We start from the raw sequence: 56,386 nt of genomic DNA, 5'->3' as shown, positions 1-56,386 counted from the left end.
GACCGCCAGGCGCTGCTGCGGGCCTGCGCCAAGCTGGAGGCGGCGGCCGGTGAGGCGGCGGGCGCCAGCGCCCGGCTCTCGGTCACCTTCGAGTCCGAGGGCAGCGTCTTCGCCGATGTCGACCGGGCGATCGCCGAGCGCCGCAGGCTGTGGATCCGCTACTACTCACCCGCGCGCGACGAGCTGACCGAGCGCGAGGTGGACCCGATCAGGCTGTTCGCGGTAGGCCACACCTACTTCGAGGCCTGGTGCCGGTCGTCCGAGGACCGCCGGATGTTCCGCCTGGACCGGGTCGCCGAGATCAAGCTCCTGGACGCCCCCGCCGACCCGCCCAGGATCGAGCCGCGCGACCTGTCCGCCGGGCTGGTCCAGCCCGCCGGTGACGACCCTGAGGTGGTGGTCGAGGTCGGCCCGGGCGGCCGCTGGGTCGCCGAGTACTACCCGCACGACAGCGCGGAGGAACTGCCCGACGGGGGGTTGCGGATCACGCTGCGCACCCCTGACCCCGGTTCGCTGCGCCGGCTGGCGCTGCGGCTCGGCCGTGACGGCCGGATCGTCTCCCCCCAGGCGCTGGCCGACAGCGCGCGGGCGGCTGCCGAGCAGGCACTGGCGGCCTACGGCGAGGAGTGAGGACGCGACATGCAGGTGCCCACGATGCACAGCGTGGTCTACAAAGCGGCGTGCCCGGACTGCCGGGGCCGCTTCGAGCTGGCCGCACCGGCACTGCGGCTGGCCATAGGCCGGACCGCCAGGACCACCTTCTACTCGTTCACCTGCCCCGACTGCGGAGCGTCGGTGCGCAAGCCCGCGGGACAGCGGATCGTCGCCCTGCTGACCAGCGGCGGGGTACGCACCATGCGGCTGCACATCGGATGACGCACGGCCGCTAGGCTCGCGGACATGCTCTGGATCCTCCTCGCCACCGCCCTCGCGTTCTGCGGCATCGCCGTCCTCGGCGTCCTCGGCATCCGGGTCTACGTGGAGGTGCGGCGGCTCGCCCGGCAGATCGGCGACAGCTCGCAGGCGCTGGCCAGCGCGGCCGAGGAGTTCCAGCGCGACGCCGAGCCGCTGGCCGCCCGCGCCGGTACCGCCGTCCGGCACTGACCCGGCGGGCAGCGGTCGGCCTGGCACCGCGCGGCGCCGGGCCGAGGGTAGGCTGATCGTCGCGGCCCGTACGCGCGGCGCGGGCGGCCACTTGGCGGCCCTCGGGGGATTGCCGGGCGTTCACCACCGCGCGTTACGATCGCTGTCACCGAGAAATGACGCGTACGTAAGTGCCCCGACCGGTACACCAAGCCGATGACGACCGGCTGCCGCACGAGATAGGGACGTGGGTTGCTCAAGTCCGCCCGCAAGACGAAGGACCCCGAGGGGCGGATGCCGCTCGCGGACCACCTCCGTGAGCTGCGCAACCGCTTGCTGAAGTCGCTGCTCGCGATCGGCGCGGTCACCGTCGTCGCACTGGTCTACCACACCCAGCTGGCCGACTTCCTCACCCAGCCGCTGCGCAGGTCGGTCGGCTGTGTCTCCGGGTTCAACCAGATCGCGAAGCACGGCGAGCACTGCGCGACGCTCAACATCAACGGGCTGCTGGGTCCGTTCACCGTCATGCTCAAGGTCGGCCTGATGGCGGGCGTGGTCGTGGCCTCGCCGGTCTGGCTCTACCAGGTGTGGGCCTTCCTCGCGCCCGGTCTGCACAGGCACGAGAAGAAGTACGCGCTGAGCTTCGTCGGCGCCGGGTTCCCGCTGTTCCTCGGCGGTGCCTGGTTCGCGTACACCATCATCCCGACCACCGCCAAGGCGCTCATCGGCCTGACCCCGGACCATGTGACCAACCTGGTGCCGCTGGAAGGCTACTTGGACCTGCTGGTGCGGATGGTGCTGGTCTTCGGCCTCTCCTTCGAGCTGCCGCTGCTGCTGGTGCTGCTCAACTTCGGTGGAGTGCTGAGCGGGCGCCGGATGCTGGGCTGGTGGCGCTGGATGGTCATGGGCATCACCGTCTTCTCCGCGATCGCGGTACCCAGCCCCGACCCGCTGTCGATGCTCGCGCTGGCCGCGCCGATCTGTGCCCTGTTCTTCCTGGCGGTCGGCATCTCGCTGCTGCACGACAAGCGCAAGGCCCGCCGCTCGGACGACGGGCTCAGCCCCGACGAGGCCTCCGATCTCGACCTGACCCCTGAGGCCCTCCCCGAGATCGAGCCGGTGTCCGCCCCCTCGGCGACCGATTCGCACGACGGCTTCGACGACGCCACGTAGCCCGCGGGACAGGGGGCACCGTCCCCCCGGGAGCGAGGTCCGGGCGCGGCCCCGGCGGGCCCGGGGCGGAGCCCCGGAGACAAAAGATCAAGCACGTTGTCACACCCGGCCGGTAGGCTCGAAAGCACAATGACGGACGAGATCTCACCAGCCGAGCGGTACGCCGACGCCCGGCGCCGCGCCGCCGAGCGGGCCACCGCGCTCGGTTCCTTCCGGGAGATGTACGACTTCCCGCTGGATCCCTTCCAGATCGAGGCCTGCCAGGCCATGGAAGCCGCAAAGGGCGTTCTGGTCGCCGCGCCGACCGGATCCGGCAAGACCATCGTGGGCGAGTTCGCGGTCCACCTGGCGCTCGCCGAGGGCCGCAAGTGCTTCTACACCACGCCCATCAAGGCGCTGTCCAACCAGAAGTACGCCGACCTCGTGAAACGTTACGGCCCCGAGAAGGTCGGGCTGCTCACCGGCGACAACAGCGTCAACGGCGACGCGCCCGTGGTCGTGATGACCACGGAGGTGCTGCGCAACATGCTCTACGCGGGCTCCCAGGCGCTCAGCGGCCTCGGCTACGTGGTGATGGACGAGGTGCACTACCTCTCCGACCGCCTCCGCGGCGCGGTCTGGGAGGAGGTCATCATCCACCTCCCGGAGTCGGTGACCCTGGTGTCCCTGTCCGCGACGGTCTCCAACGCCGAGGAGTTCGGTGACTGGCTGGACACGGTACGCGGCGACACCGAGGTGATCGTCTCCGAGCACCGCCCGGTCCCGCTGTGGCAGCACGTACTGGCCGGACGCCGGATGTACGACCTGTTCGAGGAGACGGACGGCGGATCGTCCGGCAACCGCAAGCTGGAGGTCAACCCCGACCTGGTGCGCATGGCGCGCACCCAGAACACCCTGGCGTACAACCCGCGCGACCGCCGTCGCCGCGGCTTCGAGGCGGACCGCGAACGGGAGCGCCGCCAGCGGGCCAGGGTGTGGACGCCGGGCCGCCCCGAGGTGATCGAGCGGCTCGACGCCGAGGGCCTGCTGCCCGCCATCACCTTCATCTTCAGCCGCGCGGGCTGCGAGGCCGCGGTCCAGCAGTGCCTCTACGCGGGCCTGCGGCTCAACGACGACGAGGGGCGTGCCAGGGTCCGCGCCATCGTCGAGGAGCGCACCGCCGCCATCCCCGACGAGGACCTGCACGTCCTCGGGTACTTCGAATGGCTCGAAGGCCTGGAGCGGGGCATCGCCGCACACCACGCGGGCATGCTGCCGACCTTCAAGGAGGTCGTGGAGGAACTGTTCGTACACGGCCTGGTCAAGGCGGTGTTCGCCACCGAGACACTGGCGCTCGGCATCAACATGCCCGCGCGCTCGGTGGTGTTGGAGAAGCTCGTCAAGTGGAACGGCGAGACCCACGCCGACATCACGCCCGGTGAGTACACCCAGCTCACCGGACGCGCCGGACGACGCGGCATCGACGTCGAGGGCCACGCCGTGGTGCTGTGGCAGCGCGGTCTGGACCCGGTGGCGCTCGGCGGTCTCGCGGGCACCCGTACGTACCCGCTGCGCTCCTCGTTCAAGCCGTCGTACAACATGGCGGTCAATCTGGTCGGACAGTTCGGGCGGCACCGTTCGCGTGAGCTGCTGGAGACCTCCTTCGCCCAGTTCCAGGCCGACAAGTCGGTGGTCGGCATCTCGCGCCAGGTGCAGCGCAACGAGGAGGGCCTCGCGGGCTACCGGGAGGGCATGACCTGCCACCTCGGGGACTTCGAGGAATACGCCCGGCTGCGGCGGGAGTTGAAGGACCGTGAGGCCGAACTGTCCCGGCAGGGCGCCGCACAGCGCAGGGCCGCGGCGGCCGAGGCGCTGGAGCGGTTGCGGCCGGGCGACATAATCCACGTTCCGTCCGGCAAGTTCGCGGGACTCGCCCTGGTCCTGGACCCGGGCGTACCCGCCGGACGCAGCACCGGCCGCCACCATCCGCGGTACGGCGGGCAGAGCTACGACGACGGGCCCCGCCCGCTGGTGCTCACCGCCGAGCGGCAGGTCAAGCGGCTGGGATCGGTGGACTTCCCGGTGCCGGTCGAAGCGCTGGACCGGATGCGGATCCCCAAGACGTTCAACCCGCGCAGCCCGCACTCGCGACGAGATCTGGCCTCCGCCATGCGGTCCAAGGCCGGAACCGCCGGGATCCACCCGCCGAAGCGGCGCAAGCAGCGTGCCGCGGCGGCCGATGACACCGAGATCGCCCAGCTGCGCTCCGCGATCCGCGCGCACCCCTGCCACGGCTGCGACGAGCGCGAGGACCACGCCCGCTGGGCCGAGCGCTACCAGCGGCTGCGTCGCGACACCCAGGCGCTGGAGCGGCGCATCGAGGGCCGCACCAACACCATCGCCCGCACCTTCGACCGCATCTGCGGACTGCTCACCGAACTGGACTACCTTGAGGGTGACCGGGTGACCCCGGACGGACAGCGACTCGGCCGGCTCTACGGCGAGTTGGACCTGCTCGCCAGCGAGTGCCTGCGGGACGGGGTGTGGGACGGGCTCGGCCCCGCCGAACTCGCCGCCTGCGCCTCGGCGTTGGTGTACGAGGCCAGGTCCGCCGAGGACGCCCTGCCGCCGAAGCTGCCGAACGGTCAGGCCCGGGATGCGCTCGCGGAGATGGTCCGTATCTGGGGTCGGCTGGACGCCCTGGAGGAGGAGCACAAGATCAACCAGACGGAGGGCGTGGGCCAGCGCGAGCCGGACCTGGGCTTCGCCTGGTGCGCCTACCGCTGGGCGTCCGGGCACAGTCTGGACTCGGTGCTGCGGGAGGCGGACATGCCCGCGGGTGACTTCGTGCGCTGGACCAAGCAGTTGATCGACGTACTGAGTCAGATCAGCGAGGCCGCCCCGCAGGACAGCCCGGTGCGCCGCAACGCGCGCAAGGCGGTCGACGGGCTGCTCAGGGGCGTGGTGGCCTACTCGTCGCTCGGCTGAGCCCCGGGCCGCGTCCCACGGCGCGTCGCCACTGAGCGCCGTGCGACGCGGTGCCGGACGGATCGGGGCCCGGTTCGTCAATCCTGCTTCCGCGAAGGCCGGTTGCGGACCGTTCCTGACCGCGAGGGGCCCTACGGTGATCCCCATGGACGCGATAAGACCGGGCAGCGTACTGAGTACACGTGCGCTCAACAGGGCCTTGCTGGCGCGGCAGTTGCTGCTGCGCCGCTCGCCGCTGACGCCGCTGCAGGCGCTGGAGCATCTCGTGGGGTTGCAGGCGCAAGCGCCCAATCCGCCCTACCTCGGGCTGTGGTCCCGGCTGGAGCGCTTCCGCTTCGATGACCTCGCTGAGGCGGTCGTCGAGCGGCGGGCGGTACGGCTCACGCTCATGCGCGGCACCGTCCATCTGGTCAGCGCACGCGATGCGCTGGCGCTGCGGCCGGTCGTCCAGCAGGCGCTGGTCCGCCAGGTCGACACCGCGTTCGCCCGCAAGGTGGCGGGCGTGGACCGAGCCGAACTCATCGCCGAGGGCCGTGAGTTGCTGAACGGCGAGCCGGTGGTCTTCAGCGAGCTGGGCAGGCTGCTGCAGCGCCGATGGCCGCAGCACGCGGCGTCCGCACTGGCCAACGTGCTACGGGCAGAGGTCCCCCTGGTGCACGTTCCGCCGCGCGGTGTCTGGGGGCGCGGCGGGCGGACCACCCACACCACCGTGGAGTCCTGGCTGGGCCGCCCGGTCGACGCTCGCCCCGACCCGGAATCGATGCTCCGCCGCTACCTCGCCGCCTTCGGCCCGGCCACCGTCGCCGATCTGCGGACCTGGTCCGGCGTGCCGGGCTGGGGGCCGGTCGTGGAGCGGCTGCGGCCGGAACTGGTCGGCTACCGGGACCCGCAGGGCCGGGAACTGCTGGACCTGCCGGGTGCGCCGCTGCCCGATCCCGAAACGCCCGCACCGGTACGGCTGACGGCCGAGTTCGACAACCTCACCCTCTCGCACGCCGACCGCAGCCGGGTGATCTGCGAGGACCACCGCAAGAGGCAGCAGACCCGGAACGGCATCGTGCCCGGCGCGCTGTTGGTGGACGGCTTCGTGGCGGGGCAGTGGCGGCTGGACACCGCCCGCCGGGCGGCGACCGTCACCATCGATCCGTACACCGGACTGTCGTCCGCCGACCGGTCGGCCGCAGGCGCGGAGGCGGCCAGGCTGCTGGCCGCGGTGGCACCCGAAGGCGTCGCGCACGAGGTGCGGATCAACTCCGCCGAGTGACCGGGTCGGCCTCCGCGCGGCTCCCGTCGCCGTCCAACTGGCGGGCCAGTGCGGCCAGTTGCGCGGTTCGCCAGCTACGGCCCGGGCAGCCCGGTACGGGTACCCACAGTGCCTGTGTCCAGCGATCGGGGATGGCGTCGATCCCGTAGACGGCCCCGGCGAGTCCGCCGGTGACGCAGCCGACCGTGTCGGTGTCGCCGCCGAGGTCGATGGCGGCGCGGACCGCGTCCTGGTAGCTGCGGGTGCGGCGCAGCGCCCAGACGGCGGAGCCGAGGCAGGGCCACACCGCGCCGTTGAACTCCGTGGCGTGATCGGGGTGCCAGTCGGGAGCGAGCACCCGCGACCAGCGCTCGCGGTGTTCGGGATCGACGTACGGGAGCGTGGCCGCGACGGCGGCGGCCGGATCCTCGCCGTCCAACGCGACCCGCAGCAGCTCGTGGAAGACGGCGGAGGCCTCCCACGCCGCCGGGTCGCCATGGGTGAGCGCGGCCAGTCCGCGGGCCGCCTCCATGGTGGCCTCGCGTCCGGCGGTGGCGAAGAACACCGCGGCGGTAATGGACCGCGTCAACGCGCCGTTCCCCGCGGCGCGCTGGTTCCTCCCGAAGTGCCGGGCGGCGGCCAGGTCCCAGGGCTCGCCCGGGGTGAGCACCGCCTCGGTCCGCAGACCCATGTCCTTCGGCTCGGCGGCGGCCCACCGCTGGATGCGGGCGAAGACATCGGACGGATCGAATCCACCACGTGCCAGCAGTGAGTCGGCGACCAGCACCGCCATCCGCGTGTCGTCGGTGGCCTCACCCGGCTCCCCTCCGCCACCGCCGCACATCTGCCCCACGCCGTCCGGGAAGCGGGCGGAGTACGCCCCCGGTGGGCCGAACACGAAGGGCGCGCCGAGCGCGTCCCCCACCGCGGAACCCACGACCGCTCCGGCAACCCGCTTCGCACGCCGCATGATCAGGGAGGCTATCGGCTCCCTCGGTCCCGCCTGGCGGAGCTCGCCGGGCCGTACCGCACCGTGCACCGCGTACGGCCGAACATCTCGGCGGGTACGCCGATCGCGGGCCACCGGACCGGGGCGAGGCGCTCAGCCGGGACGCGCGGCGGCCCCGGCTGACGCCTCGTCGTTCAGGCCGCGGCGGGCTCCTGCTCCGCCTCCACCTGCTGGTTCCACTCGCGCTTGGTGGCCTGCCAGCCGTCCTCGTCCGAGCCGCGCCGCCAGTAGCCGGAAATGGACAGCCGTTCGCGGTCGATTCCCCGGTCCACACGCAGCAGTCGGCGCAGTTCCTTCACGAAGTGCGCCTCGCCGTGCACGAAGGCATGCGGGGTGCCGGAGGGGAACTCCAGGGCCTGTACGGCGGCCACCAGCGCGTCGCCGACCGGGCGCGAGCCGCGGTGCAGCCAGGTGACCCGGGCCCCGGCCGTGGCGTTCAGCTGCTGCTCCTCCGTCGCGTCCGCCACCTCGATGAACGCATGGCAGACCGCGCCCTCCGGCATCCGCTCCAGCGCGGCGGCTATCGCCGGAAGGGCGCTCTCGTCACCGGCGAGCAGATGCCAGTCGGCCTTCTCGTCGGGCGCGTACCCGCCGCCCGGACCGAGGAAGAGGACCTCCTCGCCGGGCTGGACGCGGGCCGCCCACGGTCCGGCCAGACCCTCGTCCCCGTGGTGCACGAAGTCGACGCTGAGCTCGCGCGCCTCGGCGTCCCAGTGCCGCACGGTGTAGGTGCGGGTACGGGGCCACTGGTCGCGCGGGAAGTCCGCGCGGATCGCCTGGATGTCGAACGGCTCGGGGTAGGCGACCCCGTCCACCGGGAAGAGCAGCTTGATGTAGTGGTCGGTGCACTGCCCCGCGGTGAAGCCGTCGAGTCCGTCGCCGCCGAGGACGACCCGGATCATATGTGGGGTCAGCCGTTCGACGCGGACCACACGCCCCCGGGTGACCTGCTGTTTTCTACGCTGCGGACCGTCCGCCATGAAGACTCCCCTGACCGTCGAATGACTTAGGCAAGCCTAACTAATGCGGCGGTGATGCGGTACCGGTCAACCCGGCTGCCGCTGGGACAGCGCCGTCAGCACGCGCTGCAGCGATCCGCCGAGCCCCCACCGGGTGTCCAGTGCCCCGAGCGCCTCCGGGTCGCGCGGCTGATGCGGCAGTGCCGTGCTCACCTCCGGGAGCGGAACGTCCCCCGCGACCCGGACGACCTTCGGAGCCACGGCGAGATAGCGGCGGCCCTCGTTCAGCCGCTTGCGCTGGGAGGGAGTGAGCTTGGAGCCCAGATCGTCGACGGCGGCCAGCACTCCGGCCAGGTCGCCGTAGCTCGCCAGCAGCTTGGCCGCGGTCTTCTCGCCGATGCCCGCCACCCCGGGCAGTCCGTCGCTCGGGTCGCCGCGCAGCAGTGCCAGTTCCGCGTAGCCGCGCCCGTCCACCCCGTACTTCTCCCGCAGCGCCGCCTCGTCGGTGATGTGCAGGGTGCCGACGCCCTTGACCGGATACAGCACCCGTACCCCGCGGGCGTCATCCACCAGCTGGTACAGGTCGCGGTCTCCGGTGACGATGTCCACCGGCCCGTTCGAGCGGGCGACGAAGGTGCCGATGACGTCGTCGGCCTCGTACTGCGGGACCCCCACCCGTGCGATACCGATCGCGTCCAGCACCGCCTCGATCACCGGCACCTGGGGGGAGAGGGCGTCCGGCACGTCCTCGACGTCGGGCCCCGTCGCGGTCTCCTGCGCGACCCGGTGTGCCTTGTACGACGGGATCAGGTCCACCCGCCACTGCGGCCGCCAGTCGGCGTCCATACAGGCCACCAGGTCGTCGGGGGAGTGGTCCTCGACCAGCCGGGCGATGAAGTCCAGCAGGCCCCGCACCGCGTTCACCGGCGTGCCGTCGGGCGCCTTCACCGATTCGGGAACGCCGAAGTACGCGCGGAAGTACAGGCTCGCGGTGTCGAGAAGCATCAGACGTGGGCTCACCCGATCGATGATGCCCTACCGGTCGCGAGTGGCGGTCGCCGCACCCGCTGCTTTCTGTGATCTCGGCCACGGATTGTTTGCATGGGGAGAATTCGGGCAGCCGCCCGCCGGACCGGACCCGGCGCACGGCGGGTCGTTTTTCGTTCGACCCGAGAGGTGCCAGTGTCCAGCCTGCAGGCCGACCATTTGTTCAAAGTCTTCGGGCGGCGGCCCCAAGACGCGGTACGCGAACTCCAACAGGGCGCCGACCGGGACGCGTTGCGGGAGCGCGGCAGCACGGCCGCGGTGATCGACGCCTCCTTCACCGTCGAGGCGGGCGAGATCTTCGTCATCATGGGACTGTCCGGCTCCGGTAAGTCCACCGTGCTGCGGATGCTCAACGGCCTGCTGGAGCCCACTGCCGGACGCGTGCTGTTCGACGGTCAGGACCTGACCGCGCTGACGTCCGGCGAACTGCGCGGGGTGCGCTCGCACAAGATCAGCATGGTCTTCCAGCACTTCGCGCTGTTCCCGCACCGCAGCGTGCTGGAGAACGCCGCCTACGGGCTCGAGGTACAGGGCGTACGGCGCGACGAGCGGCTGCGCCGGGCGGCAGAGGCGCTGGACCTCGTCGGCCTGAAGGGGTGGGAGAAGTCCTGGCCCGACGAACTGTCCGGCGGTATGCAGCAGCGGGTGGGCCTGGCCAGGGCGCTGGCCACCGACGCCGAACTGCTGTTGATGGACGAGTCGTTCAGCGCCCTCGACCCGCTGATCCGCCGCGACATGCAGGACCAACTCCTGGAACTCCAGCGGCGTCTGCACAAGACCATCGTCTTCATCACCCACGACCTCAACGAGGCGATGCGGCTCGGTGACCGCATCGCCGTGATGCGCGACGGCCGGATCGTGCAGCTCGGCAGCGCCGAGCGGATACTCGTCGAGCCGGCCAACGACTATGTGGCGTCCTTCGTGCAGGACGTGGACCGCTCGCGGGTGCTCACCGCGGCGGCGGCCATGGTGCCGCCGTCCCGGCCCGACGCCGGTGACTGCGGCTGCCAGACCGTCACACCGCGGACCACGCTCGCGGAGCTGCTCGCGGTCAGCGCCCGGGTCCCGCACCCGGTCGCGGTACGCGGCGAAGGGGGCGAACTGGTCGGCGTCGTCCCACGCCAGCGGGTGCTGACCCTGCTCGGCGACTACGACGGGCCGCAGGTGCCGTGCGATCTGTCTCCCCGGGAGAAGGAGGCCGCCGGTGCCTAGGCTGCAACTCGGTCACTGGGCCGACAGCGCGGTCGCCTTCCTGCGCGACCATCTCGGCTGGCTCTTCGACCTCGTCACCGCCGTCGTCTCGCACATGTACGACGGCGTCAACGCGGTGCTGTCCGCGCCCGAACCGCTGCTGCTGGCGGGCATCTTCGCGGTGCTGGCACTGTGGCTGCGCGGGCTGACCGCCGGTGTCCTGGCCTTCGCGGGCTTCGCGCTCATCGACTCCGTCCAGCAGTGGGACGCCGCGATGCAGACCCTTTCGCTGGTCCTGGTCGCGACGGTGATCACCATCGTGCTCGCCGTACCGCTGGGCATCTGGGCCGGTCGCAGCCGCACCGTCAGCACCGTGCTGCGGCCGGTGCTGGACGTCATGCAGACGATGCCCGCCTTCGTCTACCTGATCCCGGGCATCTTCTTCTTCGGCCTCGGGGTGGTACCGGGCGTCATCGCCACCATCGTCTTCGCCATGGCGCCCGGGGTCCGGATGACCGAACTCGGCATCCGGCAGGTGGACGGCGAACTCGTCGAGGCCGCCGAGGCGTTCGGCACCACCGCGCGCAACGTCCTGCTGCGGGTGCAGCTGCCGCTGGCGCTGCCCACCATCATGGCCGGTATCAACCAGGTCATCATGCTGGCGCTGTCCATGGTCGTGATCGCGGGCATGGTCGGCGCGGGCGGCCTCGGCGCCTCGGTCTTCACCGCGATCAGCCAGGTCAACGTGGGGCTGGGCTTCGAAGGCGGCACCGCTGTCGTCATCCTCGCCATGTATCTGGACCGGATGACCGGCGCCCTCGGCAGTCAGGTCTCCCCGCTCGGCCGCCGTGCCCTGGCCAAGGCCGACGCGCTGCGCGGCGCGCGGATCTGGAGCTACCGGCCGAACACCGCGGTCGCCATGGCGGGCATCGTGGTCCTCGCCCTGGTCGCCGGGGGCATGGGCGTCTTCGGCGGATCCGGCGGCGGAACGCAGGTCGCGGCGGGCAAGGACGTGGGCAAGGGCAAGACCGTCAACCTCGGATACATCCCCTGGGACGAGGGCATCGCCTCCTCGTTCCTTTGGAAGGAGGTGCTCGAACAGCGCGGCTACACCGTCAACGCCAAGACGTACGACGTCGGCGCCCTGTACACCGGTATGGCCGGCGGCTCCATCGACTTCGAGACCGACTCCTGGCTGCCCACCACGCACGCCCAGTACTGGCAGCAGTACGGCAAGGACCTGGCCGACCTCGGCTCGTGGTACGGGCCGACCTCGTTGGAGATCAGCGTTCCCGGTTACGTGAAGGACGTGAAGTCGCTCGCCGACCTGCGAGGCAAGGCCTCGGCATTCGGCGGCCGGATCATCGGCATCGAGCCGGGCGCGGGTGAGATGAACCTGCTGCGCACCAAGGTCCTTGCCGCGTACGGGCTGGACAAGGAGTACCAGCTCACCACCGGCAGCACCGCGGGCATGCTGGCCCAACTGGAGCGCTCGTACGCCAAGAAGGAGCCGGTGGCGGTGGTGCTGTGGTCGCCGCACTGGGCGTACAGCAAGTACTCGCTGACCAAGCTGCAGGATCCGCAGGGCGCCTTCGGCACCGGTGACCGGATCCACACCCTGGCGTCCAGGAAGTTCGCGAAGAACGATCCGGCGGTCGCCGGATGGCTGAAGAACTTCCACATGGACGAGAAGGACCTGACCGGTCTGGAGGCGGCGATCCAGGACGCCGGGCAGGGCAACGAGCAGCAGGGGGTGCGGACCTGGCTGAAGTCGCACCCCGGCCTGGTCGACAAGATGGCACCGGTCTCCGGGCACTGATGCCTACCGGGGGTCTGCGGGCCACCCCGCGGACCCCCGCCTGACCAGCGGGGCCGACCGGCGCCGGCGGATCGGCGAAACTGTGGTCATGCGTGTCGTCTCGCTCGTCCCCTCGCTCACCGAGGCCGTCGCCGCCACCCGGCCGGAACTGCTGGTCGGCGCCACCGACTGGTGCAGCCACCCGTCCGACCTCGACGTCGTCCGGATCGGCGGCACCAAGAACCCGGACACCGAACGGATCGCCGCCCTTTCGCCCGACCTCGTCATCGCCAACGAGGAGGAGAACCGCCCACCGGACCTGGCCGCGCTGCGTGACGCCGGGCTTGACGTCCTGGTCACCGAGGTTCGCACCCTGGAGCAGGCGTTCACCGAACTCCACCGGGTGCTGGTCGACGGCTGCGGGCTGCCCCGTCCGGCCTGGCTGGCCGAGGCCGAAGCCGTCTGGCGGCGGGTTCCGCCGACCACCCGCCGGGTCCCGGCCATCGTGCCGATCTGGCGGCGGCCCTGGATGGTGTGCGGACGGGACACCTTCGCGGGCGATGTGCTCGCCCGCCTCGGTGTCGGCAACCTCTACGCCGGTCACCCCGACCGGTATCCGCGCATCCCGATCGGTGAACTGAACGCGTCCGGGGCCGAGTTGGTGGTACTGCCCGACGAGCCGTACCGCTTCACCGCCGACGACGGCCCGGAGGCGTTCCCCGGTCTGCCCGCGGCACTGGTCAGCGGGCGCCATCTCACCTGGTACGGGCCCTCGTTGCGGGAGGCGCCGGACGTCATCAGCGCGGCGCTGCGAGCAGCGCACCGCTGATCAGTCCGCGAGCCGTCCGCAGCGCGGCGGTGCCCCAGGCCGCCACCAGCAGTACGTACAGCCCGGCGGCCAGCCAGCCGAAGACATCCGTCCCGGTGTGCCGGGCCAGGCTCGCCGCGCCGGTGACACAGGTGCCGACCGGGAAGGTGAACGCCCACCACGTCATCGCGAACGGCATGCCGCGGCGTGCCGCGCGTACCACCATGGCTCCGGCCAGTGCCAGCCACAGCAGGGCGAAACCCGTCACCGGCACCCCGTACAGCACCGCGAAGCCGCCCATCAGATGCGCGTACCAGGCCTGGCCCAGGCCGGGTGCGGCGTCGGCGACGTTGCCCACCGCGGTGGTCGACTGGCCGAGCGGTCCCAGCACCAGGAACAGCGTCGGGGTGAGCGCGAGCGGCAACGGCCCCTCGTACGTCAGCCGGGCGAAGACCACCGGCAGTATCACCAGCGTCGCCAGCAGACTGAGCCCGAACATCGCATAGCAGCCCAGCAGCATCGCCGCCCGCCACTGGCCGTTCGGCAGATGCGGCACCAGCGCCGGGCCGGTCGCGGCCGACACCATCGGCGCCACCACCGGCAGCAGCCACACCGGCGACGCGCTGCCCCGGGCGATCTGGTGCCTGGCCACCATCAGATACGGGATCGCCGTGGCGATCAGCAGACCGGTCGCGGTGCCCGCCACCCACAGAGCCGCGTCCACTGCGACCGCCGCCGGTGTCCCGATCACCCCGGCGCCGACGGACAGCGTCCCGGCGCCCACCGCGAGCAGGGCCATCGACAGGCAGCCGTAGAACGGCGCGACCGCCGGGTCGAGCAGTTGCTCCCTGGCCCGGTCGGCGTGCCGCAGCCAGTGCCCGGCGCGGGCGCCGAGCAGGGCGGCCAGCATCGCCGCCGACAGCGCCCAGACGATGACGCACGGGGTGCGCAGCCAGGACGGATGACCGGGCAGCGCGGCACCCGCGTTGGCCACGATGGCGGTGCCCATCACGGTCGCGTACCAGTTGGGACCGAGCTGCCGCAGCGGTGCCGCCGACGGGCGGTCCGGCTCGGTCGGGGCGGAGGAGCGCACGGGCGCGAGAGTGGCCATGCCTCCACGCTCGCCGCCCGCTGTCCCGCTCACCAGGGGGTATCTGTCTATGAGGGCATAAGCTGGGGTTATGAGTGGCGAGAGTGCGAGACAACCGCTGTCCTACCGGGTGCCGGATCTCGGCGCGATGGAACTACTGCTCGCCGTAGCCCGGCTCGGCAGCCTCGGCCGGGCCGCACGGGAACTCGGCATCACCCAGCCCGCCGCCAGCAGCCGCATCCGCGCGATGGAACGGCAACTCGGCGTGGGGCTGGTGACCCGCTCGCCGTCCGGCTCCCGGCTCACCGACGCCGGGGCGCTGGTCACCGACTGGGCGCGCCGGGTGGTCGAGGCGGCCGAGGAGTTCGACGTGGGCGCGCAGGCGCTGCGGGACCGCCGCGACTCCCGGCTGCGCATCGCCGCCAGCATGACCATCGCCGAGTACCTGCTGCCCGGCTGGCTGATCGCGCTGCACGGCCAGCGGCCCGGCACGGCGGTCTCGCTGCTCGCAGGGAACTCGGCGGCGGTGGTCCGCCGGTTGCGTGACGCGGAGGCCGAACTGGGTTTCGTGGAAGGCGTCGACGTGCCGGGCGGCCTTGACGCGGTGACCGTCGCGAAGGACCGCCTGGTCGTCGTCACGGCACCGGGCCACCCATGGTCGAAGCGCCGGCGACCGGTCCCGGCGCGGGAGTTGGCGGCGACCCCGCTGATCCTGCGGGAGGAGGGCTCCGGCACCCGCCAGGTGCTGGATGCGGCCCTAGCGGGACACGGCGGCCTCGCGGCGCCACTGCTCGAACTGTCCTCGACCACGGCGGTCAAGGCCGCGGTGATCAGCGGTGCGGGCCCCGCCGTACTGAGCGAACTCGCCGTCGCCGACGAACTGGCGGCCCGCCGGATGGTGGAAGTCCCGGTCGAAGGCGTCCGGTTGACCCGCGAGCTGCGCGCCGTCTGGCCTACCGGCCAACGCCCGACGGGCCCTTCACGTGATCTGCTGTCACTGACGCGGGGACGGCCGGGGGTGGCCGTGCACGACCGGACCTGACGCCGGGCCGCTGCCCGAGCGGTTCCACCGCGCGGGGCTCAGCCCCGGCCGACCGTGGTCAGTCGAACCGTACGCAGACCGTCACCGGAAGCGTGGCCGTCCAGGTCCGGGTGTTGTAGTCGTACGCCTGCGCGTAGGCATTGCTGAACGGAGCGCAGGGAGCGAGCAGCGTCGTCTCCACATAGATGGTCCCACCAGGGGTGATGGGGTGCGGCTGAGCTATCACGACCCTTGAGAAGGCCACCGTGCCGTTGTTGTACCTGACGAACAGGGCGACCCGGCCGCCCATGGTGAAGTAGCCGCCGCCGATCTTGAGATGCCCGTTGAAGGCGTACTTGAACAGGAAGGGCGCGCGCAGCGGGTCCTTCCTGAGATCGGTCGAGGTGACCGCTCGGCTCGACGCCGCCGGTGTGGCGGGCACCGCGGGGGCCGCCGTCGTGACACCGAGGACAGCCGCGGCGGTCGATACCGCGGCCACCGCGAAGCGCCGTGTCCGGTTGCGCTTCGAGCGGACGAGCGGGCGCATGACCTCTCCTCGACAAGGTGAGGAAGTCGGGGTTGCCGACCGGTCCGCGCGCATCGCACAGGGGCGGCCCTGACCCGGCCGGTGCTCCGCCCGAGCCGGTATCCCGCGGTCGCGAGCTGGGCGACCGCTCGCGGACCTGGTGACTCGCAGGATCTCGAAGGGCTCGACCGCCCGCGGATCGTCAGCCGTGCACGGCCGGACCAACACTCTGCTCGTTCAGCAAGTCTAGGTTGCCCCCTATGACCTCACAACTCGCGACAAAATATGCTGGCCCCCAAGTGTCCGCGTTCCAGTGGGTTGTTGGATCACCCGTGAACGAGCCGCGCCACCAGGCGGCCGGAGTGCTCCGGCCGGCGCCAGTACTCAGCCGACCGTCTGTGCCGCGTCCGTCGCCGCCATCACCAGTGCGCTCAGTACGCGGGGGTCGTCGGCCATCTCCGGATGCCACTGGACGGCCAGGGCGAAGCGGGCGTTCGGCAGCTCCACCGCCTCCACGGTGCCGTCGGCCGCGTGGGCGCTGGGGATCAGGCCGCTGCCGAGGCGACGTACGGCCTGGTGGTGGAAGGTGGGAACGTCCACCGGTTCCGGCAGCGCGGCGGCCAGCCGGGTGCCGGAGACCGGGAAGATCCGGTGGCTGCCGAAGATGCCGTCCGCCTCGGCGTGGCCGGTGTGGCCCACCTCGTCCGGCAGATGCTGTACCAGGGTGCCGCCCAGTGCGACGTTGAGCAGTTGCATTCCGCGGCAGATGCCGAGCAGCGGGGTTCCCGAGGCCAACGCGGCCTCGATCAGCGCGAGTTCCCATGCGTCGCGCTCCCGCGCGGGTGGCCCGGTCCTCGGGTGCGGCTCGGCCGAGTAGCGGCTGGGGTCGACATCCTCCCCGCCCGCGATCACCAGGCCGTCCAGGCGCGCCACCGCCTCCCGCGCCGCCTGCGGGTCATCCGGCGGGAGCATGACGGCCAGTGCCCCGGCCGCCTGCACGATGCGCGGATAGCCGGCCGGCAGCAGCGCCGCGGGCATGTCCCACACCCGATAGCGTGCCGAGGCCTCCCAGTACGTGCTGATGCCGATCAGTGGCCTTCCCACCGGTGTCCTCCCGTCGCCGCCAATGGATCGGGATAGTACCTTTGGTGCGTCACGTGAGGAAGCCGCGCAGCAGCGCCGCCGTCCCCGCGCAGTGCTCCCGCATCACCTCGCGTGCGCCCTCGGCGTCGCCCTCCAGGATCGCGTCCAGCAGCACCGCGTGCTGGGCCTGTGAGTGCTCCAGGTTCCGCACCAGCAGCGGGATGCAGTCCAGCAGGTCGTTGACCCGGGCCCGCGTCCCGGCGTACGCGGCGGCCAGCGACGGCGACCCCGACAGCTCGGCCAGTGTCAGATGCAGCCGCGTGTCCAGTCTGCGGTAGTCGGCGAGCGGTGCGTCCTTCGTCGCCGCCAGGCAGGCCCGCAACCGGTCCTGCTGCTCCCCGTCGAGCTCGCGGGCCGCGCACAGCTCCGCCGCGCCGACCTCCAGCACCTCGCGGAACCGCAGCACATCCTCCACGTCGGCCTCGGCGACCCGGCGCCGCAGCTCCTCCTGGGACTGCCCGCCGGACGACTCGGCCGTCAGGTTCCCGGCACGGTAGCGCACGAACGTCCCGCCGTAACGGCCGCGCCTGCTCTCCACCAGACCCTGCTCCTGGAGCACCTTCAGCACCTCGCGGAGCGTCACCCGGCTGATCCGCAGCCGATCCGCCAACTCCCGCTCCGACGGCAGCCGTTCGCCGTAGGGAACCAGGCCGAGCCGGAGCACCTGGAGTATCTGCTCCAAGGCCTCCTCGAAGCCGCTGCCCGCCCGCACCGGGCGCAGTACGGGCGCCAGCCGGTCGGCTTCGTGCGCCCGGCCGTTCTCCTGCGAACCGCTCATAGGTCCTCCTCGAAAGGCCTTCCCAACCAATGGTTTCTGTGCATACCTTAGGGCTCCGGTCCACTGACAGGAGGCCCACCTCGTGGCAGACCGCACACCGCCACTCACCGTGGACGAGCTACGACGGCTCGTCGACACCGGTGCGATCGACACCGTCGTCCTCGCCTTCACCGACATGCAGGGGCGTCTGCAGGGCAAGCGCTTCGCGGCGCCCTTCTTCCTCGACGAGGTGCTGGAGCACGGCACCGAGGGCTGCAACTACCTGCTGGCCGTCGATGCTGACATGAACACGGTGGACGGTTACGCCATGTCCTCGTGGGAGCGCGGCTACGGCGACTTCGCCATGCACGCCGATCCCGCGACACTGCGCCGTACTCCCTGGAACGACGGCACCGCACTGCTCATCGCCGACCTGGCCTGGCACGACGGCTCACCGGTCACTGCCTCACCGCGGCAGATCCTGCGCCGCCAGCTCGACCGGCTCGCCGAACGCGGCTGGTCCGCCTACGTCGGCACCGAGCTGGAGTTCATGGTCTTCAACGACACCTACGAGGACGCCTGGAACCGCGGCTACCGGCAGCTGAACCCGGCCAACCAGTACAACGTCGACTACTCCGTGCTCGGCACCGGCCGCGTCGAACCGCTGCTGCGCCGCATCCGCAACGAGATGGCCACCGCGGGGATGACCGTGGAGTCGGCCAAGGGCGAGTGCAACCTCGGCCAGCACGAGATCGCGTTCCGCTACGACGAGGCGCTCACCACGTGCGACCAGCACGTCATCTACAAGACCGGCGCCAAGGAGATCGCCGCCCAGCAGGGCTCCGCGCTGACCTTCATGGCCAAGTACGACGAGCGCGAGGGCAACTCCTGCCACATCCACCTCTCGCTGCGCGACGAGTTCGGCCAGCCGGTGTTCGCCGACCCGGGTGGCGAGTTGGGCATGTCGAAGACCATGCGGCACTTCCTCGCCGGACAACTCGCCGCGCTACGCGACTTCACCCTGCTCTACGCGCCCAACATCAACTCCTACAAGCGCTACCGGCCCGGTTCCTTCGCCCCCACCGCCGTCGCCTGGGGGCCCGACAACCGCACCTGCGCGCTGCGGGTCATCGGCCACGGCCACTCGCTGCGCTTCGAGAACCGGGTGCCCGGCGGCGATGTCAATCCCTACCTGGCGGTCGCCGGAATGATCGCCGCGGGTCTGCACGGTGTGGACAACGAGCTGGAACTGTCCCCCGCGTGCACCGGCAACGCCTACACCGGCAACGCCTACACCGGCGACGCCGAGCACGTCCCGGCCAGCCTGCACGAGGCGGCACGGCTCTGGCAGGGCAGCACGCTGGCCCGGGCCGCTCTCGGTGACGACGTCGTCGACCACTACAGCAACATGGCCCGCGTGGAGCAGGACGCCTTCGACTCCGCCGTCACCGACTGGGAGCGCTACCGCTCCTTCGAACGCATGTGAGGAGCCCCGTGCCCGACCACCCCACCGAGCACCGGGTGCTCAACCCGGCAACCGAAGAACTCATCGCCACCGTTCCCGCGACCGCGCCCGAAGAGGTGGACGCCGCCGTCCGCCGCGCGGCCCGGGCCCAGACCGGCTGGGCCGCCACCAGCGCGGCCGATCGCGCCCGCCTGCTGCGCCGCTTCGCCGCGACCGTGGACCAACACCTTGAGGAACTCGCCCAGTCGGAGGTGCGGGAGGCCGGGCATCCGGTCGGCAACGCCCGCTGGGAAGCGGGCAACGTACGCGACCTGCTGGAGTACGCGGCCGGGGGAGCGGAGCGGCTGTCCGGGGCGCAGATTCCGGTGCCCGCCGGACTCGATGTCACCTTCCACGAACCGCTCGGCGTCATCGGTGTCATCGCCCCCTGGAACTTCCCGATGCCGATCGCCGGCTGGGCCACCGCGCCCGCGCTCGCCGCCGGTAACGCCGTGCTGCTCAAACCGGCGGAGACCACACCGCTGACCGCGCTGCGGCTCGCCGAACTCGCCCTGGAAGCAGGCCTCCCGGAGGGGCTGTTCCAGGTACTGCCGGGCGCCGGACCCGTCACGGGGGCCGCCCTTGTCGACCACCCGGGCGTCGCCAAGATCGTCTTCACCGGGTCCACGGCCGTCGGCAAGCGGATCATGGCCCGGTGCGCGGACCAGGTGAAGCGGGTCACCCTCGAACTCGGCGGCAAGAGCCCCAACATCGTCTTCGCCGATGCGGACCTGGAGAAGGCCGCGCAGGCCGCCCCGATGTCCTTTCTGGACAACACCGGCCAGGACTGCTGCGCCCGTAGCCGCATCCTCGTCCAACGCACTGTCCACGACCGCTTCCTGGAACTCCTCGAACCGCACATCAAGGCGGTCACCGTCGGCGACCCCACCGATCCGGCCACCCAGATGGGGCCGCTGATCTCCGCCGCGCAACGCGACCGGGTCAGGTCCTATGTGCCCGAGGACGCCCCCGCCGCCATTCGCGGCAGCGCACCCACCGGCAAGGGCTTCTGGTACCCCGCGACCGTCCTCGCCGGGCTGCCCGAGGACGACGCCGCCGCCACCGAGGAGATTTTCGGGCCGGTCGCCGTGGTGCTGCCCTTCGAGGACGAGGCGGATGCCGTACGGCTGGCCAACGCCACCCGCTACGGGCTGGCCGGATCGCTGTGGACCCGGGACGTGGGCCGCGCGCTCCGCGTCTCGCGGGCGGTGGCCGCGGGCAATCTGTCCGTCAACTCCCATAGCGCCGTGCGCTACTGGACCCCCTTCGGCGGATTCGGCGAATCCGGCCTCGGCCGCGAACTCGGCCCCGGCGCGCTGGCCGCCTTCACCGAGACCAAGAACGTCTTCATCAGCACGGAGGAATGACACCAGTGACCGCACAGACCGAAGATGTCATCTGCCGCCGGCTCCCCGGCCGTACCGCCGTCGTCACCGGAGCGGGCAGCGGCATCGGCCTGGCGACGGCCCGCCGTCTCGCCTCCGAGGGGGCGAACGTCGTCTGCGCCGACATCGACCCGGCGGCCGGCGAGACCGCGGCCGCCCAGACCGGCGGCTCCTACGTCCGGGTCGACGTGACCGACGCCGAGCAGGTGGAGGCGCTCTTCCGGACCGCCTACGACACCTACGGGTCCGTCGACATCGCGTTCAACAACGCCGGTATCTCACCGCCCGACGACGACTCGATCCTGACCACCGGCATCGACGCCTGGCGCCGGGTGCAGGAGGTCAACCTCACCTCCGTCTACCTGTGCTGCAAGGCCGCACTGCCGTACATGCAGCGCCAGGGCAAGGGCTCCATCATCAACACCGCGAGCTTCGTCGCCGTGATGGGCGCGGCGACCTCGCAGATCTCGTACACCGCATCCAAGGGCGGTGTGCTGTCGATGTCCCGTGAGCTGGGTGTGCAGTTCGCCAGGGAGGGCATCCGGGTCAACGCGCTGTGCCCGGGGCCGGTCAACACCCCGCTGCTACGGGAACTGTTCGCCAAGGACCCGGAGCGGGCCGCGCGGCGGTTGGTGCACATTCCGCTGGGGCGCTTTGCCGAGGCCGACGAGATCGCCGCCGCGGTCGCCTTCCTGGCCAGCGACGACTCCTCGTTCATCACCGGCGCCGAGTTCCTGGTGGACGGGGGCATCGCGGGGGCTTACGTCACCCCGCTCTAGCCCTTCCGGCGGATCTGTTGGGGGCGGTGCGGGTCGGGGGGCGGTGCGGTGGGTTGCGGTGGGTTTGGCCCGCCGGTCCACTCGGTGGGGGGTTGCTCGCCGCTGCGGCGGATCTTCATGGGGGGCAAGCCCCCCAAACCCCCCACAAGGCCCGCGGCACCCAAGGCGGTTGGGGCCTGCCCCCACGAAGGCCCCGGGGGTTTGGGGCCCGCCCCCACGATGATCCTCGGTGTTGAGGGCCCGCGCCCACGACTGTGGGGGTGTGCAGGGATCACCCCCCAAGGCCCTCGGCGTTGGGGGCCCGCGACCACGAAGACGGTGGGGGTTTGGGAGCTTGCCCCCAAGGAGATCCGCCGCAGCGGCGAGTGACTCCCACGGTGTGGACCGGCGGTGTCGAGCGCGCCGCAGGCCATGCGGTTGTCCGGCTCGTCGGCGCCGGGGTCTGTGTCCTGGATGACCTCGGGGGTCGGGGCTTGCCCCAAGAGGTTTCGCCGCAGCGGCGAGTGACTCCCGGGCGGCAGGCGACCACGGCGTGAACCGGCGGTACGAACACCACCGGAACCCAATTGCCGTCTCGGACCCCTCGGCCCTAGAGGAACGTCTTGCCCTCGCCGCGATACGTCGGCACCGTCGCCACCACGCGATCGCCCTCGATCAGGCACAACTCGGCGAAGCGCTCGCACAGTTCACCGGCCTTGGCGTGCCGGAACCACACCTTGTCGCCGATCAGCAGATCGTCGGCGGCCGACCCCAGGAGCGGCGTCTGCACCTCACCGGCGCCCTCCTGCGGGTCGTACCGCAGGCCCTCGGGCAGATAGGGAACCGGCGACCGGTCCCTGCCCGCCGCACCGGACGCCGGATATCCGCCGCCCAGCACCGTCACCACCCCGACCCCCGGACGCCGCACCACCGGCTGGGCGAACAGTGCAGCCGGCCGCCCCCGGAACGAGGTGTAGTTGTCGAACAGCCGCGGTACGAACAGCCCGGAACCGGCGGCGATCTCCGTCACGGCGCGCTCCGCGGCCGTGTGCTGGACGCTGCCCGTACCGCCGCCGTTGACGAACTCCAGCCCAGGCACCACCGCGCGGACCGCCCGCACCGCCTCGGCCCGCCGCGCCGCCAGCTCCCTGCGGGACGCGGCCTGCACCAGGCGGACCGCCCGGGACCGCAGCGGGGCACCCGCCACCGCGTCACCGACGCCCGCCACATGCCCCTCGTACCCCATCAGGCCGGCCACCCGGAACCCGGGCCTGCGCTCCACCGCCCTTGCCAGATCCACGAGTCGGGCGGGATCGTGCAGTGGTGAGCGACGTGCGCCGATCCGTATCCGGCCGCCCAGCAAGCGCAGGCTGGTGTCCAACTCCAGGCAGACCCGTACCTCCTCGCTGCCCCCGGCACGCGCCGCGTCGATCAGATCGAGCTGCACCACGTCGTCGACCATCACCGACACCGCGCCCGCCAGCTTCGGGTCGGCCGTCAACTCGGCGAATCCGGCACGGTCCACCGACGGGTACGCCAACAGAACGTCCGCGAATCCGGCACGGGCCAGCCACACCGCCTCGCCCAGCGTGAACGCCATGATCCCGGCGAAGCCGTCGCGCTCCAGCACCCGTTCCAGCAGCGCCCGGCAGCGCACCGACTTGCTGGCCACCCGGATCGGTTTACCGCCTGCCCGTCGTACCAGGTCGTCGGCGTTGGCGTCGAACGCCGCCAGGTCCACCACCGCGAGTGGCGCGTCAAGATGGGCGGTGGCCCGGTCGTAACGGGCGCGGTCCGCGACACGATCAGACATGCGGGCAGCTTGCACCCTGCCGGAGCCCCGGACAAGAGTCCGGACCAGCGGACATGATCCGACCAGGGGGCGCGCACACAGGCACAACCCGTACTGTGTCCACCCGGGGCCGTGACATCAGCGGCCGACGCCGCGGGCCCCGGCCCCGGCGTGAGAACCGGGACGGACAGAGCTCACGGGAGGGGGCACCGGGTGGGAACCGGAGTCGACAGCGGGGCACCACGCCCCTCCGCTCCGCCGCCACGTCCCCCGGCTCCGCCGCAACAGGCCCTTTCCGCCGCAGGAGTTGGCTCCATGGCCGAAATCGGTTCCTTGCCAGGACACGGGGCGGTGTCGACGACCTCCCCGTCCCCGGCGCTCGGAGTGTCGCCCGCGCTGGGCCGCCCGCCCGTGCCCGGGTCGCCGACGGTGCTCGGCATGCCGCCGGTCCCGCCACCGCCGGCCTATCCGCCGCCCCCCGCCCATCAGCCCGGCCCGCCGCCTTCCGCCCCGGGGCGTACCGTGCGCGGCACCGCGGCGGCCGGGATCTGCCTGGTGCTGGGTGCCGGGCTGCTGGGCGGCGCCGCCGCCGGGCACTTCCTGGGCGGTGATCCGGCCGCGGCGCAGACCTCGCAGGACGACACCGCCCTGACGTACGCCGACGCCCGCAGCCTGTGGCACAGCGTGCCCGTGGACACGCTCTTTCCCCGTACAGTGCACGGCCGCGGCGCCGGACCCGGGGGCGCCGACCGGACCTGGACGCGGATCGGGGTGGCGCCGGACAGCGGTTGTGACGGTGCGTTCGATCCGGCGCTGGCCTCGGCGCTCGCGCCGGTCGGCTGTCTGCGACTGCTGCGCGCCACCTACACCGACGCCACGTCCAGCAATGTCACGACGGTCGGTGTGCTGGTCACCCGCGCGGATCCGGCGAGCATGGCCGCCCTGCGCGGCACCTGGGCCGCCCGGCACCTCGGCGACCGGACCGACGCCATGCCGCGCCCGGTGCCGTTCCCCGGCACCGTCGCGGCGGGCTTCGGCCCGGCGCAGCGCGCCAGTTGGACGGTCGACATCTCCGACACCCTGCCGGTCATCGGCTACGCGGTGAGCGGTTTCGCCGACGGCCGTACGGTCACCGACCCGCAGCCCGCCGCCGCGGCGACCCGCCAGGGCGCGACCACGGCCGCCGCGCAGTCCGGCCTCGGGTACGACGCCAAGGGCTTGGCCTCCGCCATCGAACACCACATACGCACGGCCGTCGAGCGCCCCGCCCACACCCACGGAACCGCCTCGTGACGGCGGTACGCGACCGCCTGGTCGCGGTTCTGCTGGCAGTGGTGGCCGTGGTCCTGGCTCCGGGCGCTCCCGCCGCGTACGCCGACTCGATCCGCCAACAGCAGTGGGCGCTCGACACCTTGCACGCGCAGACGGCCTGGCGGACCGCCAAAGGCAAGGGTGTGACGGTCGCGGTCCTGGACACCGGGGTCGACGGCAGCCACCCCGACCTCACCGGGCAGGTGCTGCCCGGTACCGATCTGGTGGGTTTCGGCGCGAAGCGCGGCGAGTCCTCCTGGGCCCGGCACGGCACCGCGATGGCGGGCATCATCGCCGGACACGGCCATGGACCCGGCGGCGACGGCGGGGTGATGGGCATCGCCCCGGAGGCCAGGATCCTTCCGGTACGGGTGATCCTCGAAGACACCGATCCGCACCGCAAACAGGCCCGCGCCACCCGCGGCGGCGCGCTCGCCCAGGGCATCCGATGGGCCGCCGACCACGGTGCGAACGTCATCAACCTCTCGCTGGGCGACGACAGCAAGACCGCGCACCCCGACGCGACCGAGGACGAGGCCGTCCAGTACGCGCTGGGCAAGGGCGTGGTGGTGGTCGCCTCGGCGGGCAACAGCGGACAGCAGGGCGACCCGGCGTCGTACCCCGCCGCGTACCCCGGGGTGATCGCGGTGGCGGCCGTGGACCGGTACGGCAACCGTGCCGCGTTCTCCACCAGCCGCTGGTACGCGGCCGTGGGCGCGCCGGGCGTGGACGTCGTGATCGCGGACCCGGACCGCCGCTACTACGAGGGCTGGGGGACCAGCGCGGCCGCCGCGTATGTCTCCGGTGTCGCCGCACTGATCCGCTCCGCCTATCCGCGGCTGAGCCCGGCCCAGGTCAAGCGGCTGCTGGAGGACACCGCACAGGACGCTCCGACGGGCGGGCGCGACGACCAGGTGGGCACCGGTGTGGTGGACCCGGTGGCGGCGCTGGACGCGGCCGCGAAGCTCACCCCCGGCGCGGAGGCACCCACCGCGGCCGCCTATGCCAAGCGCTACTTCGGCACCGGCCCTGATCCGGTACGGGCCGCCATGGCGCGCGACGGAAGTTCGGGCATCGGTCTCGCCGCAGTGAGCGCGATCGCCGGGGCGGTGCTGCTGGCGGCGGCCGGAGTGCTCAAGTGGCGGACCAGCCGCTGACCAGCCCGGCCAGCGGCGGCCGATACCCTCATCGGGTGGCTCTCAAGAACATTCCGGACCCCGGATTCTCCGACGACGACGGCACCGCCGACCCCCGGCTGGCCGCCGCGCTCGCCGCGTACGCCGACGACCGCGCCGCCGAGCCCGATGTGCTCGCCGCGCTGGTCGGCGCTCGCCTGCTGGTCCCCGTCGTCGCCCTCCTGGGAGAGGTGGAGACCGATGCGGAGGGCGCTGCGGATGGCGCTGCGGCGCGAAGCGCCTCCGTTGAGGGTGGTGGTGGGCGACGGGCGGGCGGGCTGCGCCGGGAGAAGACCAGCGACATGGCCGTGCCGACCATTCAGGCCCCGGGCGGCCGTAAGGCGCTGCCCGCCTTCAGCTCCGTCGAGAGCCTGGCCCGCTGGCGGGCCGACGCCAGGCCGGTCGCCGTACCGCTGCCCCAGGCGTTGCAGGCGCTCGCCCATGAGCAGGCCGACACCCTGTTGATCGACATGGCCGGACCGGTGCCGTACGCGCTGTCGGGTCCGGCGCTGCACGCCCTCGCCTCGGGCCGCGACCGGCTGGACCCGCTGACCGACCCGCTGGTCGCCGACGCGGTGCGGAACGTGGTGGCCGCCGAGCCCGAGGTGGTGCGTGCACACCTGGTGCCGAGCGCGGAGACCGACGGCACGGTCGGGCTGGTGCTGGGAGCCGGTGCCCAGGTCAGCGTGGTCGCCCAGCGCGTCGCCACGGCGCTTGCGGCCGATGCCGCGCTACGCACCCGGCTGGTGCGCGGTCTTGAGCTGGCGCTGCTGCCGCCGGAGGCCGCGGTGCCGGGGGAACCGCTCTTCGTTCGCTGAACGGGCCGTCGCACGCCGGGCGTTCACAATGTGGCGGATGTTCAAGGTGTGAGGTGTGCCGGGTTGATTGAGAATGTCCCATGGGCATGGCAATGGGACATGGCAATCGACGCGAGGAGAGCGCCATGCGGAAGCAGGCCATCACCTGCGAGTTCCTCGGCACCCTGCTACTGGTGTTCTTCGCCGTGGGCTCGGTGGTCCTGGCGGGCGAGTACGTCGGCACCCTCGGTACCGCGCTGGCCTTCGGTTTCGTCCTGCTCGCGCTGACCGGTTCGTTCGGCGCGATCTCGGGCTGCCATGTCAATCCGGCGGTGACGCTGGGCATGGTGTGCGCGGGGCGGATGGATCCACGGACCGCCGCGGGGTACTGGACTGCCCAGTTCGCCGGCGGGATCGTGGGGGCCACCTTGCTGTTCGTGGTCGCCAAGCAGGTGCCGGGGCTGAGGATCAAGGGCGCCTTCGGCAGCAACGGCTACGGCAGCCGGTCGCCGGTCGGCATCAACATCGCCGGCGCGTTCCTCGCCGAGATGGCGCTGACCTTCCTGCTGGTGTTCGTGGTGCTCGCGGTGGCCCGAAGGTCCACCGTGGTCGGCTTCGCCGGAGTGCCCGTCGCGATGGCGCTGGCCGTGGTGCACCTGGTCGGCATCCCGCTCACCGGTACCTCGGTGAATCCGGCGCGCAGCCTGGGCCCGGCGATCTTCGCGGGCGGGGCCGCGCTCTCGCAGGTCTGGCTGTTCGTCGCCGCCCCGCTGGTCGGCGGCGCGCTCGCGGCGGCCGTCCACCGGCTGACCCAGCTGTCACCCGCTGCGTCGGAGCCGGAGCCGGAGCCGGAACTGGAGGCCGGGCCGGGACCGGAAGCCGCGCCGGAGGCGGAGGCGGGAGTCGCCCCGGTACGGGCGCGCTGACCGCACCGGGGACTGGTCGGACGCGCCGGTCAGCCCAGTACAGGTCCGGTGAACTTCTCGCCCGGGCCCTGGCCCGGCTCGTCCGGCACCAGGGACGCCTCGCGGAACGCCAGCTGCAGCGACTTCAGCCCGTCCCGCAGCGGGGCCGCGTGGTAGGAGCCGATCTCGGTCGCCCCGGCGGTGACCAGCCCGGCCAGCGCGGTGATCAGCTTGCGTGCCTCATCGAGGTCCTTGTGCTGTGCACCCTCCTCCGCGAGGCCCAGATTGACCGCCGCGGCGCTCATCAGGTGGACCGCCACCGTGGTGATCACCTCGACCGCGGGCACGTCCGCGATGTCACGGGTCATGGTGTCGAAGTCGGGACCGCCGGCGGCGGAGTCGGGCGAGGCGGTGGAACCGGCGGTGTCAGGGGAGGTGGTGTCGCTCATGACGGACACGATAGGCCCCGTTCTGTCGATTACTGTCTGCGCCCGGAGGCTGGTATGCTTTGAGATCGACCGGCTGGGCACCCAGGTGACCAGCCCGCAAGTGGAGCTCCAACTCCCACCTGACCGACCTTCGGGTCGGCGGGTCCCGGTCAGGCGTCATCACGTCGCAAGGTGTGATGGCCCGATGCGCCCCGCGGAATATCGCGGCGGTGCTCCCGGTTGTGAGGAGCCCCGCCTGCGTACCGTACGGGGCGTTCTTTGCGTCCGCGGTGCGGGGTCAACAGGAACAGACTCAAGGCGCGGCTGCCCGCCAGGCCGCCGCGTGGTGCAACCGAGGAGGCCCCATCAGCGCCGAGCCCCGCATCAACGACCGGATTCGCGTCCCCGAGGTGCGACTCGTCGGTCCCAGTGGCGAGCAGGTAGGCATTGTGCCGCTTGCCAAGGCCCTGGAGCTCGCACAGGAATACGACCTGGACCTGGTTGAGGTCGCGGCTACCGCCCGTCCGCCCGTGTGCAAGCTCATGGACTACGGGAAGTTCAAGTACGAGTCGGCCATGAAGGCCCGTGAGGCGCGCAAGAACCAGGCGCACACGGTCATCAAGGAGATGAAGCTCCGGCCGAAGATCGACCCGCACGACTACGACACCAAGAAGGGTCACGTCGTCCGGTTCCTCAAGCAGGGCGACAAGGTCAAGATCACGATCATGTTCCGTGGTCGCGAGCAGTCCCGTCCCGAGCTGGGCTTCCGACTGCTGCAGCGGCTCGCGGAGGACGTCCAGGACTTGGGCTTCGTGGAGTCCAACCCGAAGCAGGACGGCCGCAACATGATCATGGTTCTCGGTCCGCACAAGAAGAAGACCGAGGCGATGGCCGAGGCCCGCGAGGCGCAGGCCGCCCGCAAGGCCGGTCGCCAGCCGCGGCAGGACGTCGAGGCCGAGGAGCCGCAGGCTCCCGCCGACGCCAGCTGAGGCAAGCCAGCAAGGCCCCGGAGTTGACACTCCGGGTTATGCAATGCAGTACTGACTGACGCTTCTCCGTCTGCCCTGGTCGCGGACGGGAGGGCCAGCGATGAGGAGACTACGGCGCCATGCCGAAGAACAAGACGCACAGTGGTGCGAGCAAGCGGTTCAAGATCACCGGCTCCGGCAAGGTGCTGCGTGAGCGCGCGGGCAAGCGCCACCTGCTGGAGCGCAAGTCGTCCCAGCTGACGCGCCGCCTGACCGGCAACGTCGAGATGGCCCCGGCTGACGCCAAGAAGATCAAGAAGCTTCTCGGCAAGTGACGGACCGCGCCCCCGACCCGGGGCGCGCCGACTGACCGGGACCAATTCGTTTTCGGGCCGTGTGAGTTCCACCGCGGTCCCCTACAAGGAGTTACCAAGTGGCACGCGTCAAGCGGGCAGTGAACGCCCACAAGAAGCGCCGGGCAATCCTCGAGCAGGCCAGCGGCTACCGCGGGCAGCGCTCCCGCCTGTACCGCAAGGCGAAGGAGCAGGTCACCCACTCCCTCGTCTACAACTACAACGACCGCAAGAAGCGCAAGGGCGACTTCCGTCAGCTGTGGATCCAGCGCATCAACGCCGCTGCCCGCGCCAACGGCATCACCTACAACCGCTTCATCCAGGGTCTGAAGGCCGCCAGCATCGAGGTGGACCGCAAGATCCTCGCGGAGCTCGCCGTCAACGACCCCAACGCGTTCGCCGCGCTGGTCGAGGCCGCGCAGAAGGCGCTGCCGAGCGACGTCAACGCGCCGAAGGCCGCGTGAGCGACGCTGCGCTGAGCTGTACGTAGCCCCCGGACCCGCAGGTTCTCTTTCCTGCGGGTCTGTTGGTTGTGCCCACCCTCCCCCCGGCTACCGCTGGGAGGTGCCCCCTCCGCCGGTTGTGCCCAACCGTTCCGCCCCGCGGAACGGTTGCCCACAACAGTCAACCGAAAGTCCGCCACAGTGACCCCCACCCCCGAGCTGACCTCCCTGCGATCCCCGCGCGTCAGCGCGGCGCGGCGGCTGGCCAAGCGCAGCTTCCGCGGCAAGGAGCGCCGGTTCCTCGCGGAGGGCCCGCAGGCGGTGCGCGAGGCGATCGGGCATCTGATCGAGGTGTACGTGACGGCGGAGGCGATGCAGCGGCACGCCGACATCGTCGCGGCGGCCCGCGCGGCGGGCGTGACCGTGTTCACCGCCACCGACGAGGTGGTGGCCGAGGTCTGCGACACCGTGACCCCGCAGGGCATCGTGGGCGTCTGCCGGTTCCTGGACTCGCCGTTCGAGGAGATCCTGCGCGCCGAACCCAGGCTCGTCGCCGTTCTCGCGCACGTCCGCGACCCCGGCAACGCCGGAACCGTACTGCGCTGCGCGGATGCCGCGGGGGCCGACGCGGTGGTGCTCACCGACGCCTCCGTCGACCTGTACAACCCCAAGGCGGTACGCGCCTCGGTGGGCAGTCTGTTCCATCTGCCGGTCGCGGTCGGCGTGCCGGTGGAGACGGCGGTCGCCGGACTGCGGGAGGCGGGGGTACGACTGCTCGCCGCCGATGGCGCGGGGGAGCGGGACCTGGACAGCGAACTCGACGAGGGCACCATGGGCGGTCCCACCGCCTGGATCTTCGGCAACGAGGCGTGGGGGCTGCCGGAGGAGACCCGCGCGCTGGCCGACGAGGTGGTGCGCGTCCCCATCCACGGCCGGGCCGAGAGCCTCAACCTCGCGACCGCCGCCGCGGTGTGCCTCTACGCCTCGGCGCGTGCGCAGCGCGCACCGGGAGGGTGCCGCTCCGTAACCTCCGGCTAGTAGGCTGGCGGGCCGAACCCGAGAAGGGGAGCAGGGGGATGGACGCCGGAACCGCCGCCAGTCGTACCACGAGCCTCGCGAAGTTCGGCGCGGACCTGGCGGACCTCGGCCTGGACCCGGACGACCTCCCCGACGGACTGGTGGTCGCCGACGAGACCGGGCGGGTGGTCTGCTTCAACGCCGCCGCCGCCCGGCTCACCGAACTGCGCCCGGCGGATGTCATCGGCCTGCCGATCGAACACGCGCTACCGCTCGAGGACCTAGAGGGCCGCCGCTGGTGGACGGTGACCGATCCGTACCGGGGACTGGCCATCCGCGCCGGCCAGCCGGAGCGCAACCTGCTGTTGCCCGGCGGCCGCGAAGTCCTGGTCTCCGCGCGCTACGTACGAGAGCACCCCACCGGACCGGTGCGCCGCCTGGTCGTCGCGCTGCGCGGCACCGGATGCCGTCGGCGTACCGAACGCAGCCACGCCGAGCTGATCGCCACCGTCGCACACGAGCTGCGCTCTCCGCTGACCTCGGTCAAGGGGTTCACGGCCACCCTGCTCGCCAAGTGGGAGCGGTTCACCGACGACCAGAAGAAGCTCATGCTGGAGACCGTCGACGCCGACGCCAACCGCGTCACCCGGCTGATCGCCGAACTCCTGGACATCTCCCGCATCGACGCCGGGCGACTCGAAGTGCGCCGTCAGCTGGTGGACATCGAGGCCGCCGTGCGGCGCCGGGTGGAGGCGCACATCGCGGCCGGCACCCCGGCCGACCGATTCCGGGTACGGGCGTCGGGCCCGCTGCCCGCGCTGTGGGCCGACCCGGACAAGCTGCAACAGGTGCTGAGCAACCTGCTGGAAAACGCGGTGCGGCACGGCGAGGGGACTGTCATCATCGACGTGGCGCCCTCGTCTTCCCCGCGCGAGCGGGGGTGTGCCGGAACGGCCGTCACCGTGAGCGACGAGGGGCCTGGCATTCCGGAGGAGTCGATGGGCCGCGTCTTCACCCGCTTCTGGCGGGGCAACCGACGCGGTGGCACCGGCCTCGGCCTGTACATCGTCAAGGGCATCATCGAGGCCCACGGCGGCACGATCACGGTGTCCCGAGCCCCCGGTGGCGGCGCTCAGTTCCGATTTATCCTGCCCGTCGGGGCACCGGCCTTCATGGGCTGAGCCTCCACGGGCCTCCTCTTCGGCCCTCGGACGCGCACGGTGAACGCAGCGGCGCGCGGCGTCCCCGCTGAGGGCGGTGGTGGGCGACGGGCGGGACCCCGTGCCCATTAGACTCGACCTTTGGCCACTCAGGTCGGAAACGGGCCATCCAGGTCGAAGACAGACCGCGCGCCAGCCAACCGGAAACACGGGAAGAGATGTCGGCACCCAATAAGTCGTACGACCCTGTCGAGGTCGAGGCACTGAAACCGGAAGAGATCGAGCGGATGCGGGACGAGGCGATCGCCGCCTTCGCCGCCGCAGCCGATCTGGACGCGCTGCACGAGGCGAAGGTCGCCCACACCGGCGACCGTTCACCGCTCGCGCTCGCCAACCGTGAGATCGGCGCGCTGCCGCCACACGCCAAGGCGGAGGCCGGCAAGCGCGTCGGCCAGGCGCGCGGCGCGGTGAACAAGGCGCTGGCGGCCCGCAAGGAGCAGCTGGAAGCCGAGCGCGACGCCCGCGTGCTGGTCGAGGAGGCGGTGGACGTCACGCTGCCGTACGAACGCCGTCCGGCCGGTGCCCGGCACCCGCTGACCACTCTCTCCGACCGGATCGCCGACGTCTTCGTGGCCATGGGCTACGAGGTCGCCGAGGGCCCGGAGATCGAGGCCGAGTGGTTCAACTTCGACGCCCTCAACATCGCCGCGGACCACCCGGCCCGCACGATGCAGGACACGTTCTTCGTCAACGCCGGCCAGGCCAACGGCAGGCGGGTCGGCACCGGTTCGGCGTCCGGCGACGTCGTGCTGCGCACCCACACCTCCCCGGTGCAGGTGCGCTCGCTGCTCGACCGCGAACCGCCGGTCTATGTGATCTGCCCGGGCCGCGTCTACCGCACCGACGAGCTGGACGCCACCCACACCCCGGTCTTCAACCAGGTCGAGCTGCTCGCCGTAGACGAGGGCCTGACCATGGCGGACCTCAAGGGCACCTTGGACCACATGGTGCAGGCGCTGTTCGGCGAGGGTATGCGCACCCGCCTGCGGCCCAACTACTTCCCGTTCACCGAGCCGTCCGCCGAGATGGACATGGTCTGCTACGTGTGCCGTGGCGACTCGGTGGGCAACCCCGACCGTCCGTGCCGTACCTGCTCCTCCGAGGGCTGGATCGAGCTCGGCGGCTGCGGCATGGTCAATCCGCGGGTGCTCACCGCCTGCGGTGTGGACCCCGACAAGTACAGCGGTTTCGCCTTCGGCTTCGGCATCGAGCGGATGCTGATGTTCCGCCACAACGTCGAGGACATGCGAGACATCGTCGAGGGTGACGTGCGGTTCACCCTTCCGTTCGGGATGGAGATCTGATGCGGGCCCCGCTTTCTTGGCTGCGGGAGTACGTCGACCTGCCGGCCGGTGAGACCGGTCGTGATGTGCAGGAGCGACTCGTCTCCGCCGGGCTTGAGGTCGAGAGGGTCGAGCAGCTCGGCGCCGGCCTCAAGGGCCCGCTGGTCGTGGGCAAGGTACTGGCCATCGAGGAGCTGACCGGCTTCAAGAAGCCGATCCGTTTCTGCCAGGTCGACGTCGGCACCGCCAACGGCACCGGTGAGCCGCAGAACATCGTCTGCGGCGCCACCAACTTCCACGTCGGCGACAAGGTCGTGGTGATCCTGCCCGGCGGTGTGCTGCCCGGCGACTTCCAGATCTCCGCGCGCAAGACGTACGGCAGGACCTCCGAGGGCATGATCTGCTCCACTAGCGAGCTGGGCATGGGCGACACCGTGTCCAATTCTTTGGGGGGCGACGGCATCATCGTGCTGCCGCCGGAGCACGAGGCCGGCACCGACGCCATCGAGCTGCTGGAACTGGTCGACGAGGTCCTCGACATCGCCGTCACCCCGGACCGCGGCTACTGCATGTCGATGCGCGGCATCGCCCGCGAGACCGCCACCGCGTACGGGCTGCCGCTGCGCGACCCGGCGCTGCTCGACGTGCCCGCGCCGAACTCCTACGGCTACCAGGTGAAGGTCGCCGACCCCATCGGCTGTGACCGGTTCACCGCGCGCACCGTGGTCAACGTCGACCCCGAGGCCGCTTCCCCGATCTGGCTGCAGCGGCGGCTGCAGAAGGCGGGCATGCGCCCGGTCTCGCTGGCCGTCGACATCACCAACTACGTGATGCTGGAGCTCGGTCAGCCGCTGCACGCGTACGACCGCAACCGGCTCGACGGTCCCATCGGGGTACGCCGCGCCCAGCCGGGCGAGAAGCTCACCACGCTCGACGGCACCCAGCGGGCCCTCGACCCCGAGGACCTGGTGATCACCGACAACTCCGGCCCGATCGGCCTGGCCGGTGTGATGGGCGGTGCCAACACCGAGATCGCCGACCCGGTACGCGACGAGCAGACCGGTGAGGTGCGCGGCACCTCCGAGATCGTCATCGAGGCCGCGCACTTCGACCCGGTCGCGGTGGCCCGCACCGCCCGCCGCCACCGGCTCTCCTCCGAGGCGTCCAAGCGCTTCGAGCGCGGCGTCGACCCGCAGGCCGCCTCCGCGGCGGCGCAGCGCACCGTCGACCTGCTGGTCCTGCTGGCCGGCGGCACCGCGGAGGCCGGGGTGACCGAGGTCATCACGCCGTCCGCACCGCGCACGATCTCGATCCCGGCCGACCACCCGGACCGGGTGGCCGGTACCGAGTACGGCCGGGAGACCGTGGTACGGCGGCTGCAGCAGGTCGGCTGCGATGTGTACGGCGCCGACGAACTGGTCGTCACCGTGCCCAGCTGGCGTCCCGACCTCACCGACCCGAACGACCTCGCCGAAGAGGTCATCCGGCTTGAGGGCTATGAGAACCTGCCGTCGACGCTGCCGAAGCTGCCCTCCGGGCGCGGGCTGACCGAGTCGCAGCTGCTGCGCCGCCGGGTCGGCCGCTCGCTGGCCGGTGCCGGGTACGTGGAGGTGCTCAGCTACCCGTTCGTCGGTGACGCGGTCCTCGACCAGCTCGGTCTGGAGCCGGGCGACCCGCGCCGCCGTGCGGTGACGCTGGTCAACCCGCTCTCCGACGAGGAGCCGGCGATGCGCACCACGTTGCTGCCGGGGCTGCTCGGCACGCTGCGCCGCAACCACGGGCGCGGTGCGCAGGACCTGGCGCTGTTCGAGACCGGCCTGGTCTTCCAGCCGACGGGGGACGAGCCCGCGCCGCCGAAGCTGACGGTGGACCGGCGTCCCACCGACGAGGAGATCGGCGCGCTCGACGCCGCGCTGCCGCACCAGCCGGTGCACGCCGCCGTCGTACTGTCCGGCGCCCGTGAGCCGCAGGGCTGGTGGGGCAAGGGCTACCCGGCGAGCTGGGTGGACGCCGTCGAGGCGGCCCGTACCATCGCCCGCGAGGCCGGAGTCGAGCTGATCGTCCGTCAGGACCAGTACGCGCCCTGGCACCCGGGCCGCTGTGCGGCGCTGTACGTGGGAGACGAACTCGTCGGTCATGCCGGGGAGCTGCACCCGCGGGTCATCAAGGCGATGAACCTGCCGGAGCGCACCAGCGCGATGGAGCTCGACCTGGAGCGTCTGGAGCAGGCCCGGGGCGGGCCGCTGCGGGCACCGCGGGTCTCCACCTTCCCGGTGGCCACCCAGGACGTCGCGCTGGTCGTGGACACCGCCGTCCCGGCCGCCGATGTCGAGGCCGCACTGCGTGCGGGCGCCGGTGAACTCCTGGAGGACCTACGGCTGTTCGACGTGTTCTCCGGTGAGCAGATCGGCGAGGGGAAGAAGTCGCTGGCGTACGCCCTGCGCTTCCGCGCCACCGACCGCACGCTGACCGCGGAGGAGGCGTCCGCCGCGCGCGACGCCGCGGTGGTCACCGCGGCCGAGCGCACCGGAGCGGTGCTGCGCGGCGCGTAGCACGCTGCCCCGAGGGCCGGTCCGGCGATCCCGCCGGACCGGCCCTCGGTCGTTTCACCCGATCTGGTGAAATGTCCGTTAAGGCTCATCGATCGGCTGCTTCCGGTCGCAACAATCGGCCACGCAAGAGGGCTCGCTTCGCCCCTGCCCTTCGGTACGGGAGGACCCGGGGGAGCGATTCCGTCGACGATCGCGGCGCCTGCTGCGAGGGGGAGCCGTCGAATGATCCTGACCCGCAGAGCGGCCGGCACGCGTAGCGGCGCGGCCCCGGTGGCCGCCAATTGCCCCTTCCACCGCAGGGCCCTGGTGGTCACGCTGCCCGGTCTGTGGACCGCCGCCGTCGTCACCGTCGAGATCAGCGTCTGCGGGGGCGTCCCGGCCATCCAACTGCTGGTGGTCTCCTCGGCCGTGCTGGCCGCCTGCCTGTCCACCGGCCGACGGCTGCGGCTGCTCAGGGAGTTGGAGCGGACCCGGCAGATCGCGGCCGCCGCCCAGCGGGTCCTGCTGCGTCCGCTGCCGCGCAGGGTGGCCGGGGTCGCGGTGGCCGGGGACTACATCTCGGCGTACCGGGGTGCGGAAGTCGGCGGTGACCTGTACGAGGTGCTGGCCACGCCGTACGGGGTGCGGGTGGTGCTCGGCGACGTCCGCGGCCACGGCCTCGCCGCGATCGGCACGGTGGCGGCGCTGCTCGGGAGCTTCCGAGAGGCCGCCCACGACGAGGCCGAACTCGTCGGTGTGCTCAGGCGGTTGGACCGCACCCTGCGCCGGCATCTGGGCGAGCGGGCCCGCGCCGAGCGGTCGGCGGAACGCTCCCCGGCGGCGGACCAGGACGCTCCGGTCGCGGAGGAGTTCGTCACCGTACTGCTGCTGGAAGTCCGCTGCGACGGTCGGCTCGCGGTGCTCAACTGCGGCCATCCATGGCCGTATCGGATCGACGCCGCGCGCCGCCCGCAGCCGTCCGCGGAACCGCTGTGTACCGCCGGGCCGCTGCCGCCGCTCGGCGTACTGGACCCCGGCGCCGAGGTGCTCACCGTGCACCGCAGCCACCTGCTGTCCGGGCAGGCGCTGTTCCTGCACACCGACGGGGCGCAGGACGCACGCGACGCCTCCGGAGCGTTCTTCCCGCTGCCGGAGGCACTGCGGACGGCCGCGCGGGCGGCGATCCGGTGCGGTGCGATCATCCCCGACCTGCTGGTCGACGGGATGCGCGCGGCGTTGACCGCCCATGCGCACGGGCGGCTGCCCGACGACGCGGCGATGCTCGCGCTGTCCCGTGATCCACGACGGGTACCCGTCCAGTGCGGCAGGTCGGCGGGGCGGGAGCACCGCCGGGTGCGGGCGCGCTACTGAACGCCCCGGCGGCTACGCGTAGTCGGTTACGCGTAGCCGGTTACGCGTAGTCGTAGAAGCCGTGGCCGCTCTTGCGGCCGAGGCGGCCCGCGTCGACCATGCGCTGCAGCAGCGGCGGCGAGGCGTACAGCGGCTCCTTGTACTCGGCGTACATCGAGTCGGCGATCGCCGCGATGGTGTCCAGACCGATCAGGTCGGAAAGCTTGAGCGGGCCCATCGGGTGGGCGCAGCCCAGTTCCATGCCGTTGTCGATGTCCTCGCGGGTGGCGATTCCCGACTCGAACATCCGGATCGCGGAGAGCAGGTACGGCACCAGCAGTGCGTTCACCACGAAGCCCGACCGGTCCTGAGCGCGGATGGCGTGCTTGCCCAGTACGTCGGAGACCAGCTTCTCGGTGCGCAGCAGCGTCTGCTCGCCGGTGGTGAGCGCCGGAATCAGCTCGACCAGCTTCTGCACGGGGGCCGGGTTGAAGAAGTGGATGCCGAGCACCTGGTCGGGGCGCGAGGTGGCGACGGCGAGCTTCACCAAGGGAATGGATGAGGTGTTCGAGGCGAGGATGGCGTCCGGCCGGGTCACCACCTGGTCGAGCACCTGGAAGATGTCGGTCTTGACCTGCTCGTTCTCCACCACCGCCTCGATCACCAGATCGCGGTCGGCGAACTCGCCGAGGTCGGTGGTGAAGGAGAGCCGGTCAAGCGTCGCGTCCCGCTCCGCTTCGGTGATCTTGCCGCGCTCGGCTGCCCGGCCGAGCGAGTTGGTCAGCCGGGTACGGCCCAGCTCCAGGGCTTCACCGGTGGTCTCGGCGACCCGTACGTCCAGTCCCGCCCTGGCGCAGACCTCGGCGATGCCCGCGCCCATCTGCCCGCAGCCCACTACCCCGACCAACTGGATGTCGCCCACCGTGTGCGCCTCTTCCTGTTCGCATGTCGCCGCCCCGGGTCACGGAGTGGCGGGCGGCCGGTCCGCGTCGACCCGCGCCACCTCGCGACCTTACACCGGGCTTCGGGCCCGCCTCAGAGCCGGTCGTGGATAGTGATCATGAGCAGATCCTTCCGTGGCCCGGTCACCTTCCAGACCACCTGCCAGCGGTCCGCACCGGTCACCGTGAACTCCGCGCGGTAGGCGTCCGCGGCGCAGGGGTGGTGCGCCTGCCAGCGTCCGGTGCGCAGGTCGAGGTGGTGGAACGGGCGGCCGTCGGGGAAGCGGACCTCGCTCGTACCGTCGCCGACCGGCTCGAACCGGTGGCCGCGGTGCGCGGGCCGGGTCACGCCACCCCAGGTGAACTGGCCCTCCTCGGTGTGCAGCAGCGCGCCGTCGGGGCGTTCCCGCCGGAACTCGCAGCTGCCCTCGAAGGTGCCGGTCTCCCCGCTGCCGAGGTCGCGGACCGTACGCGCCACCCGCCACCGGCCTTCCAGGTAGGCGAGCACGTCGGGTACGGGATGACACACGCCGTCGATGGTAGCCACCGTCCGCGCCGGGCGACGCGCCGTGCCGCCCGAAGGATTGCCCGCGGCGCATCGTGCGCCCATCATCGGCAGGCACCGACAGGGTATGACGGTCAGTCAGGGAAGATGATGGAAGAGATCAGCCGAAGGGGCTTCACCGCGGCGGCCGTGGGCGCGCTGGCCGGTGTACTGGCCGCCACTCCCGCTGATGCCCGGGACCGGCTCCCCGAGCAGTTCCGCGGGATGTGGGCCGCCACGGTGGCCAACCTCGACTGGCCCTCGGCGCCGGGTCTTGGCGTACCGGAGCAGCAGGCGGAGCTGGTGGCGCTGCTCGACAGCGCGGCCGACCGACGGCTCAACGCGGTGCTGCTCCAAGTGAGACCGGCCGCGGACGCCTTCTGGCCATCCCGGTACGAGCCGTGGTCGCAGTATCTGACCGGCACCCAGGGCCAGGACCCCGGCTGGGATCCGCTCGGCTACGCGGTGCGCGCGGCGCACCGCCGGGGGCTTGAGCTGCACGCCTGGTGCAACCCGTACCGGGTGTCGCCGCAGCCCGACCCCGGCAGGCTGGCCGCGACGCACCCCGCCCGGCGGCACCCGGACTGGGTGGTCGGGTATGGCGGCCAGCTGTACTACAACCCCGGGCTGCCCCAGGTACGGCGCTTCGTCCGGGAGGCGATGCTGGACGCGGTGCGGCGGTATCCGGTGGACGGTGTGCACTTCGACGACTACTTCTACCCGTATCCGGTCGAGGGCCAGGAGTTCGACGACGGTGAGGCGTACGACGCCTACGGAGCCGGTTTCCCGAACCGCGCCTCCTGGCGGCGGCACAACGTCGACCTTCTCGTCAGGGAGACCGGCACGCTCATCAAGCGGATCCGGCCGACCGCGCGGTTCGGTGTCAGCCCGTTCGGAGTGTGGCGCAACGACTCCGCCGATCCGCTCGGTTCCCCCAGCTCGGCGGGGATCCAGAGCTACGACGACCTCTACGCCGACTCGCGCGGGTGGGTACGGAAAGGATGGCTGGACTACATCTGCCCGCAGCTGTACTGGAACATCGGCCTCGCCGCTGCCGACTACGCCAAGCTCGTCCCGTGGTGGTCCGACGCCGTCACCGGTAGCGGAGTCCAGCTCTACATCGGTGAGGCGCTCCATCGGCAGGGCGCACCGGGCCAGCCCGCCGCATGGGGGGATGCCGGCGAACTGAGCCGCCACCTGACCCTTGACCGGGCATGGCCGCAGGTGCTGGGGAACGTCTACTTCTCGGCCAAGGATGTGGCCGCCGACCCGACCGGTGCGATGGCCCGGGTGGTCGCCGACCACTATCCGACGCGGGCCAGAGCGCCTCGCAGCCTCCGGCCCGCTTTCAGCTCGCGGCTGGTGGGGACTTGATGTGCCGGACCACCGAGTCGGGACCGGGCGACATCAGGCACTCGTGCCCGTCGTCCTCGAACCTCACCCGGTAGGGAGGATCGCCCTTCTCGCCCAGCACCTCGAGGATCTCAGCCGTCCGGTCGTGATGGCCCACGGTCCTGCCGTGCACCGTGATCTTGTCGCCTTTGTCCGCGTGCATCGCTGACCTCCCGCCCGGCAAAGACTTCCCTAGCGTGGACGTGCCAAGTCTATTCGCGTACGGCGGTCCCGCACCCGCGCGACGGATCGGGACCACGGAGCCTGACCGCCGGTCGACCGCGATCAGGTGATGGGGTCGGGGGAGTCACCCGCGAGGAGGAGTTGCGGCACCTGGCTGAAGGCCCAGCCGTCGCCGTCGCGGTTGAAGACGTAGACCACGTCGAACCGGGAGCCCGGCCAGGACGCCGGGGGCTCCGGGGCGACGGGACCCAGATGGGCGATGATCGCCGAGATGTTCTGGTGTTCCCAGGAGACCAGCGTGGGCCCGGAGGCGGTGCGCAGCGCCGCCGCGAGCGCGGCTTCCTGGCCCTTGGCGAACCGCAGGTCGATCGAGGTGCCCAGGGTGGCTGCGAGCGGGGTGACCGTCTCCTTGGGGCGCTTGCTGTCGCCGCCGGACGGGTCGGCGGCGAAGATCCGGTCCGGGCGGGCCAGCCCGGGGCGCGGCGGCGCGCTCCGCCCGTCACCGCCGCGCGGGTCGAACAGCCCGATCAGCGCGCCCGCACGGGACCAGCCCTGGACGGTCAGCGACTGGTCGTCCTTCTCGCCCGCCTCGGTCACCCCGTAGGGAGAACCGCAGCCACTGGGCTTCTCGGCATGGCGGATGATCATGAGCACGTCTGCCCCTCCGTTCCCGGCGGCTGCCGCGGGCACTGCGCCGGTGGCGGGGTCCGGTCCCGCGGTGCCGTGTTCGCCGAGCCCTTCCCGCATCCGCCCAGCGCGGGGGCGGCAGCGCCCACCGCCGGTGGTACGGGCATCGTGCGGCGCCGCACCCCGGGTTCCATGCTGAGGACCGCCGTCGTTGTTCCTGAGAATCATGTCGCCGAACGCTGGGGCTGGGCGTACGACTCGCCAACTACGAGGCGGTGTCGCGGTATTCGGGACGCACAACCGAAGGCGGCGGTTTGAACACCACGGGGCATCTGTGACGTATGTCACGGTGAGGGCTATCCTCCGTAGGGTGCGCGCTGGTCCCCTGGACGGTCGGCGCCACCATGGAGAGCCCCAGTCTAGGGAAGAGGGCTCCCGATGAAACTCATCGTCGAGCGGCTGCGCGCCCCTCCCGAGCCTGCGGCCGCCACCCCGGCGAGGGGCTCGGTGTCCGCCGGGGACTGCGGTCTGCTGCTCATCAGGCTCGCTGTCGGGCTGCTGATGGCGGGACACGGCGCCCAGAAGCTCTTCGGGTTGTTCGGCGGCCATGGCCTGTCCGCCACCGGCAGGGGGTTCGCCTCGCTCGGGTACCGCCCTGGAACGGTGTTCGCCGCTGTCGGCGGCGGCGCCGAGTTCCTCGGCGGCTTGGGCCTGGCCCTGGGGCTGTTCACGCCGCTGGCAGCCGCCGCCCTGATCGGCGTCATGATCAACGCCATGGTGACCGTCACCGCCGCCCACGGCGTGTGGGAAACCCATGGCGGCCTGGAGTACAACGTGTGCATCGCGGCCGTCGCACTCGCCATCGCCGCCACAGGTCCCGGCCGCCTCGCCCTGGACCGGCCGTTCCGCTGGGGGAAGGGCGGCTGGCGCGAGGCCTCCTTCGCGCTGCTGCTGGGCGGCTTCGTCGCCGCCGTCGTGCTGGCTCTTTGATGCCGGTCCGGGTGGCACGGGGGCGAGGCGTCGCTTTGTGCCGCCGGTAGAAGGCAGGGCTCTTTCAAAAGGGCAGGGCCCTTTCGAAGGTGAGTCGATCACGGGATATCTTGATGTCAAGCAATGTGCAGACGTGGAGCGGAGCACCCGGTGACTGACTCGACCATCATCTATACCCACACCGACGAGGCCCCGGCCCTGGCGACGTATTCGTTCTTGCCTGTGATCGAGGCGTACGCCTCGACGGCCGGGGTCACTGTGGAGACCCGTGATATCTCTCTGGCAGGGCGGATCATCGCCAGCTTCCCCGAGCGTCTTGAGGAGAGCCAGCGCATTGATGACGCCCTCGCCGAACTCGGCGAGCTGGCCAGGACCCCCGGGGCGAACATCATCAAGCTGCCGAACATCTCGGCTTCGATCCCGCAGCTGAAGGCGGCCATCGCCGAACTGCAGCAGCAGGGCTACGCACTGCCGGACTACCCGGACGACCCGAAGACCGACGAGGAGCGGGACGTCCGCGCGCGCTACGACAAGGTCAAGGGCAGCGCCGTCAACCCGGTGCTGCGCGAGGGCAACTCCGACCGCCGCGCCGCGCCGGCGGTGAAGAACTACGCCAAGGCGCACCCGCACAAGATGGGTGCCTGGGTGCCCGAGTCGAAGACCAACGTCGCGCACATGGACGCCGACGACTTCCGCTCCACCGAGAAGTCCGCGGTCATCGCCGAGGCGGGCTCGCTGCGCATCGAACTCGCGGGGGACGACGGCAGCACCACCGTCCTGCGTGAGTCGGTTCCGGTCCTCGCCGGAGAGGTCGTGGACGTGTCCGTCATGCGGGTGGCGGAGCTGCGCGAGTTCCTCGCGGCGCAGGTCGCCCGGGCCAAGGCCGAGGGCGTGCTGTACTCGGTGCACCTGAAGGCCACCATGATGAAGGTCTCCGACCCGATCATCTTCGGCCATGCGGTGCGCGCCTTCTTCCCGAAGACGTTCGCCGAGCACGGCGCCACGCTCGCCGCGGCCGGTCTGACCCCGAACGACGGGCTCGGCGGCATCCTGAAGGGCCTGGAGTCGCTGCCCGACGGCGCGGCGATCAAGGCGTCCTTCGAGGCCGAGCTCGCCGACGGCCCCGCCCTGGCGATGGTCGACTCCGACCGCGGCATCACCAACCTGCACGTACCGAGCGATGTCATCGTCGACGCCTCGATGCCGGCCATGATCCGCACCTCCGGCCACATGTGGGGCCCGGACGGCCAGGAGGCCGACACCCTCGCGGTCATCCCGGACAGCAGCTACGCCGGGATCTACCAGGTCGTCATCGACGACTGCCGGGCGAACGGCGCGTACGACCCGGCGACGATGGGCTCGGTGCCGAACGTCGGTCTGATGGCGCAGAAGGCCGAGGAGTACGGCAGCCACGACAAGACCTTCGAGATCCCCACCACCGGCACGGTGCGGGTCCTCGACGGCAGCGGCACCGTGGTGCTGGAGCAGGCCGTGAGCGCCGGCGACATCTTCCGCATGTGCCAGACCAAGGACGCACCGATCCAGGACTGGGTCAAGCTCGCCGTCTCCCGCGCCCGCGCCACCGGTGACCCGGCCGTCTTCTGGCTGGACGAGGGCCGCGCCCACGACGCGCAGCTGATCGAGAAGGTCACGGCCTACCTGCCCGAGCACGACACCGAGGGCCTGCGGATCGAGATCATGTCGCCGGTCGAGGCGATCAGGTTCTCGCTGGAACGCATCCGCCGCGGTGAGAACACCATCTCGGTCACCGGCAACGTGCTGCGCGACTACCTGACCGACCTGTTCCCGATCCTTGAGCTGGGCACCAGCGCCAAGATGCTCTCCGTCGTCCCGCTCATGAACGGTGGCGGCCTGTTCGAGACCGGCGCCGGCGGCTCCGCGCCGAAGCACGTCCAGCAGCTCGTCAAGGAGAACTACCTGCGCTGGGACAGCCTGGGCGAGTTCCTCGCGCTCGCGGTCAGCTTCGAGCACCTCGCGCAGACCACGGGCAACGCACGGGCCAAGGTGCTCGCGGACACCCTGGACCGCGCGACCGGCTCCTTCCTCAACGAGAACAAGTCGCCGAGCCGCCGCGTCGGTGGCATCGACAACCGCGGCAGCCACTTCTACCTGGCGCTGTACTGGGCGCAGGAGCTGGCCAAGCAGACCGACGACACCCAGCTCGCGGAGGCGTTCGCCGATCTCGCCAAGACGCTCACCGAGCAGGAGCAGACCATCGTCGACGAGCTGATCGCGGTGCAGGGCTCCCCGGCCGACATCGGCGGCTACTACCAGCCCGCCGCCGCCAGGGCCTCGGCGGTCATGCGCCCGTCGGAGACCTTCAACCGGGCGCTGGCCTCCCTGCGCTGACGCACCGACCGCTGACGCGAAGGGCTGACCGCTCTTCCGTCCGCGACAGCACCGCCCCGGCTGGCAAAGCGCCCGGCCGGGGCGGTGCTGCTTCCTCATCAGCGGCCCGGCGTCGTCGGTGACGTCGACGAGGACCATCCGGGCGCCCGGCCGCGCGGCGCCCGCGTTCGGCATCCCGGCTGCCGATGCAGCCGGTGTGGCCCGCGGTGATGAGTCGGCGGGCGGTCTCGAAGCCCAGTCCCTGGTTCGCTCCGGTGATCAGTGTTGTCGTCGTGCCTCCAGGCTCCGGCTCGGCGGTGTGGCCCGTCAGTCGTCCGGTCTTCCTAGGACTGCCGGTACCAGGCAGGTCCGCGGCCCGCGGTGCACACTGGTGGGCATGGCGACGGCGGAGTTCGGGAAGGCGGTGCGCCGTTGGCGCGATCGGGTCTCGCCGGAGGCCGCAGGGCTGCCCGCCGGTGGACAGCGGCGCGCGGCCGGACTGCGCCGTGAGGAACTGGCCCTGCTGGCCGGGATCTCCGTCGACTACGTCACGCGTCTCGAACAGGGCCGCGCGTCCCACCCGTCGGCGCAGGTCGTCGAAGCCCTGGCCAGGGCCCTGCGGCTGTCGCAGTCCGAGCGCGCGCACCTGTTCCGGCTGGCCGAGCTGGCGCCCCCGGGCCCGGAAACGGTACCCGCGTACATCACCCCGAGCATGCAGCGGCTCCTGGACAGACTGACCGGGTCGCCCGTCGCGGTCTACGACGCGTCCTGGACGCTGCTGCTGGCCAACGCGGCGTACGCGGCGCTGATGGGCGACCCGTCCGGATGGCGCGGCAACCAACGCAACAGTGTGTGGCGACACTTCGTCGGCCCGGGCAGCCGGGCCCGGCACCCGCCGGAGTCCCTGCGTGCGTTCGAGGCCGCGCTGGTCGCCGACCTGCGCTCGGTCACCGGCCGCTATCCGGACGACCGGCGGCTACAGCAGTTGGTCGCGGAACTGCGCGCGAACAGCGACCGGTTCGCCGAGCTGTGGGATTCCGGCGCCGTCGGTCGCCATGAGGCCGCGCGCAAGACCATCGACCACCCGCGCGTGGGCCCCCTGACGCTGGACTGCGACGTGCTCAACGTGGCGGGCAGCGATCTGCACATCATGATCTACACGGCCGAGCCCGGCACCGAAGACGCCGAACGCCTCGAACTGCTCACCGTGCTCGGCACCCAGACACTCGTCGGATAGCCGCCCCACCTGACGCCCGAAGCCGGGCTCCGGCCAGGCACGCCTGGCGCTCGACGCGGCAGATGTCAGGACGACAGGTCGGCCGAAGAACCCGTACGAGAAGCGGTGACGACGACCGTGCGTACCGGAACGCCGCGCCGACCCGCCAGTCGGCACCCGAGGAGGGCAAGCATCGCCCCGCCGCCTCGGCCTCGGACGCGATCAGTGCGATGGACGGCCTCATCGCGACGAGTGTCGTCGGGCAGCAGGAGTTCGCCCGGAACCTGGGTCTGAGTGTCGCGGACCTCATCTGCTTCGCATACGTCCTGGAGGCCGGGGACTCCCCGGCCTCCGCCGGTGACCTGGCTGGGCGCGCGCATGTCACGACGGTGGCGGTGACCGGCATCCTCAAACGCCTTGAGCGCGGCGGGTTCGTGACCCGGCAGCCGGACCCCGCTGACCGGCGCCGAGTGCGCGTCGCCGCCGTCCCGGCCGCCGCCGAACGTGTGCGGGCCGTCTACGAGCCGTACTACGCGCTCCTCGCCGAGCTCTTCGCGGACTACGCGCCCGACGAGGTCGCCGTACTCGCGGACTGGTTCACGGGTGCCGGCGCGCTGGCGCGTACCTACCTCAAGGAGTCGCGCGAGGGCGGATCCTCCGGCTGAGGGGCGCTGGACTGCGGATCCGGCCCCAGCGGAGTGCGCGGGGAGTGCATCGAACCGTCTTTGCATAAAAGTTCGACGCGCCGTATAGTCATGCCATCGACGAGGAGGGTTCGATGGCATTGCGGGCGGCGGTAGCGGGGGCGAGCGGATACGCGGGCGGCGAGGTGCTGCGTCTGCTGCTCGCGCACCCCGAGATCGAGATCGGAGCGGTCACCGGGAACTCCAACGCCGGCCAGCGTCTCGGTGCGCTGCAGCCGCATCTGCTGCCGCTCGCCGACCGGGTGCTGGAACCCACCGCACCGGAGGTGCTCGCCGGGCACGATGTGGTCTTCCTCGCGCTGCCGCACGGGCAGTCCGCCGCCGTGGCGGAGCAACTCGCAGACGGCACGCTGATCGTGGACTGCGGCGCGGACTTCCGGCTGAACAGTGCCGCCGACTGGGAGAAGTTCTACGGCTCCGGGCACGCCGGGACCTGGCCGTACGGCTTGCCGGAACTGCCTGGTGGCCGTGCCGCGTTGAAGGGGGCCAGCCGGATCGCCGTTCCGGGCTGCTACCCGACCGCCGTGTCGCTAGCGCTGTTCCCGGCGTACGCGGCAGGGCTGGCCGAGCCCGAAGCCGTGGTCGTGGCCGCCTCCGGAACGTCCGGCGCGGGCAAGACACCCAAACCGCATCTGCTGGGCAGCGAGGTCATGGGCTCGATGAGCCCGTACGGCGTCGGCGGCGGCCACCGGCACACCCCGGAGATGGTGCAGAACCTCTCCGCGGCCGCGGGCCGGCCGGTCACCGTCTCGTTCACCCCGACTCTCGCCCCGATGCCCCGCGGGATCCTGGCCACCTGCAGCGCGAGGGCCACCGCGGGCGTGACCGCGCACACCCTGCGCGCGGCGTACGAGACGGCGCTGCGGGACGAGCCGTTCGTCCATCTGCTCCCCGAGGGGCAGTGGCCGTCCACCGCGGCCGTCCACGGGTCCAACTCCGCGCTGCTGCAGGTCGCCTACGACGAGACCGCGCACCGCGTCATCGCCATCAGCGCCATCGACAACCTCACCAAGGGCACCGCCGGCGGCGCGGTGCAGAGCATGAACGTCGCCCTCGGCCTCCCCGAGGAGCTGGGACTTTCCACGATCGGAGTAGCACCGTGAGTGACGCGCGCGAGGCCGACGGGCCGCAGACATCGACACATCGGAACCCTCGCCTCGCGGGCGGAGAAGCGAACGGAGAGACACGGTGAGTGACGCGCGCGAGGCCGACGGGCCGCAGACATCGACACATCGGAACCCTCGCCTCGCGGGCGGAGAAGCGAACGGAGAGACACAGTGAGCGTCACGGCAGCAAACGGCTTCACGGCGGCGGGGATCGCCGCCGGGATCAAGGAGAGCGGGAACGCCGATCTCGCCCTCGTCGTCAACAACGGCCCGCGTCTGGCCGCCGCCGGTGTCTTCACCTCCAACCGTGTCAAGGCCGCTCCCGTCCTGTGGTCAGAACAGGTCCTCAAGGGCGGCACGGTGAGCGCTGTCGTCCTCAACTCCGGTGGCGCCAACGCCTGTACCGGGCCGCTGGGATTCCAGGACACCCACGCCACCGCGGAGAAGGCCGCCGACGTGCTGAACCTCAACGCGGGTGAGGTCGCCGTCGCCTCCACCGGGCTGATCGGCGTACGCCTCCCGATGGACAAGCTGCTCCCGGGCGTTGAGAAGGCCGCCGCCGAACTCTCCGCGCACGGCGGCGAGAAGGCCGCCATCGCCATCAAGACCACCGACACCGTGCACAAGACATCGGTCGTGGACTGCGACGGCTGGACGGTGGGCGGGATGGCCAAGGGCGCCGGCATGCTCGCGCCGGGCCTCGCCACGATGCTCGTGGTCCTGACCACCGACGCCGACCTGGACGCGCCCGCCCTGGACAAGGCGCTGCGCGCCGCGACCCGCACCACCTTCGACCGGGTCGACTCCGACGGCTGCATGTCCACCAACGACACCGTGCTGCTGCTCGCCTCCGGCGCGTCCGGGATCGCCCCCGGACACCGGGAGTTCGCCGCCGCCGTCCAGCAGGTCTGCGCGGATCTGGCCCGGCAGCTGATCGGGGACGCGGAAGGCGCGTCGAAGGACATCCGCATCGAGGTCATCAACGCCGCGAGCGAGGACGACGCGGTCGAGGTCGGCCGGTCCATCGCCCGCAACAACCTGCTCAAGTGCGCCATCCACGGCGAGGACCCCAACTGGGGCCGGGTGCTCTCGGCGATCGGCACCACCTCCGCCGCCTTCGAGCCCGACGCGCTGAACGTCGCCATCAACGGCGTCTGGGTGTGCAAGAACGGCTCGGTGGGCGAGGACCGGGAACTGGTCGACATGCGGTACCGGGAGGTGCGCATCACCGCGGACCTCGCCGCGGGCGGCGACTCCGCGGTGATCTGGGCCAACGACCTCACCGCCGACTACGTCCACGAGAACAGCGCGTACAGCTCATGAGTACTCGTAAGCACACCGCCCTGCCCAAGGCGCAGACCCTCATCGAGGCGCTGCCCTGGCTGACCCGCCACCACGGCAAGACCGTCGTCATCAAGTTCGGCGGCAACGCGATGGTCGACGAGGAGCTGAAGGCCGCCTTCGCCAAGGACGTGGTCTTCCTGCGGCATGCCGGACTGCGCCCGGTGGTGGTGCACGGCGGCGGCCCCCAGATCAGCGCCCAACTGGAGAAGCTGGGCTTGACCTCGGAGTTCAAGGCGGGCCTGCGGGTCACCACCCCGGAGACGATGGACGTCGTACGGATGGTGCTGGCCGGTCAGGTGCAACGTGAGCTGGTCGGGCTGCTCAACCAGCACGGGCCGCTGGCCGTCGGGCTCACCGGCGAGGACGCGCACACCATGAGCGCCGTCAAGCGGTACACCGAGGTCGATGGCGAGCGCGTGGACCTCGGCAGGGTCGGCGACATCACCGAGATCGACACCGGCGCCATCCAGGCGCTGCTGGACGACGGCCGGATCCCGGTCATCTCCTCGATCGCCCGCAGCGCCGACGACGGCCATGTCTACAACATCAACGCCGACACGGCCGCGGCCGCGCTCGCCGCCGCGCTGGGCGCCGAGACGCTGATGGTCCTCACCGATGTGGAAGGCCTCTACGCGGACTGGCCCAGCAGCGACGACGTCATCAGCCAACTGACCGCCAGCGAGCTGGAGAAGCTGCTCCCCGACCTGGCCAGCGGAATGGTGCCCAAGATGGAGGGGTGCCTGTACGCGGTGCGTAACGGCGTGCACACTGCCCGGGTGATCGACGGACGGGTACAGCACGCCATCCTGCTGGAGATCTTCACCGACGAGGGCATCGGCACCATGGTCGTGCCGGACGCACCCCAGGGGGGACGGGAATGACGAACGCCGAGCTCACCCAGCGCTGGCAGGGCGCGCTGATGGACAACTACGGCACCCCGCGGCTGCCGTTGGCGCGCGGCGCGGGCGCCAAGGTGTGGGACGCCGACGGCAGGGAGTACATCGACTTCGTCGGCGGCATCGCGGTGAACGCGCTCGGCCACGCGCACCCGGCGATCGCCGCCGCCGTGGCACACCAGATGGCCCAACTCGGCCATGTCTCCAACCTGTTCATCGCCGAGCCCCCGGTCGTCCTGGCCGAACGGCTGATGCGGCTGTTCGGCCGCCCGGGCCGGGTCTTCTTCTGCAACTCCGGTGCGGAGGCGGTAGAGGCGGCCTTCAAGATCGGACGACGGACCGGCCGCGGCCACATGGTGGCGACGCAGGGCGGCTTCCACGGCCGCACCATGGGCGCCCTCGCCCTCACCGGGCAGCCCGCCAAGCAGGAGCCGTTCCGGCCGCTGCCCGGCGATGTCACGCATGTGCCGTACGGGGACGCGGACGCGCTGCGCGCCGCGGTCGCCGAGCGGACCGCGGCCGTCTTCATCGAGCCGATCCAGGGCGAGAACGGCGTCGTCGTACCGCCCGAGGGCTATCTGACGGCCGCCCGTGAGATCACCCGCCGCACCGGAACCCTGCTGGTCCTGGACGAGGTCCAGACCGGCATCGGCCGTACCGGCCACTGGTTCGCCCACCAGGCGCAGGGCATCGAGCCGGATGTCGTCACGCTGGCCAAGGGCCTCGGCGGCGGGCTGCCGATCGGTGCCGCCGTCGCCTTCGGGGACGCCGCCGACCTGCTGACGCCCGGCCAGCACGGGACGACGTTCGGCGGCAACCCGGTGGTCTGCGCGGCGGCGCTCGCGGTACTCGACACCATCGAGGGCGAGGGACTGCTGGAGCGGGTCAAGCGCACTGGTGAGCGGCTGCGGGACGGCATCGAGGCGCTCGGCCACCCGCTCGTCGACCAGGTACGCGGTGCGGGGCTGTTGATCGGTATCGTGCTCACAGAGCCCCTCGCCGCCCAGGTGCAGCAGGCGGCTCAAGACGCCGGACTCCTGGTGAACGCCGCAGTGCCCGACACGGTACGGCTCGCTCCTCCGCTGATCCTCGGAGAGGACGAGGTGGATGCGTTCCTCCGGGCGCTACCCGGTGTCCTTGAGGTGGCTTGCGGGGCACGACGATCCGGAGAATGACGACCATGACCGAGGCGCAGCAGAGCGGCGGCCCGGCCGTACCGCAGACCCGCACCGCGCGACACCGCAGGATCGTTGACATCCTGAACCGGGAGCCGGTGCGGTCGCAGAGCCAACTCGCCAAGATGCTCGCCGACGACGGTCTGAACGTCACCCAGGCGACGCTCTCACGCGACCTGGACGAGCTGGGCGCGGTCAAGATCCGCAACACCGGCGGTGAGTTGATCTACGCGGTGCCGTCGGAGGGCGGGTTCCGTACCCCGATGGCACCGCTGGGCGAATCGGTGAAGGAGGAGCGGATGGCCCGGCTGGCGGGCGAACTGCTGATCTCCGCGGAAGCCTCCGCCAACCTCGTGGTGCTGCGCACGCCTCCGGGTGCCGCCCAGTTCCTGGCTTCGGCCATCGACCAGGCCGAGGTGCACGACATCCTGGGCACCATCGCGGGTGATGACACCCTGCTGCTGATCAGCCGTGACCCGTCGGGCGGCCAGGCACTGGCCGATCATCTGCTGCGGCTCGCCCAACGGGACCGCTAGCCGCTCGGGCGTAGCGAGGGGGCACGCCGCGCCCCGTGCCCGGGACTGTCCGCCGGACCGGCGGTCTGGCGGGCGGTTTGGCACCGTCGGTCCGCACCGGCGGTCCGCACCGCCGGGCTGCTCGCCGTCGCGGCGGGAGGAATTTTCCGCAGGTGCAGCGGCAGGAACCTCTCGCCGGTCCGGCGGTACGAGTACTCCGCCGCGTAGCGGCATCCATCGTCCGCCGCGACGGCGAGCGACCACGAGGGTGCGGACCGGCGGTGGCGAACCCACCGCAACCCAGGGAGGATCCGCCGGACCGGCACTAGCTGCAGCGAACTGCGGACACCCGGTCGAACCGGGTGGTCCGCCAGGTGCCGCCGTCGGCGGTGACCGCAAAGCCCTCGACGCCCGCCTGGGCGTCGAGCCAGTGGCGCGCCCGGGTGCCCATCGCGAAGGCCGCCGTGGCCCAGGCGTCGGCGTCGGCCAGGGAGCGGGCCAGCACGGTCACCGAGGCGGCCGCGTCGACCGGTGGGCGTCCGCTGCGCGGGTCCAGCACATGGCAGCCGCGTTCCGCCGTCCCCGAGGTGGCCACCGCCAGCTCGTCGGCGCCCTCGACCACGGTGGCCAGCTCGCCCGGCCGCAGCGGATGCGCGATGCCCACCCGCCAGGGCTGGCCGGGCTCCGGCTCCCCGAGCAGTTGGATGTCACCGCCGCCGTTGACGCACACGCCCCTCGCCCCCGCCTCTGAGATCATGCGCGCCGCACGCTCCACCGCCCACCCCTTGACCAGGCCGGTGGGGTCGAGGCCGCCCGCGTATCCGGCGCTGAACCAGCCGTCGGTCCGCTCCCGCGCCCGCTCGCACAGCCGCAGAACCTCGGCCACGTCCGCGTCGCACCGCGCGAGGTCCACCTCGCCCCGGGCGAGTCGGGACAGCTGGCTGTCCGGCCGGTAGGTGGAGAAGACCGCGTCCGCCGTGTGCAGCGAGGCCACCGCCGCCTCGATGGCGGAGCGCACCCGCGGCCCGCCGTCGCACGCGATGTCGAACGAGAAGACCGTGCCCATGGCCTCCTCGACGTGCCGCAACCGCCGCCGCTCAGCCACCGGCCCGGTCCAACGCGCTCTGCAGCGACTGGATGTAGCCCGCGCTGGTGTAACTGGCCCCGGACACCGCGTCGATGTGCGCGCTCTGCGCGGCGATCGCCTCCCGGGTCAACTGGGGCACGGCGTACGAGGCGATCTCCTGGTCGCGTGGGTTGTCCGACGGCGTCTGCAGGGCGGTGACCCCGGTGATCCGCCCGTTGGCGAAGGTCGCCTGGACCTGTACGGGGCCGTAGTCGGTCTGCACCGTGCTGCCGGTGACCGTGCCCGTGCGTTTCGCCGGAGCCGTACCGCCCTTTGACGGCGCGCCTGTTGACGGTGCGCCTGCCGACGACGTCGGGGGGCTGGTGGGGGCGGTGGCGTGCGCCAGCGCCGGGGCCGGGGCGGAGTGCGGCTTGAGGGCGAGCAGCAGCACGATCCCGGAGACCGTCGCGGCGGCGCCCAGGACGGTTCGACGCAGCGGATTCCTGGTCAACATATGCTCCTGCTCACAGTTCGAAGGACTCGTGGTGGATCCGGCGGCCCGGCACCCCGGCCTCCCGTAGCGCCGCGTGGGCCTGCTCCATCAGGCCCGGTGGACCGCACAGATAGGCGTCGTGCTCGGCGATGTCCGGGAGCACCGTGCGCAGCGCGGCCGCGCTGATGTCGGCGCGGCGGCCGTCCGGGCCGTTGACCGCGCTGTACACGCGCGCACCTCGCACCGAGGCGATCTCCTGCAACTCGCCCCACAGCGCCAGGTCTTCAGGGGTACGGGCGCGGTAGAGCAGGGTCAGATCCCCGGGCCCTGCGGGCAGCGTCTCGAACAGCGCGCGCAGCGGCGTGATGCCCACACCTCCGGCGACCAGCAGCACCTTGCGGCGCGAGCGGCGGCCCGCGGTGAGTGCCCCGTACGGTCCCTCCGCCCACACCCGGGTGCCCGGCCGCAACCCCGCCAGCGCAGCGCTGTGGCCGCCCGCCGCCTTGACGGTGATCCGCAGCCGGTCATGGCGGGGCGCGGCGGAGAGCGAGTACGGCGTGGCGGTCCAGCGCAGCGCCCCGGACAGGAAGCGCCAGCGCAGGAACTGCCCGGGCTCCGCGCCGAGTTCGGCCAACCGCTCGCCGCGGATCAGCACGGAGTGGACGTCCGGCGCCTCCCGCACCACCGACTCCACCCGCAACCGGTGCCGCGCGTTGAGCCGTACCGGAGCCAGCACCCGGTACCACAGCACCAGACCCGCCGCCCCGCCGTACAACAGGTACCAGGCCGCCTGCGCCACCGCGTTCCCGGCGAACTGGGCGCCCAGCGACAGCTGGTGGAAGAAGGCGAGGAAGACCGCGACGTACGTCAGCAGGTGGAGGTAGTACCAGGTTTCGTAGGCGACCCGGCGGCGCACGGCGCGCGCCGACAGCAACCCGACGGCCACCAGGATCACCGCGCCCAGCGTGCCCTTGAGCATGTCCGGGTAGTGCAGCACCACGTTCAGCGTCTCGTGCACCAGCGAGCTGTGGTCCTGCATCGCGTACCCCAGCAGGACGCAGCCCGCGTGCACCGCCAGCAGACTCACCGTCCACCGCCCGGCCATCGCGTGCCAGCGCGCCACCCGGTCGCTTCCGACGCCGCGCTCCAGCGCGGGCACCCTGGCCATCAGCGCGACGAGCACGGCGCAGGTGTAGCCGGTGAGCAGCCCGGCGATCCGGCCCGCGCCGACCAGCCAGCCGTCGGTCCCGACGACCGAGGAGGTGCCGGTCCACCACAGGGCGAGCACCCCGGCCGCTCCCAGGTGGACCAGCGCGAGGATCAGCGGTGCGGGCGAGCGCCGTGCGCGTAGCGGCGGCGCGGCGTGCCTGCGCACCGCCCTACCGTCGTACGTGGTGGTCACCAGTGGCTCCTTCCGCTTACCGGACGGCCCACTGTGCCCCGGTAAGTTCTGAGGAGCCTCTGAGGGGGCGGCCGTAGAGCGGCTTCAGAGGAAACTCAGAAGTGGCCGCGCAATCCTGTAGGCATCATGACGAACCCCAGCGCCCCCTCCCGCCGCCTGCCGTCGCTCACCCGCGAGGACGGCACCCCCGTCCGTGTCCTGGTCGTGGACGACGAACCGGATCTGGCCGATGTGCTCTCCGGTGTCCTGCGCTACGAGGGCTGGCAGGTGCGAACCGCCGCCGATGGCGCCTCCGCGCTCGCCGCCGCCCGTGAACTGCGGCCCGACGCCGTGGTGCTCGACGTCATGCTGCCGGACGTCGACGGCTTCGAGGTGCTGCGGCGGCTGCGCGCGGAGCAGCCGCAGGTGTGCGTGCTGTTCCTCACCGCGCGGGACGCGGTGGAGGACCGGATCGCGGGTCTGACGGCGGGCGGTGACGACTACGTCACCAAACCGTTCAGCCTGGAGGAGGTCGTGGCCCGGCTGCGCGGGCTGCTGCGCCGGGCGGGCATGACGCGGCTTCGCGACGAGGATGGTTCACTTCTCATCGTGGGCGACCTGGTGATGGACGAGGACGCCCGTGAGGTGAGCAGGTCGGGTGAGCTGGTGGAACTGTCCAGGACCGAGTTCGAGCTGCTGCGGTACCTGATGCGCAACCCGCGCCGGGTGCTCAGCAAGGCGCAGATACTCGACCGGGTGTGGTCCTACGACTTCGGAGGCAAGGCGCACGTGGTGGAGCTGTACGTCAGCTACCTGCGCAAGAAGATCGACGCGGGCCGCGCTCCGATGATCCACACCGTCCGTGGTGCGGGCTACGTACTGAAACCGGCGGACCGGTGAACCCGCCGCCGCTGCTGCGCCGTGCCGCCGCCGGGATCCGCCCGCGGACCCTGCGGGCCAGGCTGACCTGCGGGCTCGTCGTGCTGCTCGCGGTCGGGTGCGCGGCGGTCGGGCTGGCGGCGGTGCTGTCGCTGAGCGGCTTCCTCACCAACCAGCTGGACCAGCAGCTGGCCGCGGCGGGCGGCCGTTTCCCGGCCAGCCTGGAGCACGGCGGTCGCGGCGACCCGGCGGACGGCGGCGCCGGGGGAGTGCGGGCGGACACCCGGCGCCAGGCACCGGGCACCTTCGGGGCGCGGCTGCTGGGCGGGCGGGTGACGGACGTGGCCGTGGTGCGCTCCTCGGGCGCCGACACCGCGGTGTCGCTGGACGCCGCGGACGAGCGGGCGCTCGCCGCCCTGCCGACGGACGGCCGCGCCCAGGACATCCACCTGTCGGCGCTGCACCGCTACCGGGTCGCGGCGGTGCCCGGGCACGACGGGGACGTCCTGGTCACCGGGCTGCCCACGGCGGGCATCGAGGCGGCCGTGCACCGGCTGGAACTGGTGTCGGCCACGGTCTTCGGCGCGGTGCTGGTGGTGGCGGGGGTGGCCGGTGCCCTGTGGGTGCGCTGGAGTCTGCGCCCGCTGAGCAGGGTGGCGGCGACAGCCGCCTCCGTGACCCGGCTGCCGCTGGCCAGCGGCGAGGTGGCGCTGCCCGCGCGGGTTCCGGACGCGGACCCGAGGACCGAGGTCGGCCGGGTCGGCTCGGCGTTCAACCTCATGCTGAGCCATGTCGAGGACGCGCTGTCGCAGCGGCATGCCAGCGAGGAGCGGTTGCGCCGGTTCGCCGCCGACGCCAGCCATGAGCTGCGCACCCCGGTCGCGTCGATCCGCGGCCACGCCGAGCTGGCGTTGCGCCATCCCGGCCCGGTGCCGCCCGAGATCACGCATGCGGTGCACCGGGTGGCGGCCGAGTCGGGCCGGATGGGGGAGATGGTCGACGATCTGCTGCTGCTGGCCAGGCTGGACGCGGGACGGCCGCTGGAGCGGGACCCGGTGGACCTGACCCGCCTGGTGCTGGACGCGACCGACGACGCCCGGGTCGCGGGCCGCGGCCACCGCTGGACGCTGGACCTGCCGGAGCAGCCCGTCACCGTGTGCGGCGACCGGCACCGGCTGCACCAGGCGTTGGCCAACCTGCTGGCCAACGCACGAGTGCACACCCCCGAGGGGACGACGGTCGAGGTGGGGGTACGAGACTGCGGCGAGCACGCGGTGCTGACTGTCATCGACGACGGGCCGGGGGTCCCCGAGGCCGCTCAGGGCACCGTTTTCGAGCGCTTCGCCAGAGGCGATTCCCGCCGCCATGCGTCTGGCGGAGGTGCGGGTCTCGGCCTGGCTATCGTGGCTGCCGTCACTGCCGCCCATGGCGGTACCGCCGAGGTTCGCAGCCGCCCGGGTGAGACGGTCTTCACGCTGCGGCTGCCGCACAGCGAGGGGCCTGCGGCGCGGGACTGACCGGGCGACACCGCGGGGGATTCCAGGGACCCC

Annotated in this window: 52 protein-coding genes and 2 pseudogenes (1 of these 54 cut by a window edge); 37 read left to right on the top strand and 17 right to left on the bottom strand. The window is 71.8% G+C overall.

The genetic code is table 11. The features are described from left to right. The 6 genes from P2L57_RS28975 to P2L57_RS28950 all read left to right on the top strand — a co-directional run. On the top strand, positions 1-630 hold the 3' portion of the coding sequence (locus P2L57_RS28975; protein ID WP_275819362.1) for a helix-turn-helix transcriptional regulator. Its footprint begins 321 nt before the window's first position; only the last 630 of its 951 coding nucleotides appear in the window; the start codon falls outside the window, past its left edge; its stop codon occupies positions 628-630. 9 nt (positions 631-639) lie between these two features. Next, on the top strand, positions 640-876 hold the full coding sequence (locus P2L57_RS28970) for a CpXC domain-containing protein (RefSeq protein ID WP_275819360.1): 237 nt from the start codon (positions 640-642) through the stop codon (positions 874-876). 24 nt (positions 877-900) lie between these two features. Continuing rightward, on the top strand, positions 901-1,104 hold the full coding sequence (locus tag P2L57_RS28965) for a hypothetical protein (protein ID WP_275819358.1): 204 nt from the start codon (positions 901-903) through the stop codon (positions 1,102-1,104). Between the two features lie 231 nt (positions 1,105-1,335). After that, positions 1,336-2,256, top strand: a complete 921-nt coding sequence (gene tatC / locus P2L57_RS28960) for a twin-arginine translocase subunit TatC (RefSeq protein WP_275819356.1) — start codon at positions 1,336-1,338, stop codon at positions 2,254-2,256. 129 nt (positions 2,257-2,385) lie between these two features. Continuing rightward, positions 2,386-5,223 carry a DEAD/DEAH box helicase gene (locus P2L57_RS28955; RefSeq protein WP_275819354.1) on the top strand — a complete coding sequence of 946 codons (2,838 nt, stop codon included), beginning with the start codon at positions 2,386-2,388 and terminating at the stop codon, positions 5,221-5,223. A 145-nt stretch (positions 5,224-5,368) separates the two neighbouring features. Next, positions 5,369-6,487 carry a winged helix DNA-binding domain-containing protein gene (locus P2L57_RS28950; RefSeq protein ID WP_275819352.1) on the top strand — a complete coding sequence of 373 codons (1,119 nt, stop codon included), beginning with the start codon at positions 5,369-5,371 and terminating at the stop codon, positions 6,485-6,487. On the opposite strand, the gene P2L57_RS28945 is transcribed toward P2L57_RS28950, so the two are convergent. From P2L57_RS28945 to P2L57_RS28935, 3 genes are all read right to left on the bottom strand, one after another. Beyond that, positions 6,471-7,436, bottom strand: coding sequence for an ADP-ribosylglycohydrolase family protein (locus P2L57_RS28945; RefSeq protein ID WP_275819350.1), 966 nt, complete (start codon positions 7,434-7,436; stop codon positions 6,471-6,473). The two genes, P2L57_RS28950 and P2L57_RS28945, sit on opposite strands and share 17 nt — an antisense overlap. Positions 7,437-7,609: 173 nt before the next feature. Further along, on the bottom strand, positions 7,610-8,455 hold the full coding sequence (locus tag P2L57_RS28940; RefSeq protein ID WP_275819348.1) for a siderophore-interacting protein: 846 nt from the start codon (positions 8,453-8,455) through the stop codon (positions 7,610-7,612). A gap of 66 nt (positions 8,456-8,521) precedes the next feature. After that, positions 8,522-9,439, bottom strand: a complete 918-nt coding sequence (locus P2L57_RS28935) for a 5'-3' exonuclease (RefSeq protein WP_275819475.1) — start codon at positions 9,437-9,439, stop codon at positions 8,522-8,524. Between the two features lie 177 nt (positions 9,440-9,616). On the opposite strand from P2L57_RS28935, the gene P2L57_RS28930 reads away from it, so the two are divergent. The 3 genes and pseudogenes from P2L57_RS28930 to P2L57_RS28920 all read left to right on the top strand — a co-directional run bounded on the left by P2L57_RS28930 (position 9,617) and on the right by P2L57_RS28920 (position 13,299). Beyond that, positions 9,617-10,693, top strand: a complete 1,077-nt coding sequence (locus P2L57_RS28930) for a quaternary amine ABC transporter ATP-binding protein (RefSeq protein ID WP_275819346.1) — start codon at positions 9,617-9,619, stop codon at positions 10,691-10,693. Continuing rightward, positions 10,686-12,479, top strand: a pseudogene (locus P2L57_RS28925) (ABC transporter permease/substrate binding protein); the annotation flags it as partial. The gene P2L57_RS28930 and the pseudogene P2L57_RS28925, both read left to right, overlap by 8 nt. A 100-nt stretch (positions 12,480-12,579) precedes the next feature. Further along, positions 12,580-13,299 carry a helical backbone metal receptor gene (locus tag P2L57_RS28920; RefSeq protein WP_275819344.1) on the top strand — a complete coding sequence of 240 codons (720 nt, stop codon included), beginning with the start codon at positions 12,580-12,582 and terminating at the stop codon, positions 13,297-13,299. Here P2L57_RS28920 and P2L57_RS28915 read toward each other — a convergent pair. Further along, positions 13,268-14,389, bottom strand: coding sequence for a TDT family transporter (locus tag P2L57_RS28915; protein WP_275819342.1), 1,122 nt, complete (start codon positions 14,387-14,389; stop codon positions 13,268-13,270). The genes P2L57_RS28920 and P2L57_RS28915 overlap by 32 nt on opposite strands. Before the next feature lie 70 nt (positions 14,390-14,459). Between P2L57_RS28915 and P2L57_RS28910 the strand changes: the two genes are divergently transcribed. Beyond that, a complete protein-coding gene (locus tag P2L57_RS28910; RefSeq protein ID WP_275819340.1) occupies positions 14,460-15,410 on the top strand; it encodes a LysR family transcriptional regulator in 951 nt (316 codons plus the stop codon). Positions 15,411-15,468: 58 nt separating this feature from the next. Here P2L57_RS28910 and P2L57_RS28905 read toward each other — a convergent pair whose 3' ends face one another. From P2L57_RS28905 to P2L57_RS28895, 3 genes are all read right to left on the bottom strand, one after another. Continuing rightward, complete coding sequence (locus tag P2L57_RS28905; protein ID WP_275819338.1) at positions 15,469-15,936, bottom strand: hypothetical protein; 468 nt, start codon at positions 15,934-15,936, stop codon at positions 15,469-15,471. Positions 15,937-16,299: 363 nt separating this feature from the next. Then, a complete protein-coding gene (locus P2L57_RS28900) occupies positions 16,300-17,019 on the bottom strand; it encodes a gamma-glutamyl-gamma-aminobutyrate hydrolase family protein (protein ID WP_275819336.1) in 720 nt (239 codons plus the stop codon). 49 nt (positions 17,020-17,068) lie between these two features. Further along, entirely contained in the window at positions 17,069-17,836 is a 768-nt protein-coding gene (locus P2L57_RS28895) for a FadR/GntR family transcriptional regulator (protein ID WP_275819334.1), read from the bottom strand. 82 nt (positions 17,837-17,918) lie between these two features. Between P2L57_RS28895 and P2L57_RS28890 the strand changes: the two genes are divergently transcribed. Genes P2L57_RS28890 through P2L57_RS28880 form a run of 3 tightly spaced genes read left to right on the top strand, consistent with a single transcriptional unit; the run spans position 17,919 to position 21,483 of the window. Further along, positions 17,919-19,301 (top strand): glutamine synthetase family protein, encoded by a 1,383-nt coding sequence (locus P2L57_RS28890; RefSeq protein ID WP_275819332.1) that lies wholly within the window; start codon positions 17,919-17,921, stop codon positions 19,299-19,301. 8 nt (positions 19,302-19,309) lie between these two features. Continuing rightward, positions 19,310-20,686 carry an aldehyde dehydrogenase family protein gene (locus P2L57_RS28885; RefSeq protein ID WP_275819330.1) on the top strand — a complete coding sequence of 459 codons (1,377 nt, stop codon included), beginning with the start codon at positions 19,310-19,312 and terminating at the stop codon, positions 20,684-20,686. 5 nt (positions 20,687-20,691) lie between these two features. Then, positions 20,692-21,483 (top strand): 3-oxoacyl-ACP reductase, encoded by a 792-nt coding sequence (locus P2L57_RS28880; protein WP_372515971.1) that lies wholly within the window; start codon positions 20,692-20,694, stop codon positions 21,481-21,483. Positions 21,484-22,072: 589 nt separating this feature from the next. On the opposite strand, the gene P2L57_RS28875 is transcribed toward P2L57_RS28880, so the two are convergent. Continuing rightward, positions 22,073-23,275 carry an amino acid deaminase/aldolase gene (locus P2L57_RS28875; protein WP_275819326.1) on the bottom strand — a complete coding sequence of 401 codons (1,203 nt, stop codon included), beginning with the start codon at positions 23,273-23,275 and terminating at the stop codon, positions 22,073-22,075. Positions 23,276-23,692: 417 nt separating this feature from the next. On the opposite strand from P2L57_RS28875, the gene P2L57_RS28870 reads away from it, so the two are divergent. The 4 genes from P2L57_RS28870 (at position 23,693) to P2L57_RS28855 (ending at position 27,463) form a co-directional block, all read left to right on the top strand. After that, complete coding sequence (locus P2L57_RS28870) at positions 23,693-24,547, top strand: hypothetical protein (RefSeq protein ID WP_425574850.1); 855 nt, start codon at positions 23,693-23,695, stop codon at positions 24,545-24,547. After that, positions 24,544-25,722 carry a type VII secretion-associated serine protease mycosin gene (gene mycP / locus P2L57_RS28865; protein WP_372515970.1) on the top strand — a complete coding sequence of 393 codons (1,179 nt, stop codon included), beginning with the start codon at positions 24,544-24,546 and terminating at the stop codon, positions 25,720-25,722. Before P2L57_RS28870 ends, mycP begins: the two co-directional genes overlap by 4 nt. Positions 25,723-25,757: 35 nt before the next feature. Then, entirely contained in the window at positions 25,758-26,558 is an 801-nt protein-coding gene (locus tag P2L57_RS28860) for an SseB family protein (RefSeq protein ID WP_275819322.1), read from the top strand. A gap of 125 nt (positions 26,559-26,683) precedes the next feature. Continuing rightward, entirely contained in the window at positions 26,684-27,463 is a 780-nt protein-coding gene (locus tag P2L57_RS28855) for an aquaporin (protein ID WP_275819320.1), read from the top strand. Between the two features lie 29 nt (positions 27,464-27,492). Here P2L57_RS28855 and P2L57_RS28850 read toward each other — a convergent pair whose 3' ends face one another. Then, the gene (locus tag P2L57_RS28850) at positions 27,493-27,891 is read right to left on the bottom strand and encodes a DUF1844 domain-containing protein (RefSeq protein WP_275819318.1); all 399 of its coding nucleotides are present in this window, start codon (positions 27,889-27,891) and stop codon (positions 27,493-27,495) included. Positions 27,892-28,160: 269 nt separating this feature from the next. Here P2L57_RS28850 and infC point away from each other — a divergent pair, with 269 nt between their 5' ends. From infC to P2L57_RS28810, 8 genes are all read left to right on the top strand, one after another. Beyond that, positions 28,161-28,859 (top strand): translation initiation factor IF-3, encoded by a 699-nt coding sequence (infC, locus tag P2L57_RS28845; RefSeq protein ID WP_372515975.1) that lies wholly within the window; start codon positions 28,161-28,163, stop codon positions 28,857-28,859. A gap of 119 nt (positions 28,860-28,978) precedes the next feature. Next, positions 28,979-29,173, top strand: coding sequence for a 50S ribosomal protein L35 (gene rpmI, locus P2L57_RS28840; protein ID WP_275819316.1), 195 nt, complete (start codon positions 28,979-28,981; stop codon positions 29,171-29,173). Between the two features lie 98 nt (positions 29,174-29,271). Next, positions 29,272-29,655 carry a 50S ribosomal protein L20 gene (gene rplT, locus P2L57_RS28835; RefSeq protein WP_275819314.1) on the top strand — a complete coding sequence of 128 codons (384 nt, stop codon included), beginning with the start codon at positions 29,272-29,274 and terminating at the stop codon, positions 29,653-29,655. 180 nt (positions 29,656-29,835) lie between these two features. Further along, positions 29,836-30,672, top strand: coding sequence for a TrmH family RNA methyltransferase (locus P2L57_RS28830; RefSeq protein WP_275819312.1), 837 nt, complete (start codon positions 29,836-29,838; stop codon positions 30,670-30,672). 38 nt (positions 30,673-30,710) lie between these two features. After that, complete coding sequence (locus P2L57_RS28825; protein ID WP_275819310.1) at positions 30,711-31,832, top strand: sensor histidine kinase; 1,122 nt, start codon at positions 30,711-30,713, stop codon at positions 31,830-31,832. 197 nt (positions 31,833-32,029) lie between these two features. Beyond that, positions 32,030-33,175, top strand: coding sequence for a phenylalanine--tRNA ligase subunit alpha (pheS, locus tag P2L57_RS28820; RefSeq protein ID WP_275819308.1), 1,146 nt, complete (start codon positions 32,030-32,032; stop codon positions 33,173-33,175). After that, positions 33,175-35,706: a phenylalanine--tRNA ligase subunit beta gene (gene pheT / locus P2L57_RS28815; protein ID WP_275819306.1), complete on the top strand. Its 2,532-nt coding sequence runs from the start codon at positions 33,175-33,177 to the stop codon at positions 35,704-35,706. The genes pheS and pheT overlap by 1 nt, the downstream gene beginning before the upstream one ends. Positions 35,707-35,928: 222 nt before the next feature. Next, positions 35,929-37,056: a PP2C family protein-serine/threonine phosphatase gene (locus P2L57_RS28810; protein ID WP_275819304.1), complete on the top strand. Its 1,128-nt coding sequence runs from the start codon at positions 35,929-35,931 to the stop codon at positions 37,054-37,056. A 40-nt stretch (positions 37,057-37,096) separates the two neighbouring features. Here P2L57_RS28810 and P2L57_RS28805 read toward each other — a convergent pair whose 3' ends face one another. After that, the gene (locus P2L57_RS28805) at positions 37,097-37,957 is read right to left on the bottom strand and encodes a 3-hydroxybutyryl-CoA dehydrogenase (protein ID WP_275819302.1); all 861 of its coding nucleotides are present in this window, start codon (positions 37,955-37,957) and stop codon (positions 37,097-37,099) included. A gap of 113 nt (positions 37,958-38,070) precedes the next feature. Then, positions 38,071-38,505 (bottom strand): DUF6314 family protein, encoded by a 435-nt coding sequence (locus P2L57_RS28800; RefSeq protein ID WP_275819300.1) that lies wholly within the window; start codon positions 38,503-38,505, stop codon positions 38,071-38,073. 126 nt (positions 38,506-38,631) lie between these two features. On the opposite strand from P2L57_RS28800, the gene P2L57_RS28795 reads away from it, so the two are divergent. Then, positions 38,632-39,894, top strand: coding sequence for a glycoside hydrolase family 10-like protein (locus P2L57_RS28795; RefSeq protein WP_275819470.1), 1,263 nt, complete (start codon positions 38,632-38,634; stop codon positions 39,892-39,894). Here the strand turns inward: P2L57_RS28795 and P2L57_RS28790 are convergent. After that, a complete protein-coding gene (locus P2L57_RS28790) occupies positions 39,869-40,075 on the bottom strand; it encodes a DUF1918 domain-containing protein (RefSeq protein ID WP_275819298.1) in 207 nt (68 codons plus the stop codon). The two genes, P2L57_RS28795 and P2L57_RS28790, sit on opposite strands and share 26 nt — an antisense overlap. 122 nt (positions 40,076-40,197) lie before the next feature. After that, positions 40,198-40,749, bottom strand: coding sequence for a hypothetical protein (locus tag P2L57_RS28785; RefSeq protein WP_275819485.1), 552 nt, complete (start codon positions 40,747-40,749; stop codon positions 40,198-40,200). Between the two features lie 411 nt (positions 40,750-41,160). On the opposite strand from P2L57_RS28785, the gene P2L57_RS28780 reads away from it, so the two are divergent. Further along, on the top strand, positions 41,161-41,712 hold the full coding sequence (locus tag P2L57_RS28780) for a DoxX family protein (protein WP_275819296.1): 552 nt from the start codon (positions 41,161-41,163) through the stop codon (positions 41,710-41,712). Between the two features lie 150 nt (positions 41,713-41,862). Further along, complete coding sequence (locus P2L57_RS28775; RefSeq protein WP_275819293.1) at positions 41,863-44,082, top strand: NADP-dependent isocitrate dehydrogenase; 2,220 nt, start codon at positions 41,863-41,865, stop codon at positions 44,080-44,082. Positions 44,083-44,190: 108 nt separating this feature from the next. Here the strand turns inward: P2L57_RS28775 and P2L57_RS28770 are convergent. Further along, positions 44,191-44,392 (bottom strand): annotated as a pseudogene (locus P2L57_RS28770) (hypothetical protein); the annotation flags it as partial. Between the two features lie 66 nt (positions 44,393-44,458). Between P2L57_RS28770 and P2L57_RS28765 the strand changes: the two are divergent. The 7 genes from P2L57_RS28765 to P2L57_RS28735 all read left to right on the top strand — a co-directional run bounded on the left by P2L57_RS28765 (position 44,459) and on the right by P2L57_RS28735 (position 51,038). Next, entirely contained in the window at positions 44,459-45,298 is an 840-nt protein-coding gene (locus P2L57_RS28765; RefSeq protein WP_275819291.1) for a helix-turn-helix transcriptional regulator, read from the top strand. 209 nt (positions 45,299-45,507) lie between these two features. After that, entirely contained in the window at positions 45,508-45,942 is a 435-nt protein-coding gene (locus P2L57_RS28760; RefSeq protein ID WP_275819469.1) for a MarR family winged helix-turn-helix transcriptional regulator, read from the top strand. Between the two features lie 113 nt (positions 45,943-46,055). Beyond that, a complete protein-coding gene (argC, locus tag P2L57_RS28755; protein WP_275819289.1) occupies positions 46,056-47,084 on the top strand; it encodes an N-acetyl-gamma-glutamyl-phosphate reductase in 1,029 nt (342 codons plus the stop codon). A 174-nt stretch (positions 47,085-47,258) separates the two neighbouring features. After that, a complete protein-coding gene (argJ, locus tag P2L57_RS28750; RefSeq protein WP_275819287.1) occupies positions 47,259-48,410 on the top strand; it encodes a bifunctional glutamate N-acetyltransferase/amino-acid acetyltransferase ArgJ in 1,152 nt (383 codons plus the stop codon). Beyond that, the gene (argB, locus tag P2L57_RS28745) at positions 48,407-49,312 is read left to right on the top strand and encodes an acetylglutamate kinase (RefSeq protein ID WP_275819285.1); all 906 of its coding nucleotides are present in this window, start codon (positions 48,407-48,409) and stop codon (positions 49,310-49,312) included. Before argJ ends, argB begins: the two co-directional genes overlap by 4 nt. After that, a complete protein-coding gene (locus P2L57_RS28740) occupies positions 49,309-50,502 on the top strand; it encodes an acetylornithine transaminase (RefSeq protein ID WP_275819283.1) in 1,194 nt (397 codons plus the stop codon). Before argB ends, P2L57_RS28740 begins: the two co-directional genes overlap by 4 nt. Before the next feature lie 5 nt (positions 50,503-50,507). Further along, a complete protein-coding gene (locus tag P2L57_RS28735; protein ID WP_275819467.1) occupies positions 50,508-51,038 on the top strand; it encodes an arginine repressor in 531 nt (176 codons plus the stop codon). A 304-nt stretch (positions 51,039-51,342) separates the two neighbouring features. Here the strand turns inward: P2L57_RS28735 and P2L57_RS28730 are convergent, their stop codons facing one another. Genes P2L57_RS28730 through P2L57_RS28720 form a run of 3 tightly spaced genes read right to left on the bottom strand, consistent with a single transcriptional unit; the run spans position 51,343 to position 53,978 of the window. Beyond that, on the bottom strand, positions 51,343-52,083 hold the full coding sequence (locus P2L57_RS28730) for an FAD:protein FMN transferase (protein ID WP_275819465.1): 741 nt from the start codon (positions 52,081-52,083) through the stop codon (positions 51,343-51,345). A 31-nt stretch (positions 52,084-52,114) separates the two neighbouring features. Further along, positions 52,115-52,597 carry an FMN-binding protein gene (locus P2L57_RS28725; protein ID WP_275819281.1) on the bottom strand — a complete coding sequence of 161 codons (483 nt, stop codon included), beginning with the start codon at positions 52,595-52,597 and terminating at the stop codon, positions 52,115-52,117. Between the two features lie 10 nt (positions 52,598-52,607). Beyond that, positions 52,608-53,978, bottom strand: coding sequence for a ferredoxin reductase family protein (locus P2L57_RS28720; RefSeq protein WP_275819279.1), 1,371 nt, complete (start codon positions 53,976-53,978; stop codon positions 52,608-52,610). Between the two features lie 126 nt (positions 53,979-54,104). Here P2L57_RS28720 and P2L57_RS28715 point away from each other — a divergent pair, with 126 nt between their 5' ends. After that, positions 54,105-54,857, top strand: coding sequence for a response regulator transcription factor (locus tag P2L57_RS28715; RefSeq protein WP_275819277.1), 753 nt, complete (start codon positions 54,105-54,107; stop codon positions 54,855-54,857). Beyond that, positions 54,854-56,353 (top strand): sensor histidine kinase, encoded by a 1,500-nt coding sequence (locus P2L57_RS28710; protein ID WP_275819275.1) that lies wholly within the window; start codon positions 54,854-54,856, stop codon positions 56,351-56,353. The genes P2L57_RS28715 and P2L57_RS28710 overlap by 4 nt, the downstream gene beginning before the upstream one ends. Positions 56,354-56,386 lie beyond the last annotated feature (33 nt).

Source organism: Streptantibioticus ferralitis (assembly GCF_029223525.1).
Lineage (GTDB): Bacteria > Actinomycetota > Actinomycetes > Streptomycetales > Streptomycetaceae > Streptantibioticus_A > Streptantibioticus_A ferralitis.
This window is presented reverse-complemented; position numbering and strand designations above follow the sequence as displayed.

Excerpts from the sequence above, each read along its gene's own strand:
- P2L57_RS28970 (WP_275819360.1), top strand. The coding sequence starts at position 640 with ATGCAGGTGCCCACGATGCACAGCGTGGTCTACAAAGCGGCGTGCCCG.
- P2L57_RS28965 (WP_275819358.1), top strand. The coding sequence starts at position 901 with ATGCTCTGGATCCTCCTCGCCACCGCCCTCGCGTTCTGCGGCATCGCC.
- P2L57_RS28955 (WP_275819354.1), top strand. The coding sequence starts at position 2,386 with ATGACGGACGAGATCTCACCAGCCGAGCGGTACGCCGACGCCCGGCGC.
- P2L57_RS28950 (WP_275819352.1), top strand. The coding sequence starts at position 5,369 with ATGGACGCGATAAGACCGGGCAGCGTACTGAGTACACGTGCGCTCAAC.
- P2L57_RS28945 (WP_275819350.1), bottom strand. The coding sequence starts at position 7,436 with ATGCGGCGTGCGAAGCGGGTTGCCGGAGCGGTCGTGGGTTCCGCGGTG.
- P2L57_RS28940 (WP_275819348.1), bottom strand. The coding sequence starts at position 8,455 with ATGGCGGACGGTCCGCAGCGTAGAAAACAGCAGGTCACCCGGGGGCGT.
- P2L57_RS28935 (WP_275819475.1), bottom strand. The coding sequence starts at position 9,439 with ATGCTTCTCGACACCGCGAGCCTGTACTTCCGCGCGTACTTCGGCGTT.
- P2L57_RS28920 (WP_275819344.1), top strand. The coding sequence starts at position 12,580 with ATGCGTGTCGTCTCGCTCGTCCCCTCGCTCACCGAGGCCGTCGCCGCC.
- P2L57_RS28915 (WP_275819342.1), bottom strand. The coding sequence starts at position 14,389 with ATGGCCACTCTCGCGCCCGTGCGCTCCTCCGCCCCGACCGAGCCGGAC.
- P2L57_RS28910 (WP_275819340.1), top strand. The coding sequence starts at position 14,460 with ATGAGTGGCGAGAGTGCGAGACAACCGCTGTCCTACCGGGTGCCGGAT.
- P2L57_RS28905 (WP_275819338.1), bottom strand. The coding sequence starts at position 15,936 with ATGCGCCCGCTCGTCCGCTCGAAGCGCAACCGGACACGGCGCTTCGCG.
- P2L57_RS28895 (WP_275819334.1), bottom strand. The coding sequence starts at position 17,836 with ATGAGCGGTTCGCAGGAGAACGGCCGGGCGCACGAAGCCGACCGGCTG.
- P2L57_RS28875 (WP_275819326.1), bottom strand. The coding sequence starts at position 23,275 with ATGTCTGATCGTGTCGCGGACCGCGCCCGTTACGACCGGGCCACCGCC.
- P2L57_RS28870 (WP_425574850.1), top strand. The coding sequence starts at position 23,693 with ATGCCGCCGGTCCCGCCACCGCCGGCCTATCCGCCGCCCCCCGCCCAT.
- P2L57_RS28855 (WP_275819320.1), top strand. The coding sequence starts at position 26,684 with ATGCGGAAGCAGGCCATCACCTGCGAGTTCCTCGGCACCCTGCTACTG.
- P2L57_RS28850 (WP_275819318.1), bottom strand. The coding sequence starts at position 27,891 with ATGAGCGACACCACCTCCCCTGACACCGCCGGTTCCACCGCCTCGCCC.
- rpmI (WP_275819316.1), top strand. The coding sequence starts at position 28,979 with ATGCCGAAGAACAAGACGCACAGTGGTGCGAGCAAGCGGTTCAAGATC.
- P2L57_RS28825 (WP_275819310.1), top strand. The coding sequence starts at position 30,711 with ATGGACGCCGGAACCGCCGCCAGTCGTACCACGAGCCTCGCGAAGTTC.
- pheS (WP_275819308.1), top strand. The coding sequence starts at position 32,030 with ATGTCGGCACCCAATAAGTCGTACGACCCTGTCGAGGTCGAGGCACTG.
- pheT (WP_275819306.1), top strand. The coding sequence starts at position 33,175 with ATGCGGGCCCCGCTTTCTTGGCTGCGGGAGTACGTCGACCTGCCGGCC.
- P2L57_RS28810 (WP_275819304.1), top strand. The coding sequence starts at position 35,929 with ATGATCCTGACCCGCAGAGCGGCCGGCACGCGTAGCGGCGCGGCCCCG.
- P2L57_RS28795 (WP_275819470.1), top strand. The coding sequence starts at position 38,632 with ATGGAAGAGATCAGCCGAAGGGGCTTCACCGCGGCGGCCGTGGGCGCG.
- P2L57_RS28790 (WP_275819298.1), bottom strand. The coding sequence starts at position 40,075 with ATGCACGCGGACAAAGGCGACAAGATCACGGTGCACGGCAGGACCGTG.
- P2L57_RS28780 (WP_275819296.1), top strand. The coding sequence starts at position 41,161 with ATGAAACTCATCGTCGAGCGGCTGCGCGCCCCTCCCGAGCCTGCGGCC.
- P2L57_RS28765 (WP_275819291.1), top strand. The coding sequence starts at position 44,459 with ATGGCGACGGCGGAGTTCGGGAAGGCGGTGCGCCGTTGGCGCGATCGG.
- P2L57_RS28760 (WP_275819469.1), top strand. The coding sequence starts at position 45,508 with ATGGACGGCCTCATCGCGACGAGTGTCGTCGGGCAGCAGGAGTTCGCC.
- argC (WP_275819289.1), top strand. The coding sequence starts at position 46,056 with ATGGCATTGCGGGCGGCGGTAGCGGGGGCGAGCGGATACGCGGGCGGC.
- argB (WP_275819285.1), top strand. The coding sequence starts at position 48,407 with ATGAGTACTCGTAAGCACACCGCCCTGCCCAAGGCGCAGACCCTCATC.
- P2L57_RS28740 (WP_275819283.1), top strand. The coding sequence starts at position 49,309 with ATGACGAACGCCGAGCTCACCCAGCGCTGGCAGGGCGCGCTGATGGAC.
- P2L57_RS28735 (WP_275819467.1), top strand. The coding sequence starts at position 50,508 with ATGACCGAGGCGCAGCAGAGCGGCGGCCCGGCCGTACCGCAGACCCGC.
- P2L57_RS28730 (WP_275819465.1), bottom strand. The coding sequence starts at position 52,083 with ATGGGCACGGTCTTCTCGTTCGACATCGCGTGCGACGGCGGGCCGCGG.
- P2L57_RS28725 (WP_275819281.1), bottom strand. The coding sequence starts at position 52,597 with ATGTTGACCAGGAATCCGCTGCGTCGAACCGTCCTGGGCGCCGCCGCG.
- P2L57_RS28715 (WP_275819277.1), top strand. The coding sequence starts at position 54,105 with ATGACGAACCCCAGCGCCCCCTCCCGCCGCCTGCCGTCGCTCACCCGC.